This window comes from Vibrio sp. 2-1-2a (genome assembly GCF_032648565.1).
Taxonomy (GTDB): Bacteria; Pseudomonadota; Gammaproteobacteria; order Enterobacterales; family Vibrionaceae; genus Vibrio; species Vibrio diabolicus.
Genome location: NZ_WBOH01000001.1, coordinates 805,605 through 863,275 on the forward strand (window position 1 = coordinate 805,605; position 57,671 = coordinate 863,275).

The 57,671-nt window shown below is 45.8% G+C and carries 52 protein-coding genes and 16 tRNA genes (2 of these 68 cut by a window edge); 47 read left to right on the forward strand and 21 right to left on the reverse strand.

The genetic code is table 11. The annotated features are described in order from the left end of the window. The 16 genes from F7Y48_RS03775 to F7Y48_RS03850 form a co-directional block, all read left to right on the forward strand. Window positions 1–2: transfer RNA gene (locus F7Y48_RS03775), tRNA-Leu, on the forward strand; it begins 83 nt to the left of the window's first position. A 30-nt stretch (window positions 3–32) separates the two neighbouring features. Continuing rightward, window positions 33–107: transfer RNA gene (locus F7Y48_RS03780), tRNA-Gln, on the forward strand. A gap of 53 nt (window positions 108–160) precedes the next feature. After that, window positions 161–245: transfer RNA gene (locus tag F7Y48_RS03785), tRNA-Leu, on the forward strand. Between the two features lie 30 nt (window positions 246–275). Then, window positions 276–350 (forward strand) — tRNA-Gln (locus F7Y48_RS03790). A gap of 69 nt (window positions 351–419) precedes the next feature. Then, window positions 420–504, forward strand: a tRNA-Leu gene (locus F7Y48_RS03795). Between the two features lie 30 nt (window positions 505–534). Next, window positions 535–609, forward strand: a tRNA-Gln gene (locus tag F7Y48_RS03800). A gap of 53 nt (window positions 610–662) precedes the next feature. Beyond that, window positions 663–747 (forward strand) — tRNA-Leu (locus tag F7Y48_RS03805). A 22-nt stretch (window positions 748–769) separates the two neighbouring features. Further along, window positions 770–846 (forward strand) — tRNA-Met (locus F7Y48_RS03810). A gap of 54 nt (window positions 847–900) precedes the next feature. Continuing rightward, window positions 901–985 (forward strand) — tRNA-Leu (locus tag F7Y48_RS03815). A 30-nt stretch (window positions 986–1,015) separates the two neighbouring features. Continuing rightward, window positions 1,016–1,090 (forward strand) — tRNA-Gln (locus F7Y48_RS03820). Between the two features lie 53 nt (window positions 1,091–1,143). Further along, window positions 1,144–1,228, forward strand: a tRNA-Leu gene (locus tag F7Y48_RS03825). A 22-nt stretch (window positions 1,229–1,250) separates the two neighbouring features. Further along, window positions 1,251–1,327, forward strand: a tRNA-Met gene (locus F7Y48_RS03830). A gap of 46 nt (window positions 1,328–1,373) precedes the next feature. Continuing rightward, window positions 1,374–1,458, forward strand: a tRNA-Leu gene (locus F7Y48_RS03835). A gap of 29 nt (window positions 1,459–1,487) precedes the next feature. Then, a tRNA-Leu gene (locus tag F7Y48_RS03840) sits at window positions 1,488–1,572 on the forward strand. A gap of 50 nt (window positions 1,573–1,622) precedes the next feature. Then, window positions 1,623–1,697: transfer RNA gene (locus F7Y48_RS03845), tRNA-Gln, on the forward strand. A gap of 53 nt (window positions 1,698–1,750) precedes the next feature. Next, window positions 1,751–1,835, forward strand: a tRNA-Leu gene (locus F7Y48_RS03850). A 135-nt stretch (window positions 1,836–1,970) separates the two neighbouring features. On the opposite strand, the gene F7Y48_RS03855 is transcribed toward F7Y48_RS03850, so the two are convergent. Next, window positions 1,971–3,149 (reverse strand): 2-octaprenyl-3-methyl-6-methoxy-1,4-benzoquinol hydroxylase, encoded by a 1,179-nt coding sequence (locus F7Y48_RS03855; RefSeq protein WP_258508421.1) that lies wholly within the window; start codon window positions 3,147–3,149, stop codon window positions 1,971–1,973. Window positions 3,150–3,406: 257 nt separating this feature from the next. Here F7Y48_RS03855 and miaB point away from each other — a divergent pair, with 257 nt between their 5' ends. The 5 genes from miaB (at window position 3,407) to lnt (ending at window position 9,025) form a co-directional block, all read left to right on the forward strand. Beyond that, on the forward strand, window positions 3,407–4,831 hold the full coding sequence (gene miaB / locus F7Y48_RS03860; RefSeq protein WP_005391310.1) for a tRNA (N6-isopentenyl adenosine(37)-C2)-methylthiotransferase MiaB: 1,425 nt from the start codon (window positions 3,407–3,409) through the stop codon (window positions 4,829–4,831). A 73-nt stretch (window positions 4,832–4,904) separates the two neighbouring features. After that, window positions 4,905–6,002, forward strand: coding sequence for a PhoH family protein (locus F7Y48_RS03865; RefSeq protein ID WP_316681408.1), 1,098 nt, complete (start codon window positions 4,905–4,907; stop codon window positions 6,000–6,002). Window positions 6,003–6,004: 2 nt separating this feature from the next. Then, window positions 6,005–6,469, forward strand: a complete 465-nt coding sequence (gene ybeY / locus F7Y48_RS03870) for an rRNA maturation RNase YbeY (protein WP_182036856.1) — start codon at window positions 6,005–6,007, stop codon at window positions 6,467–6,469. A gap of 105 nt (window positions 6,470–6,574) precedes the next feature. Continuing rightward, a complete protein-coding gene (corC, locus tag F7Y48_RS03875) occupies window positions 6,575–7,474 on the forward strand; it encodes a CNNM family magnesium/cobalt transport protein CorC (protein WP_005384118.1) in 900 nt (299 codons plus the stop codon). Window positions 7,475–7,507: 33 nt separating this feature from the next. Beyond that, the gene (gene lnt, locus F7Y48_RS03880) at window positions 7,508–9,025 is read left to right on the forward strand and encodes an apolipoprotein N-acyltransferase (RefSeq protein WP_193447830.1); all 1,518 of its coding nucleotides are present in this window, start codon (window positions 7,508–7,510) and stop codon (window positions 9,023–9,025) included. Between the two features lie 84 nt (window positions 9,026–9,109). On the opposite strand, the gene F7Y48_RS03885 is transcribed toward lnt, so the two are convergent. Continuing rightward, a complete protein-coding gene (locus F7Y48_RS03885; protein ID WP_005373024.1) occupies window positions 9,110–9,580 on the reverse strand; it encodes a zinc ribbon-containing protein in 471 nt (156 codons plus the stop codon). Window positions 9,581–9,733: 153 nt separating this feature from the next. Here F7Y48_RS03885 and leuS point away from each other — a divergent pair, with 153 nt between their 5' ends. The 12 genes from leuS (at window position 9,734) to lipA (ending at window position 22,266) form a co-directional block, all read left to right on the forward strand. Beyond that, window positions 9,734–12,307: a leucine--tRNA ligase gene (gene leuS, locus F7Y48_RS03890; protein ID WP_005391313.1), complete on the forward strand. Its 2,574-nt coding sequence runs from the start codon at window positions 9,734–9,736 to the stop codon at window positions 12,305–12,307. A gap of 152 nt (window positions 12,308–12,459) precedes the next feature. Beyond that, window positions 12,460–12,999 carry an LPS assembly lipoprotein LptE gene (gene lptE, locus F7Y48_RS03895; RefSeq protein WP_005373019.1) on the forward strand — a complete coding sequence of 180 codons (540 nt, stop codon included), beginning with the start codon at window positions 12,460–12,462 and terminating at the stop codon, window positions 12,997–12,999. 5 nt (window positions 13,000–13,004) lie between these two features. Beyond that, entirely contained in the window at window positions 13,005–14,024 is a 1,020-nt protein-coding gene (gene holA, locus F7Y48_RS03900) for a DNA polymerase III subunit delta (RefSeq protein WP_109169987.1), read from the forward strand. Between the two features lie 88 nt (window positions 14,025–14,112). Next, window positions 14,113–14,430: a ribosome silencing factor gene (gene rsfS / locus F7Y48_RS03905; protein ID WP_005373015.1), complete on the forward strand. Its 318-nt coding sequence runs from the start codon at window positions 14,113–14,115 to the stop codon at window positions 14,428–14,430. A 4-nt stretch (window positions 14,431–14,434) separates the two neighbouring features. Further along, window positions 14,435–14,905, forward strand: a complete 471-nt coding sequence (rlmH, locus tag F7Y48_RS03910) for a 23S rRNA (pseudouridine(1915)-N(3))-methyltransferase RlmH (RefSeq protein WP_017821762.1) — start codon at window positions 14,435–14,437, stop codon at window positions 14,903–14,905. 29 nt (window positions 14,906–14,934) lie between these two features. Beyond that, complete coding sequence (gene mrdA / locus F7Y48_RS03915; protein WP_012842067.1) at window positions 14,935–16,851, forward strand: penicillin-binding protein 2; 1,917 nt, start codon at window positions 14,935–14,937, stop codon at window positions 16,849–16,851. Then, window positions 16,851–17,972 carry a rod shape-determining protein RodA gene (gene rodA, locus F7Y48_RS03920; protein ID WP_005391317.1) on the forward strand — a complete coding sequence of 374 codons (1,122 nt, stop codon included), beginning with the start codon at window positions 16,851–16,853 and terminating at the stop codon, window positions 17,970–17,972. Before mrdA ends, rodA begins: the two co-directional genes overlap by 1 nt. A 2-nt stretch (window positions 17,973–17,974) precedes the next feature. Further along, entirely contained in the window at window positions 17,975–18,778 is an 804-nt protein-coding gene (locus F7Y48_RS03925) for a septal ring lytic transglycosylase RlpA family protein (protein WP_046874297.1), read from the forward strand. 90 nt (window positions 18,779–18,868) lie between these two features. Next, window positions 18,869–20,047: a serine hydrolase gene (locus tag F7Y48_RS03930; protein WP_012842069.1), complete on the forward strand. Its 1,179-nt coding sequence runs from the start codon at window positions 18,869–18,871 to the stop codon at window positions 20,045–20,047. A gap of 139 nt (window positions 20,048–20,186) precedes the next feature. Further along, a complete protein-coding gene (gene ybeD / locus F7Y48_RS03935; protein WP_005384135.1) occupies window positions 20,187–20,465 on the forward strand; it encodes a DUF493 family protein YbeD in 279 nt (92 codons plus the stop codon). Window positions 20,466–20,641: 176 nt separating this feature from the next. Further along, window positions 20,642–21,304 carry a lipoyl(octanoyl) transferase LipB gene (gene lipB, locus F7Y48_RS03940; RefSeq protein ID WP_005391320.1) on the forward strand — a complete coding sequence of 221 codons (663 nt, stop codon included), beginning with the start codon at window positions 20,642–20,644 and terminating at the stop codon, window positions 21,302–21,304. Next, window positions 21,301–22,266, forward strand: coding sequence for a lipoyl synthase (gene lipA / locus F7Y48_RS03945; protein WP_005391329.1), 966 nt, complete (start codon window positions 21,301–21,303; stop codon window positions 22,264–22,266). Before lipB ends, lipA begins: the two co-directional genes overlap by 4 nt. Before the next feature lie 447 nt (window positions 22,267–22,713). On the opposite strand, the gene glyA is transcribed toward lipA, so the two are convergent. After that, complete coding sequence (gene glyA, locus F7Y48_RS03950; protein WP_005391333.1) at window positions 22,714–23,964, reverse strand: serine hydroxymethyltransferase; 1,251 nt, start codon at window positions 23,962–23,964, stop codon at window positions 22,714–22,716. Window positions 23,965–24,311: 347 nt separating this feature from the next. On the opposite strand from glyA, the gene F7Y48_RS03955 reads away from it, so the two are divergent. The 3 genes from F7Y48_RS03955 (at window position 24,312) to F7Y48_RS03965 (ending at window position 27,556) form a co-directional block, all read left to right on the forward strand. Then, entirely contained in the window at window positions 24,312–24,914 is a 603-nt protein-coding gene (locus F7Y48_RS03955; protein WP_029803292.1) for a YitT family protein, read from the forward strand. A 90-nt stretch (window positions 24,915–25,004) separates the two neighbouring features. Beyond that, window positions 25,005–26,525, forward strand: coding sequence for a transcriptional regulator (locus tag F7Y48_RS03960; protein ID WP_203343520.1), 1,521 nt, complete (start codon window positions 25,005–25,007; stop codon window positions 26,523–26,525). Window positions 26,526–26,656: 131 nt separating this feature from the next. After that, a complete protein-coding gene (locus tag F7Y48_RS03965; RefSeq protein ID WP_282150424.1) occupies window positions 26,657–27,556 on the forward strand; it encodes a hypothetical protein in 900 nt (299 codons plus the stop codon). Between the two features lie 101 nt (window positions 27,557–27,657). Here F7Y48_RS03965 and treC read toward each other — a convergent pair whose 3' ends face one another. The 4 genes from treC to gmhB form a co-directional block, all read right to left on the reverse strand. Then, window positions 27,658–29,343: an alpha,alpha-phosphotrehalase gene (treC, locus tag F7Y48_RS03970; protein WP_316681437.1), complete on the reverse strand. Its 1,686-nt coding sequence runs from the start codon at window positions 29,341–29,343 to the stop codon at window positions 27,658–27,660. An 87-nt stretch (window positions 29,344–29,430) separates the two neighbouring features. Beyond that, window positions 29,431–30,855, reverse strand: coding sequence for a PTS trehalose transporter subunit IIBC (gene treB, locus F7Y48_RS03975; protein ID WP_005391342.1), 1,425 nt, complete (start codon window positions 30,853–30,855; stop codon window positions 29,431–29,433). A gap of 178 nt (window positions 30,856–31,033) precedes the next feature. Continuing rightward, the gene (gene treR, locus F7Y48_RS03980) at window positions 31,034–31,981 is read right to left on the reverse strand and encodes a trehalose operon repressor TreR (RefSeq protein WP_047010145.1); all 948 of its coding nucleotides are present in this window, start codon (window positions 31,979–31,981) and stop codon (window positions 31,034–31,036) included. Window positions 31,982–32,084: 103 nt separating this feature from the next. Next, a complete protein-coding gene (gene gmhB, locus F7Y48_RS03985; protein ID WP_048626100.1) occupies window positions 32,085–32,636 on the reverse strand; it encodes a D-glycero-beta-D-manno-heptose 1,7-bisphosphate 7-phosphatase in 552 nt (183 codons plus the stop codon). Between the two features lie 341 nt (window positions 32,637–32,977). Between gmhB and metN the strand changes: the two genes are divergently transcribed. The 3 genes from metN to F7Y48_RS04000 are packed head-to-tail and all read left to right on the forward strand — an operon-like array spanning window position 32,978 to window position 35,521. Then, window positions 32,978–34,012 carry a methionine ABC transporter ATP-binding protein MetN gene (metN, locus tag F7Y48_RS03990; protein WP_316681440.1) on the forward strand — a complete coding sequence of 345 codons (1,035 nt, stop codon included), beginning with the start codon at window positions 32,978–32,980 and terminating at the stop codon, window positions 34,010–34,012. Beyond that, a complete protein-coding gene (locus F7Y48_RS03995; RefSeq protein ID WP_258508406.1) occupies window positions 34,002–34,679 on the forward strand; it encodes a methionine ABC transporter permease in 678 nt (225 codons plus the stop codon). Before metN ends, F7Y48_RS03995 begins: the two co-directional genes overlap by 11 nt. A 32-nt stretch (window positions 34,680–34,711) precedes the next feature. Further along, entirely contained in the window at window positions 34,712–35,521 is an 810-nt protein-coding gene (locus tag F7Y48_RS04000; RefSeq protein WP_258508404.1) for a MetQ/NlpA family lipoprotein, read from the forward strand. A gap of 111 nt (window positions 35,522–35,632) precedes the next feature. Here the strand turns inward: F7Y48_RS04000 and F7Y48_RS04005 are convergent, their stop codons facing one another. Both F7Y48_RS04005 and syd read right to left on the reverse strand, forming a co-directional pair. Beyond that, the gene (locus tag F7Y48_RS04005; RefSeq protein ID WP_048626099.1) at window positions 35,633–36,409 is read right to left on the reverse strand and encodes a Zn-ribbon-containing protein; all 777 of its coding nucleotides are present in this window, start codon (window positions 36,407–36,409) and stop codon (window positions 35,633–35,635) included. 2 nt (window positions 36,410–36,411) lie between these two features. Next, a complete protein-coding gene (syd, locus tag F7Y48_RS04010; RefSeq protein WP_124008585.1) occupies window positions 36,412–36,957 on the reverse strand; it encodes a SecY-interacting protein in 546 nt (181 codons plus the stop codon). Between the two features lie 108 nt (window positions 36,958–37,065). Between syd and queF the strand changes: the two genes are divergently transcribed. The 5 genes from queF to xni all read left to right on the forward strand — a co-directional run bounded on the left by queF (window position 37,066) and on the right by xni (window position 44,530). Then, window positions 37,066–37,911, forward strand: a complete 846-nt coding sequence (gene queF, locus F7Y48_RS04015) for an NADPH-dependent 7-cyano-7-deazaguanine reductase QueF (RefSeq protein WP_104971358.1) — start codon at window positions 37,066–37,068, stop codon at window positions 37,909–37,911. A 165-nt stretch (window positions 37,912–38,076) separates the two neighbouring features. After that, on the forward strand, window positions 38,077–40,359 hold the full coding sequence (locus tag F7Y48_RS04020; RefSeq protein ID WP_005391368.1) for a tetratricopeptide repeat protein: 2,283 nt from the start codon (window positions 38,077–38,079) through the stop codon (window positions 40,357–40,359). 98 nt (window positions 40,360–40,457) lie between these two features. Then, window positions 40,458–42,023: a sensor domain-containing diguanylate cyclase gene (locus tag F7Y48_RS04025; protein WP_006743207.1), complete on the forward strand. Its 1,566-nt coding sequence runs from the start codon at window positions 40,458–40,460 to the stop codon at window positions 42,021–42,023. A 290-nt stretch (window positions 42,024–42,313) separates the two neighbouring features. Continuing rightward, window positions 42,314–43,690, forward strand: coding sequence for a nucleotide 5'-monophosphate nucleosidase PpnN (gene ppnN, locus F7Y48_RS04030; protein ID WP_005391372.1), 1,377 nt, complete (start codon window positions 42,314–42,316; stop codon window positions 43,688–43,690). A gap of 57 nt (window positions 43,691–43,747) precedes the next feature. Next, window positions 43,748–44,530 (forward strand): flap endonuclease Xni, encoded by a 783-nt coding sequence (xni, locus tag F7Y48_RS04035; RefSeq protein WP_005391374.1) that lies wholly within the window; start codon window positions 43,748–43,750, stop codon window positions 44,528–44,530. 107 nt (window positions 44,531–44,637) lie between these two features. Here xni and rlmM read toward each other — a convergent pair whose 3' ends face one another. The 7 genes from rlmM to pomA all read right to left on the reverse strand — a co-directional run bounded on the left by rlmM (window position 44,638) and on the right by pomA (window position 51,533). After that, a complete protein-coding gene (gene rlmM / locus F7Y48_RS04040; RefSeq protein ID WP_005391375.1) occupies window positions 44,638–45,729 on the reverse strand; it encodes a 23S rRNA (cytidine(2498)-2'-O)-methyltransferase RlmM in 1,092 nt (363 codons plus the stop codon). Further along, the gene (locus F7Y48_RS04045; protein ID WP_005391376.1) at window positions 45,726–46,124 is read right to left on the reverse strand and encodes a DUF423 domain-containing protein; all 399 of its coding nucleotides are present in this window, start codon (window positions 46,122–46,124) and stop codon (window positions 45,726–45,728) included. The genes rlmM and F7Y48_RS04045 overlap by 4 nt, the downstream gene beginning before the upstream one ends. After that, on the reverse strand, window positions 46,114–46,737 hold the full coding sequence (locus F7Y48_RS04050) for an alpha/beta fold hydrolase (protein WP_258687738.1): 624 nt from the start codon (window positions 46,735–46,737) through the stop codon (window positions 46,114–46,116). The genes F7Y48_RS04045 and F7Y48_RS04050 overlap by 11 nt, the downstream gene beginning before the upstream one ends. Beyond that, on the reverse strand, window positions 46,718–47,638 hold the full coding sequence (locus tag F7Y48_RS04055; protein WP_005391378.1) for a transcriptional regulator GcvA: 921 nt from the start codon (window positions 47,636–47,638) through the stop codon (window positions 46,718–46,720). Before F7Y48_RS04055 ends, F7Y48_RS04050 begins: the two co-directional genes overlap by 20 nt. Before the next feature lie 511 nt (window positions 47,639–48,149). Beyond that, window positions 48,150–49,598: a tRNA uracil 4-sulfurtransferase ThiI gene (thiI, locus tag F7Y48_RS04060; protein ID WP_031780206.1), complete on the reverse strand. Its 1,449-nt coding sequence runs from the start codon at window positions 49,596–49,598 to the stop codon at window positions 48,150–48,152. Between the two features lie 211 nt (window positions 49,599–49,809). Beyond that, window positions 49,810–50,757, reverse strand: coding sequence for a flagellar motor protein MotB (locus F7Y48_RS04065; protein WP_006741833.1), 948 nt, complete (start codon window positions 50,755–50,757; stop codon window positions 49,810–49,812). A gap of 14 nt (window positions 50,758–50,771) precedes the next feature. Beyond that, a complete protein-coding gene (gene pomA, locus F7Y48_RS04070) occupies window positions 50,772–51,533 on the reverse strand; it encodes a flagellar motor protein PomA (RefSeq protein WP_005381564.1) in 762 nt (253 codons plus the stop codon). A gap of 263 nt (window positions 51,534–51,796) precedes the next feature. On the opposite strand from pomA, the gene xseB reads away from it, so the two are divergent. Genes xseB through dxs form a run of 3 tightly spaced genes read left to right on the forward strand, consistent with a single transcriptional unit; the run spans window position 51,797 to window position 54,831 of the window. Then, window positions 51,797–52,039, forward strand: coding sequence for an exodeoxyribonuclease VII small subunit (gene xseB / locus F7Y48_RS04075; RefSeq protein ID WP_005381566.1), 243 nt, complete (start codon window positions 51,797–51,799; stop codon window positions 52,037–52,039). 21 nt (window positions 52,040–52,060) lie between these two features. Further along, on the forward strand, window positions 52,061–52,945 hold the full coding sequence (ispA, locus tag F7Y48_RS04080; RefSeq protein WP_316681614.1) for a (2E,6E)-farnesyl diphosphate synthase: 885 nt from the start codon (window positions 52,061–52,063) through the stop codon (window positions 52,943–52,945). Window positions 52,946–52,965: 20 nt separating this feature from the next. Beyond that, a complete protein-coding gene (gene dxs / locus F7Y48_RS04085) occupies window positions 52,966–54,831 on the forward strand; it encodes a 1-deoxy-D-xylulose-5-phosphate synthase (RefSeq protein ID WP_258508395.1) in 1,866 nt (621 codons plus the stop codon). A gap of 46 nt (window positions 54,832–54,877) precedes the next feature. Here dxs and pgpA read toward each other — a convergent pair whose 3' ends face one another. The 5 genes from pgpA to ribBA form a co-directional block, all read right to left on the reverse strand. Further along, on the reverse strand, window positions 54,878–55,384 hold the full coding sequence (pgpA, locus tag F7Y48_RS04090) for a phosphatidylglycerophosphatase A (RefSeq protein WP_104971353.1): 507 nt from the start codon (window positions 55,382–55,384) through the stop codon (window positions 54,878–54,880). 91 nt (window positions 55,385–55,475) lie between these two features. Continuing rightward, the gene (thiL, locus tag F7Y48_RS04095; protein ID WP_253658727.1) at window positions 55,476–56,441 is read right to left on the reverse strand and encodes a thiamine-phosphate kinase; all 966 of its coding nucleotides are present in this window, start codon (window positions 56,439–56,441) and stop codon (window positions 55,476–55,478) included. A 78-nt stretch (window positions 56,442–56,519) separates the two neighbouring features. Next, on the reverse strand, window positions 56,520–56,987 hold the full coding sequence (gene nusB / locus F7Y48_RS04100) for a transcription antitermination factor NusB (RefSeq protein WP_005381571.1): 468 nt from the start codon (window positions 56,985–56,987) through the stop codon (window positions 56,520–56,522). Further along, the gene (gene ribE, locus F7Y48_RS04105; RefSeq protein WP_005381572.1) at window positions 56,987–57,457 is read right to left on the reverse strand and encodes a 6,7-dimethyl-8-ribityllumazine synthase; all 471 of its coding nucleotides are present in this window, start codon (window positions 57,455–57,457) and stop codon (window positions 56,987–56,989) included. Before ribE ends, nusB begins: the two co-directional genes overlap by 1 nt. 169 nt (window positions 57,458–57,626) lie before the next feature. Further along, window positions 57,627–57,671: the end of a bifunctional 3,4-dihydroxy-2-butanone-4-phosphate synthase/GTP cyclohydrolase II gene (ribBA, locus tag F7Y48_RS04110; RefSeq protein ID WP_005381573.1), read on the reverse strand. 1,065 nt of this gene lie beyond the right edge of the window; only the last 45 of its 1,110 coding nucleotides appear in the window; its start codon lies off the right edge, out of view — the gene reads right to left on this strand; it ends in the stop codon at window positions 57,627–57,629.

The following is a 57,671-nucleotide window of genomic DNA, read 5'->3' on the forward strand; positions in this document are numbered from 1 at the left end:
CATTATTGAAGTCTCTTTTATTAGAGCAATGTAGGGCTATCGCCAAGCGGTAAGGCAGCGGCTTTTGATGCCGCCATTCCCTGGTTCGAATCCAGGTAGCCCTGCCACATACAATGATATTAAGATTTTACCAATTATCTTGATATCTACAGTTCAAGTTGCGGAAGTGGCGGAATTGGTAGACGCACCAGATTTAGGTTCTGGCGCCGCAAGGTGTGAGAGTTCAAGTCTCTCCTTCCGCACCATTATTGAAGTCTCTTGTATTAGAGCAATGTAGGGCTATCGCCAAGCGGTAAGGCAGCGGCTTTTGATGCCGCCATTCCCTGGTTCGAATCCAGGTAGCCCTGCCATTATTTTCCTTGAAATAGAGGAACGATATTGAGATTTTACCAATTATCTTGATATCTACAGAATAAGTTGCGGAAGTGGCGGAATTGGTAGACGCACCAGATTTAGGTTCTGGCGCCGCAAGGTGTGAGAGTTCAAGTCTCTCCTTCCGCACCATTATTAAAGTCTCTTTTATTAGAGCAATGTAGGGCTATCGCCAAGCGGTAAGGCAGCGGCTTTTGATGCCGCCATTCCCTGGTTCGAATCCAGGTAGCCCTGCCATATACAATGATATTGAGATTTTACCAATAATCTTAATATCTACAGATCAAGTTGCGGAAGTGGCGGAATTGGTAGACGCACCAGATTTAGGTTCTGGCGCCGCAAGGTGTGAGAGTTCAAGTCTCTCCTTCCGCACCATTCTTGATCAAAAGTTTAAAATGGCTACGTAGCTCAGCTGGTTAGAGCACATCACTCATAATGATGGGGTCACAGGTTCGAATCCCGTCGTAGCCACCATAAACAACGTTATTTAGGTTTTTACCAATTACCTTGATAACTACAGAATAAGTTGCGGAAGTGGCGGAATTGGTAGACGCACCAGATTTAGGTTCTGGCGCCGCAAGGTGTGAGAGTTCAAGTCTCTCCTTCCGCACCATTATTGAAGTCTCTTTTATTAGAGCAATGTAGGGCTATCGCCAAGCGGTAAGGCAGCGGCTTTTGATGCCGCCATTCCCTGGTTCGAATCCAGGTAGCCCTGCCACATACAATGATATTAAGATTTTACCAATTATCTTGATATCTACAGATCAAGTTGCGGAAGTGGCGGAATTGGTAGACGCACCAGATTTAGGTTCTGGCGCCGCAAGGTGTGAGAGTTCAAGTCTCTCCTTCCGCACCATTCTTGGTCGAAGTTTTAAAATGGCTACGTAGCTCAGCTGGTTAGAGCACATCACTCATAATGATGGGGTCACAGGTTCGAATCCCGTCGTAGCCACCATTGATTGGATTGCTAGCATAAGCTATCGGTCACGTAGATTTAAGATGCGGAAGTGGCGGAATTGGTAGACGCACCAGATTTAGGTTCTGGCGCCGCAAGGTGTGAGAGTTCAAGTCTCTCCTTCCGCACCATCTTAAATTAATCTACACTATCAGAATACGCGGAAGTGGCGGAATTGGTAGACGCACCAGATTTAGGTTCTGGCGCCGTAAGGTGTGAGAGTTCAAGTCTCTCCTTCCGCACCATTCTTTCTCTCGGTAAGAGAGGTTAAGTAGTCTTTGACTATTTACGCTGTAGGGCTATCGCCAAGCGGTAAGGCAGCGGCTTTTGATGCCGCCATTCCCTGGTTCGAATCCAGGTAGCCCTGCCATATACAACGATATTGAGATTTTACCAATTATCTTGATATCTATAGATTAAGTTGCGGAAGTGGCGGAATTGGTAGACGCACCAGATTTAGGTTCTGGCGCCGCAAGGTGTGAGAGTTCAAGTCTCTCCTTCCGCACCATTATCGGAAAACCCAGCATTACTTTGCTGGGTTTTTTCTTTTTTTGGTTCTGGACTCGGGAAATCATTAGATTTGCCGAATTAAAAAAGCGAGCTCATGGCTCGCTTTTTTTCTATCTGTGGATTGAGTAACTTACTACATACCTAAAGCGTATTTCAGTACTTGAGCCTTGATCGGTCCTGAGTTTTCAGCAAACTTCAATGCAGCATTACGTACAAACTTCAATGGCCCAAGGTCGTTGCTAAAACCTTTATAGAAAAAGTCCATGCCAGTCTGCATGAGTAAGTTGTCAGGTCGACGTGCACGTTCGTATTTCGCGAGTAAGGCATCTTCCAGCTGTTCTTTGTGTTCTGTTACCGAAAGGAGAACGTCTACATCTTTGAAGCCTAAGTTTACCCCTTGCCCTGCAAGCGGGTTAATCGTATGGGCAGAGTCACCCACTAACACGCAATTTTTGCTTGAGTAGCTTTGTGCATGACGACGAGTGAGTGGGAATGAGCCAAACTGTAAAACTTCAATATCGCCCAATTCAGCAGGGAAATGACGTAAGATTTCTTCCCTTAGTTGAGGTTTACCCATCGCACACAGTTGTTTAATGCGTTTTGGCGAGTCATACCAAACCAACGAACCTTGGCCTACTTCTTGACCGTCTTCATTAGTCAAAGAGCACAAAGGTAAAAATGAACGCGGGCCTGAAGGAGTAAATTGTTGCCAAGTGATATCTTGCTGTGGCAATTCTGTTTTCACGTTAATCAACATGCAGTGTTGTCGGTAATCCCACGCAGTCACACCAATTCCAGCCAATTGACGAACTTTAGAGTTTGCACCATCAGCACCAATTACCCAGTTAGCTTCAAACTGCACCCCACTTTCTAGTGTCACAAGGTTTACATCTGCAAACTCAATGTCTTTTAATCGCTCGGGACACATCACGGTTAGATTGTCATACTGAGAAAAGACTTGCCAAAGACCTAATTGGATTAGGCGGTTTTCAACGATATAACCTAGCTGCTCCAATGACAGTTCATCAGAGTGAAAACGAGTACGGCACTCCGGGTGCTCCCAAGTTTCTAAACGCCGATAAGGGCAAACTCGCATACTTTTAATTTCTGACCATGCGCCGAGTGAATCAAGTAACTCCACCGACTGGTGCGAAATCGCAGATACGCGAATATCCATCGCCTGAGCGGCATCAAAAGCTTTGGGTTTTGCACCTTCAACCAAGACAACGCTTCTGCCCTGCTTGGCAAATCCAACAGCGACGGCTGCCCCAACCATACCGCCACCGATCACGGCGATGTCATACTTGTTCATTTTTTACTCTTCATCGTGCTGATTAATTGGCGTTTTTTATTGTACTTTCCATGGCTATTTTTACAAAATTGTTTAACAAAAAACCTTGTTCTGCATAGGGCGAAAAACTAGATTTCATCAGGCTTTGCAGAGAATTAGCCAGATCACTAGTCAGGTGCTTTTTAAAGCAGTACAATACGCCGCTTACCGCCGTGATGGCGGCTATAATTTGAGCAATAGCTCTCCAATTTAAGTACAACTGAACGAGCGAAAGTGAGATGAGTAAGAAACTGCTAATTAAAACCTGGGGCTGCCAGATGAACGAATACGATTCATCAAAAATGGCCGACCTGCTTAATGCTGCAAACGGCTACGAGCTGACGGAAGAGCCAGAGGAAGCAGACGTACTTCTACTTAACACCTGTTCGATCCGTGAAAAAGCGCAAGAGAAAGTTTTCCACCAGCTTGGCCGCTGGAAAACACTAAAAGATAAAAAACCTGGCGTAGTTATCGGTGTAGGTGGTTGTGTAGCAACGCAAGAAGGTGACCATATTCGTGAACGTGCACCATACGTCGACGTTATTTTTGGCCCACAAACTCTGCACCGCCTACCTGAGATGATCAAACAATCTCAGTCGGATGACGCACCAGTTATGGACATTTCGTTCCCAGAGATCGAAAAGTTCGACCGCCTACCAGAGCCTCGTGCGGAAGGCGCGACAGCATTCGTTTCTATTATGGAAGGCTGCTCGAAGTACTGTACTTACTGTGTCGTACCGTACACTCGTGGTGAAGAAGTAAGCCGTCCAATGGATGACGTGCTGTTCGAAATCGCACAGCTTGCTGAACAAGGCGTACGTGAAGTAAACCTACTGGGTCAAAACGTAAACGCGTACCGCGGTCCAACACACGACGGTGAAATCTGTTCATTTGCAGAACTGCTTCGTTTGGTTGCGTCTATCGATGGTATCGACCGTATTCGTTTCACAACGAGCCACCCGCTAGAATTCACTGACGACATCATCGCGGTTTACGAAGATACGCCTGAGCTTGTGAGCTTCCTGCACTTACCTGTGCAAAGTGGTAGTGACCGTATCCTAACTATGATGAAACGCCCTCACACCGCTATCGAGTACAAGTCGATCATCCGTAAACTGCGTAAAGCTCGTCCTGATATTCAAATCAGTTCAGACTTTATTGTTGGTTTCCCTGGTGAGACAGACAAAGACTTCCAAGACACAATGAAGCTAATCAAAGATGTAGACTTTGACATGAGCTTCAGCTTCATCTTCTCTCCACGTCCAGGTACGCCAGCAGCGGATTACCCTTGTGATGTATCAGAACAAGTGAAGAAAGAGCGCCTTTACGAACTACAGCAAACTATCAATGCTCAAGCGATGCGTTACTCTCGCTTAATGCTTGGCACAGAACAACGTGTTCTAGTTGAAGGTCCTTCGAAGAAAAACCTAATGGAACTGCGCGCTCGTACAGAAAACAACCGTGTAGTAAACTTTGAAGGTAGTGCAGACCTAATTGGTCAGTTCGTTGATGTGAAGATCGTAGACGTATTTGCGAACTCACTGCGTGGTGAGCTAGTACGTACTGAAAAAGACATGGATCTTCGTAGTGTGATTTCCCCAACGCAGATGATGGCGAAAACACGTCGCGAAGATGAGCTGGGTGTAGCTACTTTTACGCCATAAGCTCGTATAAATAGCCATGGAGAGCCTGGTCGTTATCAGGCTCTCATTAAGTGGCAAAAAATGAGAGGCAACATTGAGTAATAAAATCGTAACTCTAGAAATTAACCTAGAACCTTCCGACAACCGCCGACTTGCTAGCCTGTGCGGTCCATTCGATGACAACATCAAGCATTTAGAACGTCGTCTAGGCGTTGAAATTAACCACCGTAGTGACCATTTTACAATTGTCGGTAAACCTCATACCGCATCAGCTGCGCTGGATATCCTGAAAACTCTGTATGTTGATACCGCACCTGTACGAGGTGAGATCCCAGACATTGAGCCTGAACAGATCCATTTAGCGATTAAAGAGTCTGGTGTTCTTGAGCAGAATACTGAGTCTAATATCGAGCATGGTAAAGAAGTCTTCGTCAAAACCAAGAAAGGCGTGATCAAACCACGTACGCCAAACCAAGCTCAGTACTTGGTTAATATGGTCACGCATGATATTTCTTTTGGTATTGGCCCAGCTGGTACAGGTAAAACTTATCTTGCTGTTGCAGCAGCAGTTGACGCACTAGAGCGCCAAGAGATCCGTCGTATTCTATTGACGCGCCCTGCGGTTGAAGCCGGTGAGAAACTGGGCTTCCTACCTGGTGACTTAAGCCAGAAAGTCGACCCATACCTACGTCCACTATACGATGCCCTATTTGAAATGTTGGGCTTTGAGCGCGTAGAGAAGCTGATTGAACGTAACGTGATTGAGGTAGCCCCTCTTGCTTACATGCGTGGTCGTACTCTAAACGACGCTTTCATCATTCTTGATGAGAGTCAGAACACCACGGTGGAGCAGATGAAGATGTTCCTAACGCGTATTGGTTTTAACTCTCGCGCAGTTATCACTGGTGACGTCACGCAAATCGACTTACCTCGTGGTGCAAAATCAGGTCTTCGTCATGCTATTGAAGTATTAAGCGAAGTCGACGACATCAGCTTTAACTTCTTCTTAGCAGACGACGTTGTACGTCACCCAGTTGTTGCTCGTATCGTTAACGCGTATGAGAAGTGGGAAGCACAAGACCAGAACGAGCGTAAAGAGTTCGAGAAGCGTCGTCGTGAAGAACGCGATGCGAAGTTACTAGAAGCAGCAAAAGCTGAACTGAATGCACAAGTTGCTTCCACTAAGGAATAATCATGGCGATTGAACTTGATCTGCAACTGGCAGTCGAAAATGAAGAAGGGCTGCCTTCGCAGCAAGATTTCCAATTGTGGCTAGATAAGACGATTCCTCTCTTCCAGCCACAAGCCGAAGTGACCATTCGCATTGTTGATGAACAAGAAAGTCACACGCTTAACCATGAGTATCGTGGTAAAGATAAACCGACTAATGTGCTGTCTTTTCCATTTGAAGCTCCTCCGGGTATGGAAATAGATTTACTTGGCGACTTAATTATTTGCCGCCAAGTCGTTGAAAAAGAGGCAATTGAACAGAACAAGCCTCTGTTAGCACATTGGGCGCATATGGTTGTACATGGCAGCTTGCATCTGCTAGGTTATGATCATATCGAGGATGACGAAGCCGAAGAGATGGAGTCCCTCGAAACCGAAATCATGCAAGGTATGGGCTATGAAGACCCTTACCTTGCTGAAAAAGAGTAGCCATTGGCTATTCAGCAGGGAAAGGCGAACCACCTAAATGATTCTCGTGTTCGCCTCTCTATGTGTGCTATCACACTTCTGATAGCGTTACTTAATTGAGAAACAATGAACGAAGATAATTCTCCCTCTTCTAACGAAGATAAGAAAGAAAAGGCAGAAGGTCCGAGTAGAAAGTCCTTCTTTGAACGTCTAGGTCAATTATTTCAGGGCGAGCCAAAAGATCGCCAAGAGCTTGTGGATGTTATCCGTGACTCTGAAGTCAATGACCTGATTGACCATGACACCCGCGATATGCTTGAAGGTGTTATGGAAATCTCCGAAATGCGCGTGCGTGACATTATGATCCCGCGTTCGCAAATGGTTACGGTTGAGCGTACTCACGACCTTGATACCTTGGTTGCCTTGATTACCGATGCTCAACACTCTCGCTACCCTGTGATCAGCGAAGATAAAGACCATGTGGAAGGCATTCTTCTTGCGAAGGACTTACTTAAATACTTAGGCTCAGGCAGTAATCCATTTGATATCGAAGAAGTTATTCGACCAGCCGTTGTGGTACCGGAAAGTAAACGCGTTGATCGACTGCTGAAAGAGTTCCGTGAAGAACGTTATCATATGGCCATTGTTGTCGATGAATTCGGTGGTGTTTCTGGTCTTGTGACCATTGAAGATATCCTTGAAGAAATCGTCGGGGATATCGAAGATGAATTCGATGAAAGCGAAGAGACAGACATTCGTAAGCTTAGCAAGCATACGTTTGCTGTCAGAGCGCTGACAACCATCGAAGAGTTTAATGAGACATTTGGAACTAACTTCAGCGATGAGGAAGTAGATACCGTTGGTGGCATGGTCATGACTGCCTTTGGTCACTTACCTTCTCGTGGTGAACTGGTTGAAATTGAAGGTTACAACTTCAAAGTCACCGCTGCCGATAACCGTCGTGTCATTCAACTCCAAGTGACGATCCCAGACGAAGAAACCCTGGTTGAAGCCACTCAAGAGTAACGCGATACCCATTGGGAATCTCAGAAAATTATAATGATGAATGAACTCTTTCATCGCCTCAAGCGGCCCTTAGTGGCCGCTTTTGTTGGCGCCTCTACTACGCTCGCTTTTGCACCTTACCAGTTGTGGCCTGTTGCCATTCTTAGCCCAGCTATTCTACTGATTCTTCTTGCTAACCAAACTCCGAAACGTGCACTGTGGATTGGCTATGCTTGGGGGTTGGGTCAATTTGCAACTGGCGTTAGCTGGGTGTACGTCAGTATCTCCGGCTTTGGTGGCATGCCACTGATTGCCAATTTATTTTTAATGGGCTTGCTTGTCGCCTACTTGGCTGTTTATTCAGGCTTATTTGCTTGGCTTAACAACAAGCTATTTCCTCAATTCACACTCACAAAAGCGCTTCTCGCTGCGCCCGCTTTATGGCTAATCAGTGATTGGTTGCGTGGTTGGGTGATGACCGGCTTCCCGTGGCTATGGCTAGGCTACAGCCAGATTGATGCTCCACTAGCAAGCTTTGCGCCTATCGGTGGCGTGGAACTGCTCACTCTATTTATCCTTATCAGCGCGGGGGCATTAGCCTATGCTTGGGTTCATAAACAGTGGCTGATGGTGATTATTCCTGCGGTATTACTCAGCACAGGCTTTGGGATTCGAAACTACGATTGGGTAACACCTCGGCCAGAAGACACGACTAAGCTCGCGCTGATTCAAGGTAACGTTGACCAAAACCTTAAGTGGCTGCCAAGCCAACGTTGGCCAACCATCATGAAATACGCCGATCTCACTCGTGAAAACTGGGACGCTGATATTATCGTCTGGCCAGAAGCTGCAATTCCTGCTTTTGAAATTGAAGTGCCTTCATTTTTGAGCAATATTGACAGCGCAGCAAAAATGAATAATAGCGCAATCATCACTGGTGTCGTCAACCAAGCTGAGGATCGACAGTTCTACAACAGTATTCTGTCCCTTGGCATCACACCATACGGTGACTACAGTTTCGACTTGAGCGAACGCTACCATAAGCATCACCTATTACCGTTTGGTGAGTTTGTTCCATTTGAGGATATTCTGCGCCCATTAGCGCCATTCTTTAACTTACCGATGTCGTCGTTTAGCCGTGGGGCTTTTGTGCAGCCCAACATCGTTGCGAATGGCATGCACATGGCACCAGCGCTTTGCTATGAGATCATCTTTAATGAGCAAGTACGTCAAAATGTGACTGACGAAACAGACTTCATTCTAACGCTATCGAACGACGCATGGTTTGGTCACTCTATCGGCCCTCTTCAGCATATGGAGATCGCCCGTATGCGTGCCTTAGAATTAGGTAAACCGCTCATCCGCTCGACTAACAACGGATTAACAGCGGTAACCGATCACAAGGGAAAAATCGTTGAGCAAGTACCGCAGTTTGAAACTGCAGTGCTACGCGCAGAGCTCACCCCAACCAATGGGAAAACGCCATATCGAATCGTAGGTACTTGGCCATTGTATATTTGGGTGGGATTAAGTTTAGCGCTGGCTTTCGGTTTAAGAAGAAAACAGAGCTGATAACAGCTTGAAAGTAGAAAAGACAAAAAAGAGGCGACCAAGCCTCTTTTTTATTCATTGCATTATACAGTCGTTACGCGCCATTTATGGCTTTAATGACTGGCGAGTAAAGCCTTTGTGACCACATTTAATACACGGAATGATTACAGTTGGGTGGTTATACGTTGTCTTGTGACCACACTCATCACAGACCAAGGTACCTAAGCCTATCACCTCTCCTGCTTCATATAGCCCTTGATGCTCTAAGTCATCGAACAACTCAACCCACTCAACTTTAGTTCGGTCTGTAATCTCTAACAGCCCTTGCCATATCGAATCCGCAATCGTTAAGTAAAACGGACCACTTTTACTGTCCTCGTAACTCTCTGAAAACTCTTTTAAGTCTGCTTTAAGGTACGCTTTGATTAAAGCCAATTCATCTTTGGTCAAGTCATTAGCAGCATCCACCACTTTGCCCGACGTCTCAATCGCTTTGTTAACTTCTTCCGGACTGTGCTTCAAGGTTTCAATCACATCCTCGAGCATTTCCTCATAACCTGTTTTACGTTTAGGCATAACTGACCTCCATCTTTCTCCTACCTGCGTCACTTAAGGGCGCATGGGTACAGATTGGCTATTGTTGTGATCCCTAGCTTTAGGTATTCTATGACGATCTATTTAAGTCTGTTCTAACCGAACTCACAAATTCCAAGATAACGGATACCATCGATGCAAGAACAATACAACCCACAAGATATTGAACAAAAAGTTCAAAAGCACTGGGATGACAACAAAACCTTTGTTGTAAGTGAAGACCCAAATAAAGAAAAATTCTACTGTCTATCCATGTTCCCATACCCAAGTGGTCGACTGCACATGGGTCACGTGCGCAACTACACTATCGGTGATGTAGTATCTCGTTTCCAACGCCTACAAGGTAAAAACGTGATGCAACCAATCGGTTGGGACGCATTCGGTCTACCTGCAGAAAACGCAGCAGTAAAAAACAAAACTGCACCAGCACCTTGGACTTACGAAAACATCGAATACATGAAGAACCAACTTAAGCTTCTAGGCTTTGGTTACGATTGGAACCGTGAATTCGCAACATGTACGCCTGAGTACTACCGCTGGGAACAAGAGTTCTTCACTAAACTTTACGAGAAAGGTTTAGTTTACAAAAAGACGTCTTCTGTTAACTGGTGTCCTAACGACCAAACTGTTCTTGCAAACGAGCAGGTTGAAGACGGTTGTTGCTGGCGTTGTGATACGCCTGTAGAGCAAAAAGAAATCCCTCAATGGTTCATCAAAATCACTGAATATGCTCAAGAGCTACTAGACGACCTAGACAAGCTTGAAGGTTGGCCTGAAATGGTGAAAACCATGCAGCGCAACTGGATTGGCCGATCTGAAGGCGTTGAGCTGAAGTTTGAGGTTAAGGGTCAACAAGACCTAGAAGTTTACACGACACGTCCAGATACGCTAATGGGTGTGACTTACGTGGGCATCGCAGCCGGCCACCCTCTTGCAGCTCTTGCTGCAGAGAACAACCCAGAGCTTGCAGCGTTTATCGACGAATGTAAGAACAACAAGGTTGCAGAAGCTGAGCTAGCGACAATGGAGAAGAAAGGTATGGCTACTGGCCTTACTGCTATTCATCCATTGAACGGCCGTGAAGTACCAGTATACGTAGCAAACTTCGTATTGATGGACTACGGTACAGGCGCGGTAATGGCAGTACCTGCACACGACCAACGTGACTACGAGTTCGCAACGAAGTACGGTCTAGACATCGTGCCAGTTATCAAGCCTGCTGATGGCAGCGAGCTAGACATCTCTGAAGCAGCATACACAGAGAAAGGCGTACTGTTCGATTCAGGTGAATTCGACGGCCTAGAATTCCAAGCGGCGTTCGATGCAATTGCAGCGAAGCTAGAAGCAGAAGGCAAAGGCACTAAGACTGTAAACTTCCGTCTACGCGACTGGGGTGTATCTCGTCAACGTTACTGGGGCGCACCAATCCCAATGGTAACGACTGAAGACGGTGAAGTTCACCCAGTACCTGCTGACCAACTACCAGTGATTCTTCCAGAAGACGTGGTAATGGACGGCGTAACCAGCCCAATCAAAGCAGATAAAGAATGGGCGAAGACCACATTCAACGGCGAACCTGCTCTACGTGAGACAGATACGTTCGATACGTTCATGGAATCTTCTTGGTACTACGCGCGTTACTGTTCACCGCAAGCAGACGACATCCTAGATCCAGAAAAAGCAAACTACTGGCTACCAGTAGACCAGTACATCGGTGGTATCGAGCACGCTTGTATGCACCTACTGTACTCACGCTTCTTCCACAAGTTGCTACGTGACGCGGGCTACGTAACGTCTGACGAACCGTTCAAGCAACTACTGTGTCAAGGCATGGTACTAGCTGATGCGTTCTACTTCGAGAACGAGAAAGGCGGCAAAGAGTGGGTAGCTCCAACAGACGTAGCCGTTGAACGTGATGGTAAAGGCCGCATTACTTCTGCTAAAGACACTGAAGGTCGCGATGTAACGCACTCAGGCATGATCAAGATGTCTAAGTCTAAGAACAACGGTATCGACCCTCAAGAAATGGTAGATAAGTACGGCGCTGACACAGTACGTCTATTCATGATGTTCGCGTCTCCAGCGGACATGACACTTGAATGGCAAGAGTCTGGCGTAGAAGGTGCGAACCGCTTCCTAAAACGTGTTTGGAAACTAGTGAAAGAGCACACAGCGAAAGGCGCAGCAGAAGCAGTAGATACCGCCGCGCTTTCTGGTGATCAAAAAGCACTTCGCCGTGACGTTCACAAAACTATTGCGAAAGTGACGGACGATATCGCTCGTCGTCAAACATTCAACACCGCGATCGCAGCGATCATGGAGCTGATGAACAAACTAGCGAAAGCGCCTCAAGAATCTGCGCAAGATCGTGCAATCCTTGACGAAGCACTGAAAGCTATCGTTGTCATGCTTTACCCTATCACTCCGCATATCTCATACGAGCTATGGGCAGCACTAGGTGAAACAGACATTGATAACGCGGCGTGGCCAACATTTGACGAAAAAGCGCTAGTTGAAGACGAAAAAACTATCGTTGTTCAAGTTAACGGTAAGCTACGTGCGAAGCTAACAGTCCCAGCGGATATCTCTAAAGACGATATCGAACAGCTTGGTCTAAACGACGAAAACGTGGTTAAGTTCACTGATGGCCTGACTATTCGTAAAGTCATTTACGTTCCAGGTAAACTGCTGAACATCGTTGCAAACTAATCACAGCTTGCAATTTGTCTCTGTTTAGCGAACTTATTTGTTAACCAAGAGTCATTAAACAGGGTAGTTCGCTACCCTGTTTATTTACCTCAAACCATTCACATGAGTGGTTTAAGGTAAATAACCCCTTCAATTTAGGATGAATACAATCAATGCGCTTTTTCTCTTTGATTAAACTACCAGTGGTATTGGTATTAGCGGGGCTTCTTTCTGCCTGTGGTTTTCACCTTCGCGGCGAGTATTCCGTACCGGAAGAGCTGCACACTATGTCTTTCTCCAGCTACGATGAATACAGTGAATTAACTCGCTATGTTCGCTCTCAACTCGAACTGAACAAAGTTGAACTTGTTCAACCATCATCGACTGTACCCAACCTTCATTTGACGGAAGCGACTATCGATGAGCGTACACTGTCTCTGTATCAAAATAGCCGTGCAGCAGAAAAAGAGCTGACATACGTAGTAAAATACCGTGTGACGATTCCTGGCTATGGCTCTAAAAACTTTACGACAACAGTAAACCGCAACTACCTAGACAACCCGTTGACGGCACTTGCAAAATCTGTTGAACGTGACGTAATTGAAGACGAGATGCGCTTGCAAGCTGCAAAACAGATGATGCGCCAGTTGGGCCGTATTCGTGCCGAATATGAAGCAGGACAAATCTCTGAGCCAGCGAACACAAACTCTTAATCACTATGCGAATTTATGCCGATAAATTAACGGATCATTTAACTAAACACGTTAAACAAGTTTACCTAATCTTTGGTAATGAGCCGTTACTGATTCAAGAGAGCCGCCAAGCAATCCAAAAGGCAGCGTTTCAACAAGGTTTTGAGGAAAAACACCGTTTTGCGGTAGACGCAAGCATCGACTGGAATCAAGTTTACGATTGCTTCCAAGCGATGAGCCTGTTCTCAAACCGTCAATTGATCGAGCTTGAAATTCCAGAGAGTGGCGTGACAACCGCCGTCAGCAAAGAGCTGCAAACACTGTGTGATATGCTGCATGATGACATCATGCTCGTCATTGTTGGTAGCAAACTGACCAAAGCCCAAGAAAATGCGAAATGGTTCAAAGCATTAAGCTCAAAAGGCGACTGGGTAAGCTGTTTGTCGCCAGATCTACAACGCTTACCTATGTTCATTCAGGCACGTTGCTGCACGTTGGGCCTAAAACCCGATCAACAATCACTGCAAATGTTGGCTCAATGGCATGAAGGTAACCTGTTTGCATTGTCACAAAGCTTAGAGAAATTGGCCCTACTCTACCCGGATGGTGAGCTGACCATCATACGTTTAGAGGAAGCCCTAAGTCGCCATAATCACTTTACTACGTTTAACTGGATCGACGCCTTACTGGCAGGTAAAGCAAACCGTGCACAACGTATTCTTCGCCAACTTGAGGCGGAAGGGGTCGAGACCGTGATCTTGATTCGAAGTGTACAAAAAGAGTTGAGCCAACTTTTAAATATGCATCAAGACTTAACTCAAATGGGAATGAACCAGGTATTTGAGAAATATCGAGTTTGGCAAAACAAGCGTCCACTCTATAACGCAGCACTGACCCGCTTATCGGCGAGTCGTATTTGTGCATTGCTCTCCTTGTTGGCTCAAGCAGAGATAAAAGCCAAAACTCAATATGACGAGTCTGTATGGCCAACTATTCATCAGTTGAGCTTAGAAACCTGCTCTCCTGATATTAAGCTGGCAATTTAAAAATCAAAGCGTGATATAGTGCGCGATCTGTTTTGCAAGCAAGAATGTAAAACACTGTAGAGATAAGAGACAAACCGAGGAAAACCGAGTGCTTCGCGAAGAACTGAAAGACTTTTTAGCTGATAAAGCCGACGACATGAAAGCGGAAGACATTATCGTCCTAAATGTGGAAGATAAATCAAGCGTGACAGATTACATGATCATCTGTACTGGCACATCCAAACGCCACGTTTCATCCATCGCTGACCACGTTGCAACAGAAGTGAAAAAAGCCGGTCTTGAGCCACTAGGAATGGAAGGTGAAAACGAAGGTGAATGGGTAGTCCTAGATATGGGCGACGCCATGCTTCACGTGATGCAAGAAGAGCACCGCGAACTCTACCAGCTAGAAAAACTCTGGGGTTAATCTTTTGAAAATTCAACTAATTGCTGTTGGCACAAAAATGCCAAAATGGGTTGAGGAAGGCTTTCAAGAATATCGTCGCCGTTTCCCACATGATATGCCATTGGAGTTGATTGAAATCTCTGCTGGCAAACGTGGAAAAAATGCCGATATCGCTCGTATCCTGCAAAAAGAAGGGGAAGCGATGCTCGCTGCGGTACCAAAAGGCAACCGTATCGTCACGTTAGATATCCCAGGTAAAAAATGGGACACTCCTCAACTCGCTGAGCAGTTAGAAGCTTGGAAATTAGATGGCCGTGATGTATCAATCTTAATCGGCGGTCCTGAAGGACTCGCTCCTGCATGCAAAGCTGCAGCAGACCAAAGCTGGTCATTGTCTGCCTTAACGCTACCCCACCCTTTAGTGCGTATCGTAATGGCAGAAAGCTTATACCGAGCGTGGAGCATCACCGCGAACCATCCTTACCACCGCGAATAATCGTTGTTTAACTTTAGAGCCAAGCGTTAATGATTCGTAAGCGCCGCAGTCAAATCCGAGATTATCAAGCCGAAGCGCGTCTGTTTGCCAGCCGCGCTATTGTCGCTTTTATCGGCATTGTTCTCTTGATGGGAGCTCTGGTCGCCAATATGTACAACATTCAGGTGAACCAGTTTCAAGATTATCAAACCCGCTCGAACGATAACCGTATCAAAGTGGTTCCTATCGCGCCCAACCGAGGTCTGATTTATGACCGAAATGGTGTTTTACTGGCAGAGAACCGTCCCGTCTTTAACTTAGAACTGACTCCAGAAAAAATTAAAGACATTGATGCAACCATCCAAGAACTACAAACCATTCTGGAAATTACCCCAGATCAGATTGAACGTTTCCACCAAGAGCGTAAACGGACTCGTCGATTTAAGTCAGTCCCACTGCTTACCCAACTGAACGAAAAACAAGTAGCGGTATTCTCCGTCAATCAGTACCGCTTTCCTGGTGTAGAAATAAGTGCGACCTTAAAGCGCTATTACCCTTTCAGCGAAGTATTAACCCACGTGATTGGTTACGTTTCTCGAATCAATGATCGCGACATGCAGCGCCTGATCCGAGAAGAAAAAGACGCAAACTATCAAGCCACTCGCGACATTGGTAAGCTGGGTATCGAAAAATACTACGAAGACCTCTTACACGGTACGGCCGGATATCAAGAAGTCGAAGTAAACAGCCGCGGCCGAGTAATTCGTACGTTAAAGTACGTTCCACCTGTACCCGGAAAAGACATCGTTTTAAACCTTGATATCAACTTGCAGCTGTACGTACACCAATTATTGGATGGCCGCAGAGGCAGTGCTGTAGTGATCGATCCTAGAGACAACGGCGTACTGGCTATGGTTTCAAGTCCTAGCTACGATCCTAACTCGTTCGTGCACGGAATCTCAGGTAAAGACTATCGCGCCCTTTTGAACGATAAAAACCGTCCCTTGGTCAACCGAACCACACTTGGCATTTATCCACCCGCGTCTACCATCAAACCATTTATGGCGGTAGCCGCGCTACAAGAAGGTGTCGTCACACCGAACACTACGCGAAATGATCCAGGTTATTGGCGCATACCAAACTCCAACACTCGCCCATTCCGTGACTGGTTGCGTTGGGGACACGGACGCGTCGATATCATTAAGTCGATCGAAGAGTCTGTTGATACCTTCTACTATCAAATCGCTTATGACATGGGTATTGACCGTATTTCGAATTGGATGATGATGTTCGGTTTTGGTGATTACACTGGCATCGATATCTACGAAGAAAGTAAGGCGAATATGCCGACTCGTGACTGGAAAATGTCTCGCCATAAAACCCCGTGGTACAAAGGCGATACGATCCCTGTGGGTATCGGCCAAGGTTATTGGACAGCAACACCAATGCAAATCGCCAAAGCGACCTCCGTATTAGTAAATGAGGGAGAAGTTATCGCACCTCACTTGCTCAAAGCGACGATAGAGAACGGCAACGACTTCGAAGAACAACAAACAACAGAATACGTGACTTACCCGCCAATCAAGAATGTACCGAAAAAGTACTGGGATATGGCGAAAGAAGGCATGCGTCGGGTAAACCATGGCACGCGCGGAACAGCTCGCCGCTCATTCTACAAAATGAGTTATCAAACAGCGGGTAAATCAGGTACTGCACAGGTCTTCGGTCTGGGTGAAAACGAAGAGTACAACGCCGATGAGATCGCCGAGCACTTACGTGACCATGCGTTATTTACTGGCTTTGCACCATTTGATGATCCAAAAGTGGTCGTCACTGTAGTACTAGAAAACGCCGGCGGTGGTTCTAGCAACGGTGCCCCAGTAGTAAGGAAAATTTTTGACCGAGTCGTTCTAGGCCCAGAAGAAATTGAGCCTGATAACAATGCGAAGAAAGAGGTAAAACAGTAATGAAGATGGATCCCTCTACAGGTAAAAATCGCGCCCTGTTTGAACGCTTCCATATCGACTTACCACTCCTACTTGGCATATTGGCCCTGATGGGGTTTGGCCTAGTGATCATGTACAGCGCCAGTGGCCAAAGTTTACTGATGATGGATCGCCAAGCTATGCGAATGGTGCTTTCACTCGTTGTGATGATCGTTCTTGCGCAGCTTTCTCCACGAACCTACGAGAGCCTAGCACCTTTGATGTTCGTCGGCGGCGTCATACTGCTCTTTGGCGTGCTGTTTTTCGGTGAAGCATCTAAAGGCGCACAACGTTGGCTTAACCTCGGTTTTGTGCGCTTTCAACCTTCCGAGTTATTGAAGCTCGCGGTGCCATTAATGGTGGCACGCTATGTTGGTCGACAGCCCCTTCCGCCAACGCTAAAAACACTCATCGTTGCACTGATTATGGTCTGCTTGCCAACCATCCTCATTGCAAAACAGCCTGACTTAGGGACCTCTATTCTAATCGCCGCTTCCGGTATTTTTGTTATCTTCCTCGCGGGCATTAGTTGGAAAATCATCGCTGGTGCTGCGATTGCACTGGGTGGTTTCATTCCGATTTTGTGGTTTTTCTTGATGCGTGAGTATCAAAAAGTACGAGTTCGTACTCTGTTTAATCCAGAGTCTGACCCGCTAGGTGCGGGCTACCACATTATTCAGAGTAAAATTGCGATTGGCTCCGGTGGTATTTCCGGCAAAGGCTGGTTGCAAGGCACTCAATCACAACTGGAATTTCTTCCTGAACGACACACTGACTTTATCTTTGCAGTAATTGCTGAAGAATGGGGTATGATTGGCTTCCTTTGCCTTTTAGCCATCTATCTATTTATTATTGGACGAGGTTTATACCTCGCCAGCCAAGCGCAAACCGCATTTGGACGAATGATGGCAGGCAGTATTGTACTCAGCTTCTTCGTGTATATTTTTGTAAATATTGGCATGGTAAGTGGCATCCTACCTGTAGTAGGTGTACCGTTGCCACTCATTAGTTATGGCGGCACATCAATGGTAACCTTGATGGCTGGCTTTGGTATTCTGATGTCAATTCATACGCACCGAAAAGCATTCTCTAAGGCGACCTAGACATGCAAAAACGCGCTTTATATTCCTTGGTTTTCTCTGCTCTTATTTTGGCAGGCTGTTCATCAACTAGCCAAAAAGAACAAGAAGGCCGTTACGAACTCGAATCCGATGTTGCACCGGATACACCGCTTTCAGTCGAACACATCGAGGATGCGCACCCTAAATATGAACCGTACAGCCTAGGTGGGAACAAAGATTACCACTTGCGTGGCAAAGACTACAAAATAGTTCGCGATGCCAAAGGCTTTAAAGAAAAAGGCCGCGCATCTTGGTATGGGAAGAAGTTCCAAGGTCATTTGACTTCTAATGGCGAAATCTATGACATGTACTCAATGACAGCGGCTCATAAAACGCTACCGTTACCGAGTTACGTAAAAGTCACCAACACTGACAACGGCAAAACTACCGTAGTACGAGTTAATGACCGAGGTCCGTTTCACGATGGCCGTATTATCGATTTAAGCTATGCCGCAGCACATAAGTTAGATGTGATAAAAACAGGTACAGCGAACGTGGAAATTGAAGTAATCAGTATCAATCAGCCCACGGATAAAAAATCTTTAGAAGCGCACCCTAAGTACGTTATTCAGGTGGCATCATCAAAAAATGAAGAACGCGCACGAACTTTAGGGACAGAGCTTGGTCAAAAACTGGATACAGAAACTTTCCTAGAAAATGCGAAAGAGTCTTATCGCTTGTTGTTAGGGCCATTTACTGACTATTCCCTGACGCAAGCCACTCTAGATAAAGTAAAGTTGCTCGGCTATTCGTCTGCATTTATTAAAAAACACAACACTGCCAAATGACCTAGTGTCATGAATTTCTCCTCGATCCCCTCTTACATAGCTGGGGATTCTGATAAGATGTCCGCAGTTAACCCAAAAATTTGAATTACCATGAATAAAAATAAGTTTGTGAAATCTATTCTCGTTTCTTCGGTTGCCCTTTCTGCAACTTTCGCTCAATCTGCTCTTGCATCACCTATCGTTGTTCCAGATGCCCCTCAAATCGCTGCGAAGGGCTACGTACTGATGGATTACCATTCAGGTAAAGTACTGGCAGAGAAAGAGATGAACACAAAATTGTCTCCAGCTAGTCTGACTAAGATGATGACCAGCTACGTAATCGGCCAAGAACTAGCGCGTGGTAATATCTCAGAAGATGACGATGTCACCATCAGTAAAAATGCATGGGCGAAAAACTTCCCTGAATCATCAAAAATGTTCATTGAAGTGGGCACAACTGTAAAAGTACGTGACCTAAACCGCGGTATCATCGTCCAATCTGGTAACGATGCCTGTGTAGCGATGGCTGAACACATTGCAGGCTCAGAAGATGCGTTTGTTGACCTAATGAACGCTTGGGCCAACACACTAGGTATGACGAACTCGCACTTTGCCAACGTTCATGGTCTAGATAACGCCGAGCTGTACTCGACACCATACGACATGGCATTGCTAGGTAAAGCCCTGATCCGTGACGTACCAAATGAGTACCGCGTGTACTCAGAGAAGAAATTCACTTACAACGGCATCACCCAATACAACCGTAACGGTCTACTTTGGGATAAGAGCATGAACGTTGACGGCATCAAAACGGGTCACACAAGTAATGCAGGTTACAGCCTAGTAAGTTCAGCAACTGAAGGTCAAATGCGTTTGGTTGCAGTCGTAATGGGCACGAAAGATGCCAATGCTCGTAAGTCAGAAAGCAAAAAGCTACTAAGCTACGGCTTCCGTTTCTTCGAAACAGTAGCGCCGCACAAAGCGGGTGAAACGTTTGTAGAAGAAAAAGTGTGGATGGGCAACAAAGACACTGTAGCGTTGGGCCTTGACCAAGACACTTACGTAACACTACCACGTGGTGAAGCGAAAAACCTAAAAGCCAGCTTCGTCCTTGAAAAAGAGCTAGAAGCCCCAATTAATAAAGGTGATGTAGTTGGTAAGCTATACTATCAGATCGATGGTGAAGATATTGCCGAATACCCACTAATGGCACTAGAAACCGTAGAGCAAGGTAGTCTATTTAGCCGCATGTGGGATTACATCGTATTGTTATTCAAGAGCTTCTTCTAAGAAGAACGTTAGAGTAGCAAACTTATTCGCAAAGCCGCCTGAAAGGGCGGCTTTTTAAGTTTGAGATCCTCGTCTTGAGTTCCCCCTAATTTGACTGTACTATTTCGCACCGCAACGAATATCTACTGGAGTTATCGATATGCTAACCATCAACTCTGATGCAAAATTAAAAGACCTGCTTGAGTTCCCTTGTTCATTTACTTACAAGGTAATGGGTCATGCAAAGCCTGAACTTCCAGAGCTTGTTCTTGAAGTTATTCAGCGCCATGCTCCAGGTGACTACAGCCCGACCGTTAAACCAAGTGCTAAGGGCAACTACCACTCGGTATCAATCAACATCACTGCGACGTCTATCGAGCAAGTTGAGACGCTATACAAAGAGTTAGGTGAAATTGACATCGTGCGCATGGTTCTATAATTTTTTGATAGATTAAATTTTTTTTGAAAGCAGCTTCGGCTGCTTTCTTTTTATTTATCAACTAGATAACAAAACTTTACATCGCTTTCAGTTAAAAATCTGTTACTCAGCGGTAGAGCATCAGGGTTATCCGGTTTATAATCCAAAAACTTTATATATTAGCAACAGGAATTCCCATGCAACACCAACTTGTTGTAAAACGACTTGGCCGCCAAGACTATGAGCCTGTATGGAAGGCGATGCATGAGTTCACCGACCAACGCACAGAAGAAACCCCTGATGAAGTCTGGTTGGTAGAACATAACCCAGTATTTACGCAAGGTCAGGCAGGTAAAGCTGAGCACCTTATTAACACTGGTGACATTCCTGTTGTACAAAGTGATCGCGGAGGCCAGGTTACGTATCATGGCCCTGGTCAGTTGGTCGCCTATTTCTTGATCAACTTACGCCGCAAAAAATTAGGTGTACGAGATCTCGTTACCACTATCGAGAACCTCGTGATCAACACGCTAAAAGCATACAATATCGATTCGGCCGCGCGACCTGACGCACCAGGCGTTTACGTTGACGGTAAAAAAATATGCTCTCTCGGTTTACGCATTCGTAAAGGATGCTCGTTTCATGGCTTAGCCTTGAACGTAAATATGGATTTAACACCGTTTCTGCGTATTAACCCTTGTGGTTATGAAGGTATGGAAATGGTTCAGGTCAGCCAATTTGGCGGCCCAGACAATGTAGAAGCCGTAGAAAAACAATTAATAGAAGAACTCGTTACTTTGCTCGACTATGAGCAAGTAGAATTCAGCACAGAAGCACCTTCTCAAGGTAATAAAGCATGAGCAAACCAATCCAGATGGAAAAAGGCGTTAAATATCGTGACGCCGATAAAATGGCATTGATTCCCGTAAAGAACATGCCTACAGAGCAGAAAGAAGTGCTACGTAAGCCTGATTGGATGAAGATCAAGCTACCAGCCGACAGCCAACGAATTCAAGACATCAAGGCGGCGATGCGCAAGAATAAACTTCACTCCGTATGTGAAGAAGCATCTTGCCCTAACCTAGCGGAATGTTTTAACCACGGTACAGCTACCTTCATGATCCTAGGTGCCATTTGTACTCGTCGTTGTCCTTTCTGTGACGTTGCTCATGGCCGCCCATTACCACCGGAAGCAGAAGAGCCTCAAAAACTGGCGAAAACCATCGCCGATATGAAGCTGAAATACGTAGTAATCACTTCTGTAGACCGTGACGATCTGCGTGATGGTGGTGCACAGCACTTTGCCGATTGTAACCGCGAGATCCGTGCGTTGAACCCTCATATTAAGATTGAAACTCTGGTTCCTGACTTCCGTGGTCGTATGGACGTAGCGCTTGATCTAATGAAAGATAACCCGCCAGATGTCTTCAACCACAACCTAGAAACAGCGCCACGTCTTTACCGTAAAGCTCGCCCAGGTGCAAACTACAAGTGGTCGCTGGAGCTTCTTAAGAAGTTCAAAGAGCAGCATCCAGATGTACCGACCAAATCTGGTTTGATGATGGGTCTTGGTGAAACCAAAGAAGAAATCATCGAAGTACTGAAAGATCTACGCGCACACGGCGTAACGATGCTGACTCTAGGTCAGTACTTAGCGCCAAGCCGTCACCACTTGCCAGTAGAGCGTTACGTTCCGCCATCAGAGTTTGACGAGCTAAAAGAAGTTGCACTAGAGCTTGGCTTCACGCACGCAGCGTGTGGTCCATTTGTTCGCTCTTCTTACCATGCCGATATGCAGGCTCAAGGTATCGAGATTAAATAAGCTCTCGCTTGTTTTGAAAAGAAAGGTTGGCTCAGTGCCAACCTTTTTTGTATCTGGCAAATGATGATAAAAAGCCATTCTACCACCGTCATTCTGAACAGCGAGGAACGAGCGTGATTCAGAATCAGTTTTCAGAGTACTGATGATTTTTAGGGAAACTCTGAGTAAAAGAGTGTGCCTCAACAAGATTCCTGATCTCGCCTAGGCTCGTCGGAATGACGTGGTTTGAATATATTGAAAAGAGACAGTGTTGGTAGCCATCCCCTTATCACACACTCTTCGCTATATCTCATTCCAAACGCCAGACAAACAAAAAGGCCCTCAATTGAGGACCTTTAGTGTATCAATGTTCAAAATAGACGAGTCGAGTTCTAGGAGAACACACGGAGTTTGCGCGAGCAAGTGAGTATGTTCGACACCGAAATTGACTCATTCTATGAAGAACAGTTAGGCGTAAACCGGTAGACGCTTACAAATTTCGAGCACTTTCTGTTTAGTCGCTTCGATAACTTCTTCGTTGCCGATGTTATCTAGAACGTCACACATCCAGTTTGCTAGCTCTTTTGCGTCTTCTTCAGTGAAGCCACGGCGAGTGATCGCTGGCGTACCAACACGGATACCAGACGTTACGAATGGGCTGCGTGGGTCATTTGGTACTGAGTTTTTGTTCACTGTGATGTTTGCTGCACCTAGTGCCGCGTCTGCGTCTTTACCAGTGATGTCTTTGTCGATCAGGTCCACAAGGAACAAATGGTTTTCTGTGCCGTTAGATACGATTTTGTAGCCACGCTCTTGGAATTGACCAACCATTGCTTTTGCGTTTTTCACTACGCGAGCTTGGTAAGCTTTGAACTCTGGCTCCATCGCTTCTTTGAACGCTACTGCTTTACCAGCGATAACGTGCATTAGAGGGCCACCTTGACCACCAGGGAACACTGCTGAGTTCAATTTCTTGTACATATCTTCGCCAGCATTTGACAAGATAAGACCACCGCGAGGACCAGCTAGTGTTTTGTGCGTCGTTGTTGTTACCACGTGAGCGTGTGGAACAGGTGTTGGGTATTCGCCTGCTGCGATAAGACCCGCTACGTGCGCCATATCAACGAAAAGGTAAGCATCTACTTTGTCCGCGATTTCACGCATGCGCTTCCAATCAACGATTTGCGAGTAAGCAGAGAAACCACCGATGATCATCTTAGGCTTGTGCTCAAGCGCTAGCTGTTCCATCTCGTCGTAGTTAATTTGACCCGCTTCATCGATACCGTAAGGGATAACGTTGTAGTGCTTACCAGAGAAGTTAACTGGAGAACCGTGAGTCAGGTGACCACCGTGCGCTAGGCTCATGCCTAGAACTGTATCGCCTGGGTTAAGAAGCGCCATGTAAACTGCGCTGTTTGCTTGAGAACCTGAGTGAGGCTGTACGTTCGCGTATTCACAACCGAACAGTTTGCATGCACGGTCGATAGCAAGTTGTTCCGCTTTATCTACGTACTCACAACCGCCGTAGTAACGCTTGCCTGGGTAGCCTTCAGCGTATTTGTTCGTTAGCTGAGAACCTTGCGCTTCCATTACACGTGGGCTTGTGTAGTTTTCAGAAGCGATAAGTTCAATGTGTTCTTCCTGGCGAAGAGTTTCTTCCTGGATAGCTGCGAACAGTTCCGCATCGTAATCTGCGATGTTCATATCACGCTTAAGCATCTGTATCTCCTGACTCAGATTAGTACTGAAAGTTGCAAAAAAACTGTTGAATGACCCTACGCAAACGTTTTCGTCACCCTAATGGCGCGCATTCTACATAATTTGATCTGGGTCATAAAGAGAAATTTACAATTTTTCTCATGCAGTTTTTTCATGATGGCAAGCAATCTGTATCACGCCCGCATTGCAATTGCATAACGACGATCTATTGCCTGTCAATTTTGTGCTTTACACCCTGTAAAACAGCAATTACATAGGTTTACCGTAAATTTTACCCTCTAGCTACCGAAAAGATCATCTTTTTACTACTATGCACGCCTTATTTATCACTAATGACTGCAACATTGATGGAAAAACACTCATTAAAAGAAGACTGGATAGCGATTTTCACGGGTACCTTTTTGGTAGCTCAAGGCGTTTTCTTTCTCCAATCCGCAAACCTCCTAACAGGGGGGACGACAGGATTGGCTCTGCTTATTAGCCAATTTACACCTTTTACGTTTGGTGTGCTGTACTTTTTAGCAAACAGTCCTTTTTACTTGCTAGCATGGAAACGCTTCGGCCGTCATTTCGCCATTAATAGTGCCATTTCTGGCGCTTTGGTTTCTATCTTTGCCGATCATCTTTATTTGCTAATCTCGCTCGAATCGGTAAATGAAGTTTATTGTGCCGTCGCAGGTGGGCTTTTAATGGGACTCGGTATGCTGATCTTGTTCCGACATCGCTCCAGCTTAGGTGGCTTTAACGTGCTGTGTTTATTTATTCAGGACAAATTTGGCATTTCAGTTGGCAAAAGCCAAATGGCAATCGATGCGTGCATCCTGTTTGCGTCATTCTTCTTTGTCACTCCAGAAGTAATTGGTCTTTCGATTTTGGGCGCGTTTGCACTGAATGTCGTGTTAGCGATGAACCATAAGCCTCATCGCTATTCCGTGACCTACGGTTCATAAACTTTTGATGATAATTGGAGCGCAATTTATAAGATTTCGCGCTCCAATCGCTATATAATATTTCGCCATTTCCAAATAACGCGGTGCGGTATGCGCGATTTTTTGCAACAAGCCAAACAAACTCACAGTTGTATTGCGATTGGCGAGTTGGTCTATAATCCGAAGACACAAACTCTTCATCAAGACACTGTCGCGATTGATCTCGAACCTCGTACCATTGAGTTATTAGAGCTGCTGCTAACAAGCGTGGGACATCCGCTCTCTGCCGATACCATTATCGAAACCATTTGGCAGAGCAAATTCATCTCTAAGAATGTACTCACTAACCGCATTAGCACCTTACGTGCGCTGCTACAACAGCATCTCCCCGAGTACGATGCGACTAAGCTCTTGGTCACCTACCCTCGCAAAGGTTACTTTCTAAACCCTGCCAATATCCGTTTAGTGCCACCAGCGAAAAACCATCGACGTGCTATTACATCTCAAGTTACGAACCGTAAGAACATCAAGCTGATTTTTGCTTATAGCTTATGTGCCGTACTTACGGTTTGTAGCGTGACGCTCGCAAGCTTGTTATGGCAACGCCAAGAGATTTCAACACAACAAACACGTCATCAGTTACTTATCCCCAAAGTCGAGTTGCTGCTCAACCGTGTCGATGCAATCGGCTCTCAGGCGCGAAAATACCGCATACTGGTCAAAGCCGTCTTACTGCAACAACAGGTCGAATATCCATACACCGACATCGCCAACCAAGACGCTCCCAGTTACTTTCTTGATCCTATCGGTCATACGCCGTATTTCCCTGGCGCGCGAAACATGCAGACCAGTGATTACGAACTCAACATAGAGTTAAAAGACGGCGCAGAGCAAGGCACCTTGAAAGCTCAGATGAACCTTATTTATCCTGCGACAGGGAAACTGGCGTTTCGCAACGAATACACACTGCGCTTATCCGACCTACAATCGGATATCTTCCAAATTCACTCAGATGTCGCGCAGTACTTCAACTTGCCTGCACCTTCAGCCAGTACATGGCAACTGTCAGACGTTCACCAAAAAATGCTGTTTGAGAATGTCTTTTCTAACCAGCCTCTCCAACAAGCTGATGAGTTTGCAGCTATCACAACCGCAAGGCATCTCGCTTTGTACGAGCAAGAACCTCAAAAGCTGGAGGCGTATTTGACGCAAGTGCAGTCGTCGTTCGATGTTTTGCCAGATGAGCTAAGCCTCTGGTTGGGCGTATTGCATTTCAAACTAGGCAACCTAGACCGAGCAAAAGTTCTGCTGACCACTCCAGATGGCGACTCACGTATTCAAAACGCGCTGATTTATACGTTTGTGTCTCACATCGCTTATAAACAAAACAAACTCGAACAGTTCCGTCTCAACTACATGGAATCACTGGTGGCACTGCTGCGCGTTTTGCCTTCCGAGACATTGTTTGAACGTCTTTCTCAATCTGAATCGAAAGAGACTTGCCTTCAACCATGGAAAACGTTGCATGTCAGTTTGACCGATCAAGAAATTATCAGCCGATGGAAAGCGCTCATCAACGAGTATTGCACCAACGTAGCTAACGAAATAAGCCCAAATAAAACAAAGACTTAAATATAAAATTAAGCTTTCATTAAGCCCTATTAGCTTTTGTTTTTTGCCCTTTTTAGCTCACTAAACTTAGCATGCTCGCATTCAAGCAACGGCCCAACATGAAGCGGCCTAATCAATCAGGAATGTAAACCATGCTAAACAAAATGACGCTTATCGCAGCAGCAACTCTGGCTCTTTACGGCTGTGGCGGTGGTTCGTCTTCTGGCAGTGCTAATCCAAACAAAGTGCCTCAAGAAAGTTTCGACGTCGCGATTCAACACTCAATCTTCGCTCCCACGCCAAGCACACAACTAAACTACGCGTTTAGCCTGGATGGCCAACCTGAAGGCGAGATGAAACTGAGTTTCCAAGCGATGGATAACGAGCAATTGTTGGCAGCATTGGCACAAATCCCAAACAGCGAAGCAATGGTCCAGTTGGTTAATGACTTGGTGAACTACGGCGCCAAACAGTTCTACTATTCTGACGAACAGTACAACGACGATGAAGAGAGCAATACGCTTTATTTTGCAGGCTCTGATGGCGCACTTCATGAAGTCACCGACGCTTATTCCATTAACCAGCAGTTTGTTGCAATGCTGATGCACAGCAGCCCTATTTTCCGTCTCAACGGTGACGACGTAAAAGAGAAAAGCCCGAACATTGATATCGGTGAAGAGACCATATCTCTGCAAACCACTCTAACAGGCTACGCAGTTCACAACCTACTAGACAGTTTTGAAGAGCATGAGTGGGTGCAAAACCTGCCAATGACAGCATCTTGCCAAGTGGTTTGGCAGCAGCAAATCCGAGAGACTGGCGTACGTAAAACGTTCTCAATTTCAAGCAAGAAAATTGAAGCGGCGTACCTGACGGAAGAGAATACTTACAACCTAAACTGCGATGATATGGACTCAATGGAGTTCGCCACTTCGGCAGAACGTTGGTTTAACCCGAGCTTAGGTCTGATTGAGCAAATCGAACTGCTAAAAGTACAACAAGTACAAGTCAATGAAGAGAAAGTGCTGCTAACAGCAATTGAAACAAAATAAGCCTGTACTCCACAAGTATCTCGCATCTCAATAAAAAAAGGCTTTGGGGAGCACACCAAAGCCTTTATCTCGAACATCAATCTTAGGGGGGACACCCGAGTTTATTCTTCTATCAATAAAATACGAGTTTCGTAAGGTCGTAATACTTGATGGTTTGACGCGACTGCACTCGCTGAGTTTTGATAGTTAGATAGCAAGTTTTTCGCTGTACTCAGTTCAAAACGTTCTGGCAGAACGCATTCCACCTCTTCAGCGTAGTAGTTATTGATACACAGCAGCGTTTGTTTGTCGTTCTGGCGAGCGTAAGCAAAAATGCGTTGATGCTCTGGCAATAAATCTTCATAACGACCATCGGTGATCACCGAAACCTGTTTACGTAGCTCAATCAAACGTTTATAGAAATAGAACACCGAGTTCAAATCGGCAACCGCAGCTTCTGCGTTGATTTCAGAGTAGTTCTGCGCCACTTCAAGCCACGGTGTGCCTTCGGTAAAACCGGCGTGCTTTTGGCTGTTCCATTGCATTGGCGTACGTGAGTTATCACGCGACTTCTGCGCCAAAATCGCCATCATCTCCTCGTGTGATACGCCATCACGGTTGACCATGATGTCGTACATGTTGGTGCTTTCTACGTCGCGGTACTGGCTGATCTCCGTGTAACCTGGGTTGGTCATACCAATCTCTTCACCTTGGTAAACATAAGGTGTGCCTTGCATCATGTGTACAGACGCCGCCAGCATTTTCGCCGACTCGACGCGGTATTGTTTATCATCACCTAAGCGGCTAACCACACGAGGTTGATCGTGGTTACACCAGAACAGTGCGCCCCACCCTTTGCCATTTAAGCCCGTTTGCCAATGGTTGAAGATCTGCTTTAACTGAATGAAATCAAAAGGCGCTTTAGTCCATTTTTCACCATTCGGATAATCCACTTTCAGGTGGTGGAAGTTGAACACCATCGACAGCTCTTTGCCGTCTAGTGAAGAGTATTGCTGGCAGTGTTCTAGCGTGGTCGAAGACATTTCACCCACCGTCACGCTGCCGTACTTTTGGAACACGGCTTCGCTGATTTCTTGCAGATATTCGTGCACGCGAGGACCATCAGTATAGAAACGACGGCCATCGCCAATATCATCGCTTGGGAAATCTTGTTGTTTAGAAATCAGGTTGATGACATCAAGACGGAAACCATCCACGCCTTTGTCTGCCCAGAAGCTGATGACTTCTTTCACTTCTTCACGCACCACTGGGTTTTCCCAGTTTAAGTCCGCCTGCTCTTTAGCAAAAAGGTGCAAGTAGTACTGCCCTGTCGCTTCATCCAATTCCCAAGCATTGCCTCCAAACTTCGATTGCCAGTTGTTGGGCTCTGCGCCATCAACCGGATCTTTCCAGATGTAGTAATCACGGTATGGGCTGTTTTTGTCCCCTAACGCGGATTGGAACCAATGATGCTCAGTCGAAGTATGGTTGACCACGATGTCCATGATGATTCGAATGCCCAGCTGATGAGCCTCTGCCAACAGGGTATCGAAATCTTCCATAGTGCCGAACTCTGGATTGATCGCGTAGTAATCGGAGATATCGTAACCGTTATCAACCATTGGAGACTGATACACTGGCGTCAGCCAAATCGCATCCACACCGAGGTGTTTTAGATAATCCAGTTTAGAAATGATCCCTTTAATATCGCCCGTGCCTTTACTGCCGCTGTCACAAAAGCTTTTTGGGTAAATTTGATAGATGGTTGCGGTTTTCCACCAGCTCTCATCATGCTTGGTCATAGCCATTTCTAACACTCACTTACCAATAATCGGAAACTTAAAATTTGAAAAGAAAAATAGGAGGAGGCAGCCAAGTCACTGCCTCAAATTGAATTACGCGTTTGCCGCCTCAAGCTCACCTTTCGCTTGTGCACGCTTATAAAGAAGTAACGTTAATGCAGCGGGTACCACCATCGCGACCAACATCGCCAGAGCAAAGATGCCCCAGAACTGCGGCTGGATAGATAAGATGCCCGGCAAGCCGCCCACACCGATACCGTTCGCCATGACGCCCGCACTACCACAGATAGCAGCAGCACATGCACTACCGATCATCGCACTCAACATTGGGAACTTGTATTTCAAGTTGATGCCGTACATCGCCGGCTCTGTTACGCCAAGGTAGGCAGAAATCGCTGCTGGCACTGAGATTTCACGCTCATCCTGCTTTTTACTGATGATAATGATGCCAACCACTGCCGATGCTTGAGCAATGTTCGATAGTGCAATCAAAGGCCAAATCGGCGTGCCACCCAATTCTTGCATCAACTGCAAGTCAACGGCGTTGGTTGTGTGGTGGATACCTGTGATCACAAGTGGCGCGTATAAGAAGCCGAAGATGGTTGAACCAATCATCGCAAAGTCACCCGTCATGGCTGCTTTTGCTGCGAAAGCAACGCCGTCACCCAACATACGACCGAATGGGCCAATGATAGAGTGCGCAAGAATCACAGACACAATGATAGAAACAAACGGTACTACTACTAGGTAAAGGTAAGACGGAATGATGCGTTTTAAGCGTGTTTCGATAAACGCTAGTGCGATACCTGCTAACATCGCGGGAATCACCTGCGCTTGGTAACCGACTTTCTCAATCGCAAACAACCCAAAGTCCCACACTTCAGGTACTTGCTTACCAATCAGGTAGGCGTTCATTAACTGCGGCGAAACCAATGTCACACCAAGCGTGATACCCAGAATCGGTGTACCGCCGAGCTTTTTCACGGTCGACCAACACACACCAACGGGTAGGAAGAAGAAAATTGCTTCACCAATTAACCATAGGAATGAATGAACAGTCGCCCAAAACTGACTGATTTCCGTTAGGGTTTGACCATCAAACATCTTGATGTCGCCAATCACATTACGGAAACCAAGAATCAAACCACCAGTAATGATCGCAGGCAACAGTGGTACAAAGATTTCTGCAAGGTGGGAAATACCACGCTCAACGATATTCATGTTTTGGCGAGCAGCATTCTTGGATTCGTCTTTGCTCGCTTCACTTTTACCGCTTAGCTCGATCAGAACTTTGTAAACCTCATCAACTTCAGTGCCGATGACGACTTGGAATTGACCTGCGTTGGTAAAACAGCCCTTCACCATCGGTAATGCTTCTAACTGTTTTGTGTCTGCTTTGTCCGTATCGTTTAGAACAAAACGCAAGCGAGTTAAACAGTGGCTTACACTGGCAATATTGTCCGGCCCCCCGACCAGCTCAATAAGACGCTCCACGTCTTTACGCGCAATCTTACTCATAACTTTGTCCACCCTGTATTGGATACATTCGATTCATCATTTTATTTTTTTATAAATGGGAACATTCCCATTTCTTAGTTTTAATATTGCCATTCAAAGACAAAAAACAAAATGGGAACAGTCCCATTAATTGAGAATGATCACAGTATAATTTTAGAGCAAACCGTTGTAGTGTGGATTAGCGGCAAATAGGTTGTTGAGTGAAGTGAACGACTTCTTCATCGCCATTTAATTGATTAATCAGCATTTTAGCGGACTTTTCCCCCGCAAGGGTATAACCTGGATCGACACTAAATACTTTAGGGAAAAGGAAAGAAAGCAACTCGTTACCACCCACGCCTGTCACGACCACGTCTTCACGACCTAACTCTTGAAGACGCTTGATTACGCCCAATGCAATAGTATCGCTGGCACACACAATGGCTTGCGTGTCTGCATTGAGAACGTGGTCCACCAGCTGATAAGCACTTTCATGGCTAAGCTTACCGGTTTGGAAGCAAGGCGTAAGTTGCTTGCGCTGACACCAAGCTTTGTAAGCATTTAAACGAGCCAAGCCTGTGGTTTTATCTTCGGGATCAACACCAATATAAGCAATGCGAGATAAAGATTGCTGCTCAAGGTGAGACAAAGCCATGTCTATCACGCCTTGGTTATCATAATTGATGGAAGAGACGTTATCGGTATCCATCGCAATCACCACAATGCGATTGCCCCACTCAGCTAAGGCTTGCTCATCGCATCCAGTAAAGCCAAATACAATCACGCCATCCACATTGCGACGCTTAAGCACACTCAAGTGCTCATTGGTTTTGTCTCGGTCAAACTGACTCTCCATGATCACCGCATCATAACCAGCGGAATACAATGCATTGAGCATTGTACCAACGGCGCGATTTTCTGATGGTGAGTCCAGACGGGAGATGATAACACCAATGACTTTTTGGCTACCGCCACGCATTGATTGCGCAGATTTGGACGGTACATAACCAGATTCACGAATGATTTGCTCTACTTTCTCTCGCGTTTGAGGTTTCACTTTTGGATCGTTGGTAAGCACACGGCTTACTGTTGATTTGCCAACGCCTGCCAATTTCGCGATATCAAGAATGGTGAGTTTTTTGCTCATAAGTGATCAAACTAGAATGGATGAATGCTTAGGTGACTGAACTTTAACAGTAATAAGAGAAAAGGGAAGCAAACGCTTCCCTTAAATATGCGAATTGTGCAGATTATTTCTTTAAATATGCAGGCACGTCAGCAACACTATCAAGCACAACCGTTGCTAATGCTTCACCTTGCTCAGTAACAGGCTTACCTGTGCGCACCAAAATCTTGGTGCCAACGCCCGCGGCTTCTGCTGCCATCATGTCTTCGGCTTTATCACCAATCATCACAGATTTTTCCATGTCGATTTTCAAGAAATCACGCGCAGAGATAAACATACCAGGTTTAGGCTTGCGGCAATCACAATCCTGCTTGTAATCGCCAATGCCATGTTCAGGGTGATGTGGACAGTAGTAGATACCATCAAACTCAACACCATGATCAACAAAGTTCCAGTCCATCCATTGAGTCAGAGACAAGAAACGGTCTTCACTGAATTTACCACGTGCGATGCCCGATTGATTCGTCACTAGCACTAAGAGGTAACCTTGATCTTTCAGCGCTTTCGTCGCTTCAAACACACCATCAATGTACTCAAAATCATGTTCGTCATGAACGTAGCCGTGGTCAACGTTTATCACGCCATCACGATCGATAAAAACAGCAGGTTTTGCCAAAACGTATTTCTCTATTAACTCGGTTTAATCAGATTATTACATACCTTATAAACTTCAACACTATCTAATTCATTCTAGGCCTCGACAAAACAGTTGATTTGTTGGGCAAGAATCGGTAATTCTGAGGGGGCTCTCCACTTATCTTCTCCTCGTAACTTACTCCTCATTCTCTTCAAAACAGAACATCCATACATTTAGACGTCTAGACGTAAAAATATCTATTGACTTCATTCTGGTTAACCCATAGCATCAACTGAGAAGTGAGATAAAGCTCAACATTAAGTTCTGTCAAAGGCCGTTTTTGACAGCGAAGTTCCCCGTATCTTTGGGCAGGTTGAAACATGATAGAAATAAAAAACGTCAATAAAGTGTTCTACCAAGGCAGTAAGGAAATCCTTGCCCTGAAAGACATTAACCTACACATCGCCAAGGGCACCATCTTCGGTGTTATCGGTTCATCTGGTGCTGGTAAAAGTACGCTGATCCGCTGCGTAAACATGTTAGAAGCACCAACATCTGGCTCCATCATCGTTGATGGCATTGATTTAACAAAACTCAGCAAAAAGCAGTTGGTCGAAACGCGCCGTAACATCGGCATGATCTTTCAGCATTTTAATCTGCTCTCGTCTCGTACTGTGTTTGATAACGTGGCGCTACCACTGGAACTGGCAGGCAAAGACAAATCGCAAATCACAACAAAAGTCACTGAGTTACTAAAACTTGTTGGCTTAGCCGACAAACACGAAAGCTATCCGTCCAACCTAAGTGGCGGTCAAAAACAACGTGTGGCGATTGCTCGCGCATTGGCATCCGATCCAAGCGTACTACTGTGTGACGAAGCCACTAGCGCACTGGATCCTGCAACGACTCAATCTATCCTTGAGCTATTGAAAGAGATCAACCGCAAACTCAACATCACGATTCTACTGATTACCCACGAAATGGAAGTGGTAAAAAGCATCTGTCACGAAGTGGCGATCATCGGTGGTGGTGAGTTGGTGGAGAAAGGCACCGTTGGCGATATTTTCGCGCACCCTAAAACGGAGCTGGCGCACCAATTCATTCGCTCAACGCTGGATCTATCCATTCCTGAAGATTACCAAGCACGTCTGCAAGCAGAGCGTGTTGAAGGCAGCTACCCTCTTGTCCGTATGGAATTTACTGGCGCAACCGTAGATGCACCGTTGATGTCGCAGATTTCGCGTAAGTACAACATCGACGTCAGCATTCTGAGTTCCGATCTTGATTACGCCGGCGGCGTTAAGTTCGGCATGATGGTCGCAGAGCTGTTTGGTAATGAACAAGACGACAGTGCAGCAATTGAATATCTGCGCGAGCACAACGTAAAAGTAGAGGTACTTGGTTATGTCCTTTAATACGATTTTTGAATGGCTAAGTTTAAACAGCAAACTACTTTTAGGTGCTACGTGGGAAACCATCTATATGGTCGCGGTTGCTGGCGTAGTGGGTTTTGCGGTCGGCATTCCATTGGGGGTGATTCTGCATATTACTAAGAAAGGCGGCTTGCTAGAAAACACCAAACTGAACGGAATTCTTGGTGCAGTGGTTAACGTTGGGCGCTCAGTTCCTTTCCTTGTTTTGATGGTTGCGATCATTCCAGTAACTAAGATGTTAGTGGGCACTTTCATTGGTACAACTGCGGCAATCGTTCCGCTGACTATTGGTGCGATTCCGTTTGTCGCTCGTCTCATTGAAGGGGCATTGCTGGAAGTACCAACTGGCTTGGTTGAGGCTGCGCAATCCATGGGCGCAACACCAACGCAAATCATCACAAAAGTTCTCCTACCAGAAGCAATGCCGACTATTGTTAACTCAGTGACGATTACTCTAGTGACATTAGTGAGCTACTCTGCGATGGCAGGAACGGTTGGCGGCGGCGGCCTCGGTGACGTAGCCATCCGATACGGCTTCCACCGCTACGATGTAACTATCATGGCAGTAACCGTTGTGATGTTGATTGTTCTAGTACAAATTATTCAGTCTATCGGTGACGCAGTGGTGCGCCGTGTAGACCACCGATAAGCATTGAAAATACATATTATAAGGAGATAAACATGAAATTTAGCCTTAAAGGTCTTTTGACTGTAGCAACCGCTGCTTCTGCTCTTGTTCTAGCGGGTTGTGGCGATAAAGAAGTGGACGTTAACAAGGTAAAAGTTGGCGTAATTGCAGGTGCTGAAGCGCAAGTTGCTGAAGTAGCGGCAAAAGTAGCGAAAGAAAAGTACAACCTAGACGTTGAACTGGTTACGTTCACGGACTACGTAACACCAAACGCTGCGCTAGATGACGGCTCTGTAGACGCGAACGCTTTCCAACACAAACCTTACCTAGATCAACAAGTTAAAGATCGCGGCTACAAACTGGCTATCGCAGGTAACTCGTTTGTTTACCCAATCGCAGGTTACTCAAAGCAAGTAAAATCAGTGGATGAAATTCAAGATGGCGCGCGCATCGCGGTTCCAAACGATCCAACCAACCTAGGTCGCTCACTACTGCTTCTTGAGCAACAAGGGTTGATTACGCTACGTGATGGCGTTGGTCTACTCGCTACAGTACGTGACATCGTAGGCAACCCTAAAAATATCGAAATCATTGAGTTAGAAGCGCCACAACTTCCACGTTCATTGGATGACGTAACGCTATCTATCATCAACACCACTTACGCAAGCTCTATCGACCTATCGCCAGAGCGTGACGGTGTGTTTGTTGAAGATAAAGACTCACCATACGTAAACCTAATTGTTGCTCGCGAAGAAAATGTTAATGCGCAAAACGTACAAAACTTCGTAAAAGCTTACCAAACGGAAGAAGTTTACGAAGCGGCAAAAGAGCTATTCAAAGGCGGCGTAGTGAAAGGTTGGTAATCCCACTTTTCTAAACCGTACTGAAAATAATAGTCTGAACATAAAAGGGCTGATGTGAAAACATCAGCCCTTTTTATTTCTCTATCCACCCATTTAAGTAACTTCAATTCGCTACTTAAGGTGGTCCCAAGAGATGTTCGACACGATTCGGCAGTCATCACACTTAAAATGAAATATGTCATGTAGTGGCTCATCGAGTAGCCACTCTCCACCGCATTTTGGGCACTTGCGCGCTTTCTCGCTCTCCAGCGACTGACCGCCCACGCGATACTGGTAATAGTATGTTGGAACCTTGGTGATGTATTCGATACGACCTCGCAAATCCCAACCGCGGCGGAACAACACGCTGTCTACATCGCAAATCTCGTGCAGCGCCGCATGCTCTGCGCGGCACCCGCCAGCCATTTGGATTTCATCGCACGCTTGCCATTCTGTCTGCCATTTGATGACGGCTTTATGGTCACCATTTAGCGTCGGCTCATTGCGATACAAAGGAATCGGCAACAACGTTTCCCCACTGCGCAAAGGCGAACACGTATGAACATAAGTCGTGTACAACACTTGCCAGCTAGGTGTCTCTTCTTCGGCGGCTTGTTCTGAATTTAAATCACGGCCAAGCATACGCATTTTCGGTGCAAGCAAAGACGCGTCTGACAAACGGTTCATGCACACTTTGACAAAATCTGAGTGATAACGTGGATGCAAACTGTCTTGCTCTGGGCAAACGACACGAACATAAAACTCGCCATCTCCCATCACTATCGGGAATTCTCGGCCTAGTACTTGGCCGTTATAACGCAACGCATCCATCAAGCCATTAATAGCTTTGTCTACCGCGCTGACGGTGGTGTTATCAAAACACTCAAACTGCAACTCAACAACGTACATATTTAGACAGTGGCCTCTAACTTGCTCAAGAACTCAGCCAATGAATCCGCCAGAACATCACGTTTAGACGTACCTAAACGCTCTAAAATCACATTACCAGTGAGGTTACAAATCGAGATCACATCCATTTCCTCATCTGTCGCCGCGATAAATACCGTTGGTTTAAGTTTCAGGCGACGTTGCGTCACCAAATGACCAAGAATATTTTCTTGTAGGCGCACAAAATCATCATCGCTCCACACTTGCAGTAGCGTCAACGAATTACCTTGCCAAGTTGCCTCCATATCGGCGCTGTATTGAGAACCATAAAAGGCTTTTACATCATCTTGCAGTGACAACTCAATAGCATTTTCCACATTAGTGAAATCGGCCATTTCATCACGTGCGACCGCTTTCCAAAGCACCTTTCCATCACGCTTCTCTTCGACACAAGGAGAAACAAGATCTGCAAGCTCTTCACTGCTTGGCAACTCATTATATTTAGCTTGCCAAGCTTGTTGGTAGCGCAGGCTGAACTCTTGTAACGCCTGAGTAACGTTTTGGGTCATGAAGGTCTCCTCATTCCTTATTTATCAGATAGCCGTGTTTGCCGGATGGCAATTGACCAGCGGATTCAGTAAAATTCTCGCCATTCTAATCGAAAACGACCACAAAGTATGAGCAAATATTCTGACGCTAAAGAGCTTGCTGGCCTAACATTAGGTAAAAAGACCGAGTATGCGAACCAATACGACCCAAGCTTGCTGCAACCAGTTCCTCGTAGCCTAAACCGAGATGACCTTCAGTTAGGCGACAGCCTTCCTTTTATGGGCCACGACATTTGGACGCTGTACGAGCTCTCTTGGTTAAATAGTAAAGGCTTACCACAAGTGGCCGTTGGCGAAGTATACATTCCAGCCACCAGTGCAAACTTGATTGAGTCGAAGTCTTTCAAACTGTACTTAAACAGCTACAACCAAACCCGTTTTTCAAGCTGGGAAGAAGTTGAAGAGCGTTTAACGCAAGACCTATCTGAATGTGCCGGTGAAAAGGTGTTGGTCGAGGTGAACCCGGTTACTCACTACACCAATCAACCTATTGTGACAATGGAAGGCGAATGTATTGATGACCAAGACATTGACATCACCAGTTACGATTTTGATGCCGATTTGCTTGAAGGCGCAGCAGGTGAAGAGCAAGTGGAAGAAATCCTACATAGCCACCTATTGAAGTCAAACTGTTTGATCACCAATCAACCCGACTGGGGCAGTGTAGAAATTCGCTACCAAGGTGCGAAAATAGATCGCGAGAAACTGCTGCGTTACTTGGTATCTTTCCGCGAGCACAACGAATTTCACGAACAATGTGTTGAGCGTATTTTTACGGATCTAATGAAATACTGCCAACCAAGCAAACTGACCGTATTCGCCCGCTACACGCGCCGTGGTGGCTTGGACATCAACCCGTACCGCTCAACGGAACAAGACAAGCCAGATCACAACCACCGCATGGCTCGTCAGTAATCACGTTAGTGACAGAAATAAGTTCGGTAATCTAAAGGGTTACCGGACGTTTTTATTGTCCAAGCATGTTACTATATCAAATGGCTTCAACCTGCATTTAAGGGGCTTGTTGAGGTCTTTTACCGTTATCCGCCATATCTAAAAACAGTTCGAGGGAACGAAAGGATGTTTTGGGACAGTTCGCGTCTATTCAAGTTGATTGGCTTTCTTTGCTTGCTGTTTGTACAGCCGCTTCATGCGACTATTTTATCGTCCGCGTTACTCAACGAAGCACAACAATTGGCGGAAATAGAGCCATCACAAGCAAAACAAGCGGCAACCAACTACTTGTCACAACGTGAGCTAACGGAACGCAAAGAGAGTGACAGCCCTTCTGCGATGTCTCGTGACGAGACCGATCGTAGCGTTCGCACACCAAGCAGCACCATCGAAGCACACAAGATTATCGCTCAGGCAGACTACGCCATGGGTAACGTTCGTTCGGCTATCGAACACCTAAACAAAGCCGAGCGCTTAGCGCAAGAATATCAATTGCCGTACATGGATTTAGATCTCCAGCTGATGCGCAACCAAATGATTTGGATGTACGACAAAAACTACTCAAAAGCGGAAGACACGCTTAACCAAATTGAGCAGCAACTCGATGAAGCTGATGCGGTATTGCAACGTACCGACAGCGTTCGCTATCGATTAGTGATGCAAAGAGCGCTCCTCGCTTCACATAGTGGCGATCTGATTAAAGCGGAAAGTTTGTATTCTCAAGCCAAAACTATGCTTGAAGACAGCCGATCTGACTTAGCCTTGATCGACTATTACACAGCCGTCGGCGAGTTTTATCTGAATAGCAAGAAATACAATTTGGCTTTGTCGGAACTGCTTTACGGTTATTGGCAATCTATTGAGAGTGACAGTGGCGCAAGGTTAGCAAAAGTTAATCGCCTGTTGGCGAGACTCTTCCAAGAGCGTCGAGTTTACGACAAAGCGATCGAATACTTATCTCAAGCCGCAGACTTCTATGACTCCTACCCTAGCTCTCCCATCCTAGCGGATGTCCTTGAGCAAATGGGTGACATTTATTTTTACCAAGGCAAGTTTAACCTTGCCTTGGTGCACTACTTCAACGTGCTGGACCATGAAAGCACCAGTAAGAACATTAATCGGATCATTAAGATTCGCTTAAGCTTGGCGGCTACCTATCTGCAACTCTATAACTACGCGCTAGCTGAACAATACCTAGACCGCTCTAAAGAGCTTTTAGAATACACTGACATTCCTAAGCTTGAAGCAAAGGCAGCGTTGCTTCAGTCAGGCCTGGCTTATCATCAAAACGACAGTAAAAACGTCATTACCAATGCAAAGCTGGCGTTAGCACTTGCTGAAAAGTCACCTGAAAATAACAACTTCATTAAGCAGCAGTCTTACCGCTTACTCGGGCTTGGTTACGAGCAGGCAGGCGAATACCAACTTTCTCTGCAGGCTTATAAGAAATACACCAACCTTGTGCGTTTAGAGCAAAAACAGCTCAACCAAATCAGTGAGGATGCATTCCGCCAACAAAAAGAGTTTGCTGAACAAACCATCCACTATATCGGCCAATCGGAACGCCTTGAGCAAGTGGAAAGGGAACACCGCAAATTCCAGAAAATCTCATTCGCATTGTTTATTACTGTATTGGTGATGTTTTTGTTCATTATGCGCCGCGGCGTGATCATGCAACGCCAAGCAAGTGAAATCGAAAAACTGCGTAATGATCTCTTCACTCACTCTCGTTCCCGTTTGCGTAACTTGCGTATGCTGAACGTGAAGCTGTCTCGCTCATTGAAAAAGTCGAGCGAAACTTTCGAGCAATGGCAAATGGGCGAATTGATCCACGAGCCACTTAACGATCGCCTGCGCTTTGTCATGATCGACTTGCCATTCCTACGAAGCATGTACGTCCATAACGGCTATAAGGCTGGTCTAGAACTAGAACGTGCATTTGGCGACTTCCTTGCGGAAAAAATAGAAAAACCGTCGCGTCTTTACCATTTCTCCGATGCAAACCTACTCTATATCGAGCCGAACGCTGACCGTGATGCTTCTGCCGAAGTCATGTTCGAGAAATTCCAGACTTGGGTGGATGAATTCGCTCAGCAGCACAACGTCAACCGCATTATTCGCATGGGTATCAGTGATTATCCGTTCTTACCACGAGCCTACACTGCAATTAACGACGAGGAATTACTCGATCTGTTGCTGCTTGCGACTCACATTGCGCGAGAAGTCAGCTTGAAGGATAAGCAAAGCCACTGGGTTTTCTTGAAAGCCATCGATAACGCACCCGCCGCGAGCTTTGCAACGGGTAACATAAGAACCGCCTGTCAGCATGCCATTAGCCAAGGCCTGATTAAGATCCATTCGTCCTACAAGAATGAGGACGACATCAAGAAAATATTAAAAAATGGATAATTAAACGCCTGTTAGACATAATAACTAATGACGCTATAACGTTTTTTGTTATTATCGGATAATTGTCAGTAGTACATGGACTTAACCGTAGTCACTTCATGGGAATCTTGGAATCCGATATTCAGTCGCAGCTTCATCAGCTGAGTTGTCAACTTGACCAACTCAGACTGACACATCGTGATACTTCACTCAAATTCAAACGTGAACAACAAGTTCTTAAACGCGTTGTGGCATCATTGTCTTCAGCTTGCCAGGGTTCGAATACCCAGGTATCCAATTACCTGTTTGAAATCCAACAAGAGCTGCAACATCAAAAAGATATCAGTACTCTTATCCCACGTTTAGCGGTATTAGAGAGAATGCTCAAACAGCAGTCGAAGACGATGGACAAACAGAACGGCTACCTAGACGAACAAATCAAACACAGTGGTGAAACACTCCAACGTGTCACAGGGTTACCTGCGCAGTTAAAACGTGAACTACGGAACTTAATGAGTTTCTCAGAAGCTCATGCCAGCAATAAAGCCGATCAAGCCACTAAGCTACTGAGCATTTACGAACGCGCTCTGAAAATCATCACTTCCAACTCGCGTTTGCATCTCAGTGAGTTTGAGAATAATCCTGATAAGTCTCAACTTGAGTGCTTAGCCAGCGATCTACAACATACCATCACCGAGCTGGATTTTGAGGGAGAAACGGGAGATCGATTGCTCGATATTCGGGCTAAGCTGCTTCTTGGCGTGAGTGCAGAGTCTCTCATTGAGCTTACGCTCTCAACGCTGAAATTGGTTGTCGAAGCAACCAAGTTTGAGCGCGAAGCGTCTAGCCAATTCCTTGATCAACTGAACACTTCTCTCGCAAGTAACCTAAAAACCGTTCATCAGAACGTCGACCAACATCATACCTACTTTGAGCACCGCCAAGAGCTCAACACAGAAATGAACAGTCTGGTTGAATTGAGTCAACTATCCCTCGACCAAGCTCAAGATCTAGCGGATGTAAAAAAAGAAGTCGCCCCGTTACTTGCGAAAATGGCGTCGCTGACAGAGCGACTTAAAATGACGGAAGAACGAGAACAAGCGCTGCAAGAGCGTTTGAATTACAGTAAGAACCAGCTCGAAGCCGTGTTTGAAACCACCCAAGATCATCGTCGACGCTTAGATGACCAAGCTCAGCGCATGTTGCTAGACCCTCTGACTAAAGTCTATAACCGCACCGCATTTAATGATCGACTAGAGCTAGAGTATCGCCGTTGGATTCGCTCTCAACAGAACCTGCGTGTAGTGTTGTTTGACGTTGATAACTTCAAAGCGGTGAATGACAGCTATGGCTATACGGCTGGTGATAAAGCGTTGAAGATCATAGCTCGCACCATTAATAAACGCGTATCAGAAACTGAGACGGTAGCTCGCTTTGGTGGCGAAGAGTTTATTTTACTCGTTCCAGAACAATCTGAAGAATACACACTGGATCTCATTAAACATATCCAGCGTGATATTAGCCAATTACCATTTAAGTTCCGTGAGCAAAATATCATGATCACCCTAGCGGCTGTGTCGACCTCTTTTAAAGAGTCCGATACGCCAGAGTATGTACTCGATCGACTCGGCAAGATGCTTGCGGACGCTAAAAAACGTGGAACAAATCAGCTTAACTGGAGCTAGACTTCGTACAAAAATCGAACAAACAAACCAGAATTGGCGCAATTTACGCTTTATAACCACCCATTTTCAACGAGTTATCACATTTCTTCCCTTTCAGTCTGCTAAGCTGTAAAAACCCAAGTCACTTCAAGATGATGCATTTACAGAACGCGAATGTACCATCTTGAGGTTGCTTGGGAGTCAATAACCATAAAACCAAATCGGCCAACTGCCTTTCATCAAACCATACGTATAACCCAAAAAGGTGAGTTGGTACTTTCCCTCAAAATAATGCAACACAAGGAGGCGTTATGATTACCCATATAAGCCCCGCTGGTAGCATGGACTTGCTATCTCAATTAGAAGTAGAGCGCTTAAAGAACACGGCCTCGAGTGAACTTTATCAACTGTACCGCAACTGCACGTTAGCGGTGTTGAACTCCGGCAGTCATACCGATAACTCGAAAGAGCTGCTCGATAAACACCAGTCGTTTGATGTCAACGTAGTGCGCCGCGAGCGTGGTATTAAGCTTGAGCTGACTAACCCACCTGAGCACGCCTTTGTCGATGGCGAGATAATTAAAGGTATCCAAGAGCATCTGTTCTCCGTGTTACGCGATATCGTTTATGTCAATATGCATTTAGCAGACGCACAACGACTCAACCTGACGAACCCAATTCACATCACTAACCTCGTGTTCGGTATTCTGCGTAATGCCAGAGCACTCACACCAGGTATCGAGCCAAACCTCGTCGTATGTTGGGGCGGTCACTCTATCAATGGCGTGGAATATCAATACACACGTGAAGTCGGTAACGAGCTTGGCTTGCGTGAACTTAATATCTGCACGGGTTGTGGCCCTGGTGCGATGGAAGGGCCAATGAAAGGTGCCGCTATCGGACATGCGAAGCAGCGTTATACTCAGCAACGTTATCTTGGTTTAACCGAACCTTCGATTATTGCAGCCGAGCCACCAAACCCAATCGTGAATGAGCTGGTTATCATGCCAGACATCGAAAAGCGTTTGGAAGCCTTTGTACGTATGGCGCATGGCATTGTGATTTTCCCTGGTGGTCCGGGTACTGCAGAAGAGTTGCTGTATATTCTTGGCATTATGATGCATCCAGACAACGCCGATCAGCCAATGCCTATCGTGTTAACTGGACCAAAAGAGAGTGAAGAGTACTTCCGCTCTATCGACGAGTTTGTTCGCGATACACTTGGCGAAGAAGGTCAAAAGCATTACGAGATCGTCATTGACGATCCGGCAGAAGTGGCACGTATCATGAAGCGCTCCATGGACTCTGTACGCCTTCACCGAAAAGAAAAAGGCGATGCTTATAGCTTTAACTGGTCATTAAAAATCGAGCCTAACTTCCAGTTACCATTCGATCCAACTCATGAGTCGATGGAGCAATTGGACTTAAGCTTAGATCAAGAACCTCAAGTCTTAGCGGCCAACCTGCGTCAAGCCTTCTCAGGTATCGTGGCTGGTAACGTCAAAGCCGAAGGCATTCGAGAAATCGAACGTCGAGGCCCTTTCACCATTCACGGTGATCCTGTGCTAATGAAAAAGCTCGATAAGTTACTACAGGACTTTGTCGAACAACACCGAATGAAATTACCTGGCGGTTCAGACTACGAACCGTGTTATCGCATCGCTCACCCAGAAATTGGTGGTCGATAGTCAGGCTAGCATTCGTTACACTAGGGGCATTACGCCCCTTTTTATTGCTAAGTCATTATGTCTATTCATCTTGTTATTATTGATGCCCTAAACCTGATCCGCCGTGTGCACTCTGCACAACCGGATCCAACCGACATAGCAAGAACCATCACCACGACACAAAGAACCCTCACTCGCATTCTGTCAGAAGCCAACCCGACACACATCATCGCGGTTTTCGATCACCATGAACAAGACAGAGGGTGGCGAGCTGAGATTCTCCCAGACTATAAGCAAAATCGAAAACCAATGCCGGAACCACTGATGCAAGGTCTAGATGCGATTCAGCAAGCATGGTGGGAACAAGGTATTGATTCATTGCTTTCTGAAGGCGATGAAGCGGACGACTTGGTTGCGACTCTCGCGACTAAAGTGGCCAGTCATGGTGAAAAAGTCACCATCGTTTCTACGGATAAAGGCTACTGTCAGCTGCTTTCTCCTACCCTACAGATCCGTGATTACTTCCAACATCGTTGGTTAGATGAACCGTTTATCGAAAAAGAGTTCGGCGTAAAACCGAGCCAACTGGCCGATTATTGGGGGTTAACGGGGATCAGCTCTAGTCAAGTGCCAGGGGTTCCGGGCATTGGACCGAAAGCGGCGAAAGAGATTCTTACTCAGTTTGAGAATATTGAAGCAGCCTACGCCAGTGAAGACCTTGCACCGAAATACCGTAAAAAATTAGACGAGCACATTGAGTCTGCACGCTTATGTAAACGCGTCGCGGCTTTAAAGTGCGACATTGAACTCGGCTTTAACTTACAGGACATTCGCTTTACAGGACCAAATAAGGCGGAATAGTGTCTGATGATGGTTTCAAACCATAGAGCTATCAGACAATAAAAAAGCGCCATTTGAAGGCGCTTTTTCTATTCTCGGGACTATCCCCAAATGACTCGGAGATAGAATTAGTACGGCGAAATGTTCGATAGACACTGGATATGAATCGTGATCTCTTCACGATCATGATACAAATGCTTAGCTTGTAGTCTGAACTTTACCTTATTATCAATCAGGAACTGCTTCAGGTTTTCAAGGTCTTGCAGCACCTCGTCATAGCGGCCTTTCATTGGCAGCTTAAGGTTAAAGATTGCCTCTTTCGCCCAACCTTTTAACAGCCACTGGCCCATAAGGTGAGCAACACGAGCTGGCTTTTCTACCATGTCACAAACAATCCATGTTACGTTCTTACGGTCTGGTTCGAATTTAAAACCATCCACCATATGATGCTTGATCTGGCCGGTTTCCATCAAGCTGTCTGCCATCATGCCGTTATCGACACAGTGAACGAACATCGAGCGCTTCACCAATTGGTACGTCCAACCGCCTGGACATGCGCCTAAATCGACCCCCCACATTCCTGGAGCCAAACGCTCATCCCACTCTTCACGTGGAATAAAGACGTGAAATGCTTCTTCCAGTTTAAGCGTTGAACGACTTGGGGCGTCTGCTGGGAACTTAAGGCGAGGAATACCCATGAAGAACTGAGAGTTATTGTCTGTGTAAGAATAACCGACATAACAGTGGCCAGGCTCCACAAAACAAATGTGCAGTACTGGCTTCTTCGCGTTGTCTTTGTTCAACATTAAACCTTTACCGCGCAACGCTTGACGCATTGGGACAGTAAATTTACGGCAGAATTTCAGTAGCTCTTTCGCTTCATTCGTATCCGGAGTTTCAATTCTCAAATCCCCACAGCGAGGAAACGCTTCAATGTCTGCTAGCTCATTCAAAATTGGGCTAATGCGGTCATCACTTGGCAGCGATTGAAACTCAGCCGCTACCGCAAACATTTGGCGAGCGAAGATTAACGACTTAAAGTCCAAACCTCTCGCAAGTTTGTCCGCATCTCCATCTTGGTAACACTCGAAGACAACATAACCTGAGTTTCTCTTCACACGAGGGAAGCCATACACTTCCAACTGTGTCGCTTTGTCCTGAATTTCACCAGCACACTCTTTCTCAAAGCCAGAACGGCAATAGAGCATTAGTTGTTTCACTTGGAGACCTCTTTGATATTGAACGCAGCAAAAAAGAACAGACACCAACCAATCATGAACAGCAATCCTCCCATTGGAGTAATCGGGCCAAACCACTTAATGCCTGTCAGCGCCAGTGCGTAAAGACTGCCGCTAAAACAAAAGATGCCGATGATAAAGCAAATCGCTGCAATGAAAAAATATTTTTGTGCTTTTTGTCCCAAATTCAATAGCAATAAAACCGCACAAAACACAATCGCCAGCGTGTGAATAAATTGGTACAACACTCCGGTCTCAAATACGCCAAGCAAATACGGAGCCAGCTGAGCTTTTAGCCCATGTGCAGCAAAGGCACCTAGAGCGACAGAAACCAGCCCAGACAGACCAGAAAATGAGAGTAACCACTTACTTTTCACGGTACACCTCTTTGATAAACGCCGCTAACTGCTCTACCGCGAGCTCGATGTTACCCGCCTCGGTATGGCCTGAGCTCTTGCGCGGTTTAAAGCTGTGGTCACCATCGGGTAAAAAACTCACCTTAACTTGCGATGAAAGGACAAAGTCATCGAACTCCTCACGCTTACCAAAGGTGTCTCGCTCCCCTTGTAGAATCAGCGTAGGTTTCTCAATAGTTGCTAAGTGCTCGCCTTTGTATTTCTCTGGTTTTCCCGGTGGGTGAAATGGAAACCCTAAACAGGCAATGCCCGCCACCAGCTCATTTTCAGCCAGTAAACTCGACATGCGACCACCCATTGACTTGCCACCAATGACAATAGGTTGAGAGGTAAAGTGAGCAATCACTTCTTCATAGGCTTCCAACAGTTTTGGCGCACGATCTGGTGGGCGCTTTTTCCCATCTTCCGCTCGCTTAATCATATACGGGAAGTTAAATCGCACCACGCGAATTCCTTGCTCAACTAATCCTTTGGCAACGGCGGTCATGAAATCATGTTCCATCCCCGCTCCAGCGCCATGGGCAAAGATAAATAGAGGACCGCTTTCAGGTCCCTCAACTATCCATTGGCTCATCTAATACTTCCTCTTGCTCTTTTCTCGCGGTCGCTAACATCCAGTCTCTAAACGTTGCGATTCGGCCCATATCTGCCTGCTGTTCATGACACACCACGTAGAATGCATTCTTGGAGATCAACACCTCGTCGAATGGCGCGATGAGTCGTCCAGCTTCCATTTCTGGCTTGGCGAGTACGTTGTTACCAAGCGCGACCCCCTGACCATGCGCAGCAGCCTGTAGCACCATCGTCGAGTGACTGAAGATAGGGCCGTGGTTTACATTGATACCTTCGATGTTGTAATGACGCGCAAACTGCTTCCAGTCTTTACGCGAAGTATCATGTAACAAAGTGTGTAATTTGAGGTCACTTAGAGATTCTAATGGTTTGTTGCCTAAAAGTAACGAAGGTGAACAAAGTGGGATCAGAAACTCTTGGTACAATTTATCCGCTCGCAAACCCGGCCAATTCCCACGGCCATAATAGATAGCGACATCTACATCATCAGTCAGTGAACCTTCATCCATATCCACAGCTTTAATACGTACATCGATATCTGGCTCTTGAGCATTAAAATCGGCCAAACGAGGCACCAACCATTGGATAGCAAAACTCGGCGGTAGACTGATCGTCAATGCCCCTTTTTCACTACGTTCCAATACCTTATCTGTCGCCTCGGCAATCGAGGTGAAAATATCTTTGATGTCGAGAAAGTAACTTTGTCCTTCTTCTGTCAACAATAGCGAACGATTACGGCGACGAAAGAGCTTCAACGATAAGAACTCTTCGAGTGCTTTAATCTGGTGACTGACCGCGGCTTGAGTAACAAACAACTCTTCTGCCGCTCGCGTAAAACTGAGATGGCGAGCAGCCGCTTCGAAGACTCGAAGCGAATTTAATGGAGGCAATCTGCGAGACATATGGGACCTCAAATAGGATTAGTTTTTTTAATCTGAAACATTATAAAATGTCCGTTGTCGAACAGCCAGATAAATTCTATATTTCACCCCGCAACACGAGCCTGAACGGCTTGATTTCTTTGGAAATCAATTGGCTTCGTTGTTGCGATGTTGTGTTTGCAAACTCGTATTTCGAGTTAGGTAGATTTCTACCATAATGTTTTGTCCACACTCCCTGTGACAAAACATATACTTCCTGTATTTATTTTTGACCTGTCTGTCAAATTTGTTACACCGCCTAAATTAGGCGGTGTTTTTTTATCTATCGAAAATCTCATCCGTATATCTGGCAGCAACATCACTTTATTACTCTTCTTTCGGATTAATTATCGTTATATCAACACAAAGTGTATGGCTTTGCGATAAGCCTCAACATTATGCTAAGTAATGATTAGCTGTAACGCGATCAAAAACAAAAAAGGCGCAAATTGATGTCTCAATTTGCGCCTTTTAACGTCTTTTTATCAGTCAACTATGGGCGGTAAACTTTTACGTTATTGAAGCCTTGCTCTTGCAAGTAAAGTGCTTGCAGACGGCTCATCACCCCACGGTCACAGTACAATAGATATGTCTTAGATTGGTCTAAATCACCAAACTGTGTACCCAATTTGTAGAATGGGATATGTTTCACATCCACACCTTCGATTTCGAGCGGGTTATCGTCTTCCTCTTCAGGACTACGAATATCTAGCACAACCGCGTGCTCTTCTACCGCTTCAACCTGCTCGACTTCTGGTGCTGCTTGCTCAGACTCTTTCGCGATATCACGAATGTCCATCATGCGTGCATCACGAACTACTTGCTCAAGAATGCTAAAGTCAAACTTCTCTTCTTCCGCTTCTAGCTTCGCTTTAATCGCTTTTACTGTCGGCTTCTTAGAAATAACACCACAATACTCTGGCATAGTCTTCGCAAAATCTTCCGTGCCGATTTCGCGTGCTAGGTTAATGATGTCTTCTTTATCCCAGTTGATAAGTGGGCGCAGAATCAACGTGTCCGTTACGTTGTCGATATGGCGGAGGTTAGTTAGCGTTTGGCTCGATACTTGACCGAGCGCTTCGCCTGTTACCAATGCTTCGATCTTCATCTTCTGAGCGATCATGCCTGCTGCACGCATGAACATACGCTTCAAGATAACCCCCATTTGGCCGTCATCGACTTTCTCTAGGATTTCCGCAACCACAGGTTCGAAATCAACTGAGATGAAACGTACTTTTGCTGAAGAGCCGTATTTGTTCCATAGGTAGTGAGAAACCTGCTTAACGCCGATTTCGTGCGCTGGACCACCTAGGTTAAAGAAACAGTAGTGTACTTTTGAGCCACGTTTGATGTGCAGATAGCTAGAAACACCAGAGTCAAAACCACCAGAGATCAAGCTCAACACGTCTTCTTGCGTGCCCAGTGGGAAGCCGCCTAAACCTTTATGACGAGCCAGCACTTGGTTTAGCTTATCATTCGAGACTTCCACCTTGATCGTCACGTCTGGGTTTTGCAGCTTAACTCTTGCGCTCTCAATAGCTTGGTTTAAACCACCGCCGACATAACGCTCTAGTTCGATAGAGGTAAAGTCGTGCTTACCGCGACGCTTCGCACGTACAACAAAGGTTTTATTTTCGAGTGCAGAGCGATTTAGCTCCAGTACTTGTTCGAAGATATCGTGCAAATCTTTAAATTCGGTCTGCTTCACTTCCAGTACGTGGTGAATGCCTGGTGTATGAGTCAAAACCTCAAGAACTTCAGCGTGGAATTCGTTACTCTCAGAGGTCACTTCAATGTGATCACGACGGTTGAATACCGCGACAGATTCCGTGCGGCTCTTAATGATGTTACGAATGTTGCACTCTAAAATCTTTGTGAAGCGCTTACGCACAGATTCACTTTTTACAAAAATTTCTGGATGGGGCTTTACAATAAATTTCATAGTCTAATTCGCAGGTTAGTTTCGCAATCAACAAAGAGTGACACTCAACTTCAATACTTCATACGCAGTAAAACCGCGTTTCAGTCACAAAAAGTAGTCTGAGCTCACTTTTAAGGCGCAAGATTATACACCCAAGCGGATTGGAAAAACAAAAAAAGCGAGCAATCTGCTCGCTTTCTTATCTCTCTACTGACTTAAAACCAAAGTCTAGTTATTGAATTACAGGCACTTCTTCACTGTATAGTGGCTCGCCTTGCATGATGCTGATTTCAACCCGCCGGTTAAGCGCGCGATTTTCATCAGAATCATTCGGCAACAATGGTTCAGTATCTGCCATGCCTCGCACTCTCAAACGTTGATGAGAGAAACCTCTCACCTTCTCCATCTCTTGTGCGACCGATACGGCGCGCTGAGAGGAGAGATCCCAGTTAGAACGATAAAGCTCAGAGTCCAACGGTCGGTTGTCCGTATGACCAGATACTCGCACAATGCCTGGCACGTCTTTTACTAACTCTGCAATTTGTCGAACTAAAGGGCGGAATTTAGGCTGCAAGAAGGCAGAACCTTCAGGGAATGCACCTTTTTCACGCATGCGTATAACAATCTGTTGGCCAAGATTTTCAACTTCAATGGCACCTTGTTCAATCTCTCGCTCTAAGGCTTTCTTGATGCTTTCCATCAAGGTTTCCATCTCTTGCGACATCTCTTCAGATTGCTGCTGTTGCATGTCCGCTTCTGCTGATTGATTGTTTTGCGTTGACGTTTCTGGCGATTGGCCCCCCGTTAACTTGCCTTCATCACGCTTTGTGCCACCAGCTCGGTCAGACTCCCCTTCATGAAATTCGAGCGTCTGCTGAGTGATGTCCATGGTTTGCTGCATGATGACATCAATCGGCGTTGGTTCCGGTCGGCCCGGTCGAAACTCTTGAGCAATGATGCTAGTACCTTTGGGAATGTCTTTCACTTCAAGTTGATTTTGTACACCGAAGGCAAATTTCATTGATCCCGCAATCTGTTTGAACTTCAGCACGTCCATCTCAGAAAACGAGAGCAGAAGAACAAAGAAACACATCAGTAGCGACATTAAGTCCGCGAATGTCCCCATCCATAACGGGAGACCGGGTGGCGGACAATCGCATTTGTTATCTTCATCATCCATCACTACTCTCCAAGTTACTCGTCAATCTCAAGGGCACGTTTACCTTCGTTGAGGTAGTTCTTCAAGTAACTATCAATCACTCGCGGGTTTTGACCATCTTGAATCGCTAATACACCATCCATGATCAAACGGCGGTTTAGCGTTTCTTGGTCACGGCGCAGAGAAAGCTTATCCGCAATAGGGAAAAACACCATATTGGACAGGATCGCGCCATACAATGTGGTTAAGAGTGCAACCGCCATTGCTGGTCCAATCGCTTTTGGATCATCCATGTTTGAAAGCATCGCAACAAGACCAACCAAGGTACCAATCATTCCCATCGCAGGAGCAACGTCACCAAAGGCGCGAAATACGCCAGTACCTTGCGTATGTCGTTCATCTGTAAGCGCGATGTCTTTTTTGAGTGCCGCTCTCACAACGTCGGCATCATGGCCATCAACCAGTAGATCAATGCCTTTCTGCATGAATGTGTTGTTTATTTCCATCTCTTCAAGAGCAAGAAAACCACCTTTACGCGCCGCATCGGCCATTTCCACAATTTTTGCGATCAGGTCTTCGGGTTCATCCGCTTTAAACATGAAGGCTTTGCCAGCAATCTTTGTCGCACCAAAAAACTGTCCCATTGTGAACTTCATCAATACGACGAATATTGAGCCACCAACGACAATAAGGATCGACGTGACATCGACAAACATGCCGATGCTGCCACCAAGCACCATCGCCATAATGACGAATGCAAAACCACCAATCAAACCTAATAGGGTTGCTAAATCCACAAAGCACTCCTCACGCTATACTCAAATACTGCCATTGGGCGGATTATTACCTGTATCGACAACTCGCGCAGAATTTTTAGAAAAATCTTAGCTAATGGATCACAAATTAGACTTAACAACCTTAACCAAAATATGGGGTTTCAGCGCTTAGGCTCGTTTAACGCTAATTTTGTGACAATTATATAAGGTTAAATTTGACCAAGTTACTAGGCTAAGGTAACTTTCGTGCATCTTCTCCAAGGCTTGATTAAGGCAGAAAAAAGATGGCGGTCAAGAAACCAGAAAACATGACCTTCGAAGCAACCATTGAAGAGCTTGATAGCTTGGTTGATCAATTAGAAAATGGCGATCTTGCCCTAGATGATGCTCTACGTAAGTTTGAACGAGGCATTGCCTTAGCTCGTGCTGGCCAAACTAAACTTAGCGACGCCGAACAGCGCGTAAGTATTCTTCTTAGCGAAGATGATGAAGCACCACTGAGTGACTTCAAACCAGATTCAGAATAACCATCAGTAGTGAGCAATGTGATGCAACAGACATTGACGTCTTTTCAACAAAGAAACAATCAGCAATTGAACTTGTGGCTCGATCAGCTTCCATATCAAGAGCAGCCATTGATTCAAGCAATGAAATACGGCCTTTTGCTAGGTGGAAAACGCGTTCGCCCTTTTCTTGTTTACATCACAGGTCAAATGCTCGGCTGTAAACCAGAAGACTTAGACACTCCTGCCGCTGCTATCGAATGTATACATGCCTACTCACTCATTCATGATGATCTGCCAGCCATGGACGATGATGAACTGCGTCGAGGTCAACCAACTTGTCATATTAAGTTTGATGAAGCAACCGCAATACTGACAGGTGATGCACTACAAACTCTCGCCTTCACCATTATTGCCGATGGTCAATTAAACCCGGCAGCCGAGACTCAACGCATCAACATGATCAAAGCGTTGGCGCATTCTTCTGGCGCCAACGGCATGTGTGTTGGGCAAGCCTTAGATTTAGGCGCAGAAAATCGCCAAGTTTCTCTTGAAGAAATGGAAGAGATACACCGTAAAAAAACCGGAGCTCTGATAGATTGTGCGGTAAAATTAGGTGCATTAGCTGCTGGTGAGAAAGGTATCGAGGTTCTACCTCACTTGAAGCGCTACTCAAAAGCAATTGGTTTGGCGTTTCAGGTTCAAGACGATATTCTTGATATCATCAGTGACACAGAAACACTGGGTAAGCCTCAAGGTTCTGACCAAGGTCTGAATAAGAGCACTTATCCTTCCCTGCTGGGTTTAGAGGGAGCCATTGAGAAAGCTCACACTCTGTTACAGGAAGCACTTCAAGCATTGGAAGCTATCCCATACAATACTCAGTTACTCGAAGAGTTCGCCCGATATGTCATCGAGCGCAAAAATTAACACTATAAGCGCGCATTTATATGACTCTTGATATTTCAAAGTACCCAACACTGGCGTTAGCAAATACACCGGAAGAATTACGTCTCCTTCCGAAAGAAACATTACCAAATCTGTGTGATGAACTGCGAACGTATCTGCTAAATTCAGTGAGCCAATCTAGCGGACACTTAGCGTCTGGCTTAGGCACCGTGGAGCTAACTGTTGCTCTGCATTATGTTTACAACACCCCTATCGACAAATTGATCTGGGATGTTGGTCATCAGGCTTACCCGCATAAAATCCTCACCGGACGTCGCGATAAAATGCCAACAATTCGCCAAAAGGATGGTCTACACCCTTTCCCTTGGCGTGAAGAAAGTGAATATGACACCTTATCTGTCGGCCACTCTTCGACATCGATTAGTGCTGGTCTTGGCATGGCCATCAGCGCGCAAAAAGAGGGCAAAGGTCGTAAAATTGTCAGTGTGATTGGTGATGGCGCAATTACAGCAGGCATGGCATTCGAAGCTATGAACCACGCTGGCGACGTTCATCCTGATATGTTGGTGATTTTGAACGACAACGAAATGTCGATTTCAGAAAACGTCGGCGCGCTGAATAACCACCTTGCTAAGGTACTTTCTGGCAGCTTGTACACTTCTATCCGTGAAGGCGGTAAGAAAGTGCTGTCTGGTGTTCCACCTATTAAAGAGTTGGTTCGCCGTACGGAAGAGCACCTCAAAGGCATGGTAGTGCCTGGTACTCTGTTCGAAGAGTTCGGCTTTAATTACATTGGCCCGATTGATGGACACGACGTCAATGAACTCGTCAAAACGCTAAAAAACATGCGTGAGCTCAAAGGCCCTCAATTCCTGCACATCATGACCAAGAAAGGCAAAGGTTATGAGCCTGCCGAAAAAGATCCTATCGGCTACCACGCAGTACCGAAGTTCGCACCGGCAAACAATAGCTTACCGAAGAGCAGTGGCGGTAAGCCAACTTACTCAAAGATCTTTGGTGACTTTTTATGTGACATGGCGGCCCAAGATCCTAAGCTAATGGCAATTACGCCAGCAATGCGCGAAGGCTCTGGTATGGTACGTTTCTCAAAAGAATATCCAGACCAATACTTTGACGTGGCGATTGCTGAGCAACACGCTGTGACACTTGCAACAGGTATGGCAATTGCTGGCGATCATCCAATCGTAGCTATCTATTCGACTTTCTTGCAACGTGGTTATGACCAACTAATCCACGATATCGCGATCATGGATTTACCAGTAATGTTCGCTATCGACCGTGCAGGTCTCGTTGGTGCAGACGGCCAAACTCACCAAGGCGCATTCGATCTAAGCTTTATGCGCTGTATTCCGAACATGGTGATCATGGCGCCAAGTGACGAAAACGAATGTCGACAAATGCTTTACACTGGCCATAAACATACTGGCCCTAGTGCGGTTCGATACCCTCGCGGTAGCGGGATGGGCGTAGAAATCGAAACTGAGTTTACGGCTTTAGAAATCGGTAAAGGACGCATGGTTCGCCAAGGTGAAAAAGTTGCTATTCTGAACTTTGGTACTTTCTTGGGTAACGCGCTAGAAGCGGCAGAATACCTTAACGCCACTGTTGCTGATATGCGCTTTGTGAAGCCGCTCGATGAGGCATTGATTCGTCAACTTGCCGCTGATCATGACGTGCTCGTGACGTTAGAAGAAAATGTTATCGCGGGTGGTGCTGGTGCTGGTGTCGTTGAGTTCATGATGAAAGATAAAATCATTAAACCTGTGTTGAACCTAGGTTTACCAGATGAGTTTATTCATCAGGGAACACAAGATGAACTGCATGAAGAGCTTGGTCTCGATGCAAAAGGGATTGAACAATCCATCTTGGATTATTTAGCAAAATAGCATGTAAAAAGGGATGCTCATGGCATCCCTTTTTTATGTCCAACGTTTAATTCATCCAGCCGGCGTATTTTGCGACTAGAAACAGGGCAACACCAGCCATAATTCCCGCCACGATATCATCAACCATAATACCCAGCCCACCGTGAACTCGCTTATCTAGCCACCCAATTGGCCACGGTTTTACCATGTCGAAAAAACGGAACAAGATGAAGCCAGTGATCAACCACTTCCACTCAGTCAACGGAATATTTAGCGCAGGGACGATGCTCATCGTAATCCAAAAACCCGCAAATTCATCCCATACGATTGAACCATGATCATGTACTTTCATGTCTGCAGAGGTCACTTGGCATATTTGAATGCCGATCACACACGAAATCAGAACAGCAATGACATACGCCGTAAATGGTAATTGTGCCAACAACAAAAAGAAAGGCACGGCCGCCAGTGTGCCCATTGTTCCAGGGATAAACGGGGATAATCCACTGCCAAAACCCGTCGCCAATAGATGCCACGGGTTCTTTAATGAAATCAGAGAAAGAGGGTTGGTCATATCCTTAAACCTATACTGCTAGTTTGGTTTCAATCGTCATGCCTGCGAGTTACTCAATAGTAACAGGCTCTTGGCTAGAGCTTAGCTCAGATCATTTAAAGTGGTCGAAGCCACTTAAGTCCCAATCAAGTGGTTGATTGTTATCATGCAGCTCGAAGGTTCCATTTGGTCGGATTTGACCAATACATGTGACCTTACAGCCAGTATGAGATAAAGCGCTTTGTAGCGAGCCTCGATTTTGCTCCGGCACGGTAAAACACAACTCGTACTCTTCGCCACTTGCTAAAGCATACTGCTGCGCGCTGATCTTATCATCTAAAAACTGGACTAATTCTGAAGAGATCGGTAGCTGAGAGACATCAATACTCACCCCAACCTGAGATCGCTGTAAAATGTGCTTAATATCAGAGATTAAACCATCTGAGATATCAATCGCCGACGAGGCTAAGCCAACCAGAGCCTGACCAGCTAGCACACGAGGCGAACTAAGGTAATGAGCGCGCTCTAGTGCTTCCGCGCCAGCTCTGCTGCGTAGAGAGCCATCTAGAATCACATCCAAGCCAGCTTTTGCATCGCCAAGGTTCCCCGTTACGTACACCCAGTCCCCTGACTTTGCTCCGGAACGTGTGAGAGCTTTACCTTCAGGCACAAAACCTTGCACCGTCAGAGTCAGACACAATGGCCCTTTTGTGGTATCACCGCCAATTAACTGAATACCATAGTAATCAGCCAATTCGAAAAATGCATCACAGAAAGGTGCAAGCCATTCTTCATCTGGCTCGGGCATCGTTAATGCAAAGCTCACCCACGCTGGCGTTGCTCCCATCGCTGCTAAATCACTGATGTTAGAAGCCAATGCTTTGTGCGCGACCCATGCGGGGTTCGCATCGGCTAAGAAATGCGTTCCCGCCACCAATGTATCCGTACTAATCGCAATCTGAACATTAGCCGGCGCTTTGACGAGTGCGCAATCATCACCAGCCGCTAGGTGGACATCTTTACGTTGGCTCTGACGATCGACGAAGTATTTGTCTATCAGATTAAATTCACCAGACATAATTCACTTACTTTTTGATGTAAAAGCTTTTGATACAAAAAAGGTCAGCATGTGCTGACCTTTTCATTGAAGAAATCTTTATTTCTTACGAATGTGAGGTGCTGCTTTATCAAGTACACCGTTCACAAACTTGTGGCTATCTTCTGCTGCGAAGACTTTTGCAAGTTCAATCGCTTCATTGATAACAACTTTGTAAGGAACATCTTCGCGACGAGTCATCTCGTACATAGCAAGGCGAAGAAGAGCAAGTTCCATCATATCTAAATCCTGCATAGGACGAGAGATGTATGGACGAATTTTGCTATCTAGCTCAGCGTGGCTAAGTACAACACCGCTTAGTAGTTCACGGAAGTAAGCTACGTCTGTTTCTGGAGCAGCAAGCGCTGGCTCAGATGCATGAAGTTCTTCTTCATCGTATTTGTCGCCAGACAAAAACTGTTCTTCAATCTTGGCAACATTCTCTTTAGTAATTTGCCATGAGTAGATCGCCTGTAGAGCGAATTGACGTGCGTTACGACGTGCGGCTGGTTTCACACTGGCCCCCATTAGGAATCAATTTCAGATAGTACATTAATCATTTCAAGTGCGCTTAGTGCAGCCTCTGCACCTTTATTACCAGCCTTGGTTCCTGCGCGTTCAATCGCTTGATCGATCGTATCAACAGTCAAAACACCAAATGCTACTGGAATGCTGAATTCCATAGACACTTGTGCTAGACCTTTGTTCATTTCACTACAAACATAGTCAAAGTGAGGCGTTCCACCGCGAATAACAGACCCTAGAGAAACAATAGCGTCGAATTTGCCAGTTTTAGCAACACGCTGAGCTACTAGAGGTAGTTCTACGGCACCTGGACAACGCACAACCGTGATGTTGTCTTCGCTTACTTGTCCGTGACGCTTTAGTGTATCGATCGCACCAGAAAGTAGGCTTTCGTTAATAAAACTGTTGAAACGAGAAATAACGATAGCAATTTTTGCATTTGGCGCTGGGAAGCCACCCTCGATCACTTTCATAAGCTTTCCTTTAACTCTATTTATAAGTGAAATATGTTCATCAAGTGAGAATCGCCGGATTCTAGCACAAATTTGTGAGCAATATCTAATGGAAATTGGAGGCAAATCACCGGTTCCTAGCCATTGACGAGTTAAGCACGTAAAAGACTAGGAACTTATTGTTCGGTTGTTACTCGCAGACGTACTCAACAACGTTAAGACCAAAACCACCTAA

What these genes read in the sequence shown, in the direction of transcription:
- F7Y48_RS03855 (WP_258508421.1), bottom strand. Translation starts at nt 3,149, where the DNA reads ATGAACAAGTATGACATCGCCGTGATCGGTGGCGGTATGGTTGGGGCA.
- miaB (WP_005391310.1), top strand. Translation starts at nt 3,407, where the DNA reads ATGAGTAAGAAACTGCTAATTAAAACCTGGGGCTGCCAGATGAACGAA.
- ybeY (WP_182036856.1), top strand. Translation starts at nt 6,005, where the DNA reads ATGGCGATTGAACTTGATCTGCAACTGGCAGTCGAAAATGAAGAAGGG.
- corC (WP_005384118.1), top strand. Translation starts at nt 6,575, where the DNA reads ATGAACGAAGATAATTCTCCCTCTTCTAACGAAGATAAGAAAGAAAAG.
- lnt (WP_193447830.1), top strand. Translation starts at nt 7,508, where the DNA reads ATGATGAATGAACTCTTTCATCGCCTCAAGCGGCCCTTAGTGGCCGCT.
- F7Y48_RS03885 (WP_005373024.1), bottom strand. Translation starts at nt 9,580, where the DNA reads ATGCCTAAACGTAAAACAGGTTATGAGGAAATGCTCGAGGATGTGATT.
- leuS (WP_005391313.1), top strand. Translation starts at nt 9,734, where the DNA reads ATGCAAGAACAATACAACCCACAAGATATTGAACAAAAAGTTCAAAAG.
- lptE (WP_005373019.1), top strand. Translation starts at nt 12,460, where the DNA reads ATGCGCTTTTTCTCTTTGATTAAACTACCAGTGGTATTGGTATTAGCG.
- holA (WP_109169987.1), top strand. Translation starts at nt 13,005, where the DNA reads ATGCGAATTTATGCCGATAAATTAACGGATCATTTAACTAAACACGTT.
- mrdA (WP_012842067.1), top strand. Translation starts at nt 14,935, where the DNA reads ATGATTCGTAAGCGCCGCAGTCAAATCCGAGATTATCAAGCCGAAGCG.
- rodA (WP_005391317.1), top strand. Translation starts at nt 16,851, where the DNA reads ATGAAGATGGATCCCTCTACAGGTAAAAATCGCGCCCTGTTTGAACGC.
- F7Y48_RS03925 (WP_046874297.1), top strand. Translation starts at nt 17,975, where the DNA reads ATGCAAAAACGCGCTTTATATTCCTTGGTTTTCTCTGCTCTTATTTTG.
- F7Y48_RS03930 (WP_012842069.1), top strand. Translation starts at nt 18,869, where the DNA reads ATGAATAAAAATAAGTTTGTGAAATCTATTCTCGTTTCTTCGGTTGCC.
- ybeD (WP_005384135.1), top strand. Translation starts at nt 20,187, where the DNA reads ATGCTAACCATCAACTCTGATGCAAAATTAAAAGACCTGCTTGAGTTC.
- lipB (WP_005391320.1), top strand. Translation starts at nt 20,642, where the DNA reads ATGCAACACCAACTTGTTGTAAAACGACTTGGCCGCCAAGACTATGAG.
- lipA (WP_005391329.1), top strand. Translation starts at nt 21,301, where the DNA reads ATGAGCAAACCAATCCAGATGGAAAAAGGCGTTAAATATCGTGACGCC.
- glyA (WP_005391333.1), bottom strand. Translation starts at nt 23,964, where the DNA reads ATGCTTAAGCGTGATATGAACATCGCAGATTACGATGCGGAACTGTTC.
- F7Y48_RS03955 (WP_029803292.1), top strand. Translation starts at nt 24,312, where the DNA reads ATGGAAAAACACTCATTAAAAGAAGACTGGATAGCGATTTTCACGGGT.
- F7Y48_RS03960 (WP_203343520.1), top strand. Translation starts at nt 25,005, where the DNA reads ATGCGCGATTTTTTGCAACAAGCCAAACAAACTCACAGTTGTATTGCG.
- F7Y48_RS03965 (WP_282150424.1), top strand. Translation starts at nt 26,657, where the DNA reads ATGCTAAACAAAATGACGCTTATCGCAGCAGCAACTCTGGCTCTTTAC.
- treC (WP_316681437.1), bottom strand. Translation starts at nt 29,343, where the DNA reads ATGGCTATGACCAAGCATGATGAGAGCTGGTGGAAAACCGCAACCATC.
- treB (WP_005391342.1), bottom strand. Translation starts at nt 30,855, where the DNA reads ATGAGTAAGATTGCGCGTAAAGACGTGGAGCGTCTTATTGAGCTGGTC.
- treR (WP_047010145.1), bottom strand. Translation starts at nt 31,981, where the DNA reads ATGAGCAAAAAACTCACCATTCTTGATATCGCGAAATTGGCAGGCGTT.
- metN (WP_316681440.1), top strand. Translation starts at nt 32,978, where the DNA reads ATGATAGAAATAAAAAACGTCAATAAAGTGTTCTACCAAGGCAGTAAG.
- F7Y48_RS03995 (WP_258508406.1), top strand. Translation starts at nt 34,002, where the DNA reads ATGTCCTTTAATACGATTTTTGAATGGCTAAGTTTAAACAGCAAACTA.
- F7Y48_RS04000 (WP_258508404.1), top strand. Translation starts at nt 34,712, where the DNA reads ATGAAATTTAGCCTTAAAGGTCTTTTGACTGTAGCAACCGCTGCTTCT.
- F7Y48_RS04005 (WP_048626099.1), bottom strand. Translation starts at nt 36,409, where the DNA reads ATGTACGTTGTTGAGTTGCAGTTTGAGTGTTTTGATAACACCACCGTC.
- syd (WP_124008585.1), bottom strand. Translation starts at nt 36,957, where the DNA reads ATGACCCAAAACGTTACTCAGGCGTTACAAGAGTTCAGCCTGCGCTAC.
- queF (WP_104971358.1), top strand. Translation starts at nt 37,066, where the DNA reads ATGAGCAAATATTCTGACGCTAAAGAGCTTGCTGGCCTAACATTAGGT.
- F7Y48_RS04020 (WP_005391368.1), top strand. Translation starts at nt 38,077, where the DNA reads ATGTTTTGGGACAGTTCGCGTCTATTCAAGTTGATTGGCTTTCTTTGC.
- F7Y48_RS04025 (WP_006743207.1), top strand. Translation starts at nt 40,458, where the DNA reads ATGGGAATCTTGGAATCCGATATTCAGTCGCAGCTTCATCAGCTGAGT.
- ppnN (WP_005391372.1), top strand. Translation starts at nt 42,314, where the DNA reads ATGATTACCCATATAAGCCCCGCTGGTAGCATGGACTTGCTATCTCAA.
- xni (WP_005391374.1), top strand. Translation starts at nt 43,748, where the DNA reads ATGTCTATTCATCTTGTTATTATTGATGCCCTAAACCTGATCCGCCGT.
- F7Y48_RS04050 (WP_258687738.1), bottom strand. Translation starts at nt 46,737, where the DNA reads ATGAGCCAATGGATAGTTGAGGGACCTGAAAGCGGTCCTCTATTTATC.
- F7Y48_RS04055 (WP_005391378.1), bottom strand. Translation starts at nt 47,638, where the DNA reads ATGTCTCGCAGATTGCCTCCATTAAATTCGCTTCGAGTCTTCGAAGCG.
- thiI (WP_031780206.1), bottom strand. Translation starts at nt 49,598, where the DNA reads ATGAAATTTATTGTAAAGCCCCATCCAGAAATTTTTGTAAAAAGTGAA.
- F7Y48_RS04065 (WP_006741833.1), bottom strand. Translation starts at nt 50,757, where the DNA reads ATGGATGATGAAGATAACAAATGCGATTGTCCGCCACCCGGTCTCCCG.
- xseB (WP_005381566.1), top strand. Translation starts at nt 51,797, where the DNA reads ATGGCGGTCAAGAAACCAGAAAACATGACCTTCGAAGCAACCATTGAA.
- ispA (WP_316681614.1), top strand. Translation starts at nt 52,061, where the DNA reads ATGCAACAGACATTGACGTCTTTTCAACAAAGAAACAATCAGCAATTG.
- dxs (WP_258508395.1), top strand. Translation starts at nt 52,966, where the DNA reads ATGACTCTTGATATTTCAAAGTACCCAACACTGGCGTTAGCAAATACA.
- pgpA (WP_104971353.1), bottom strand. Translation starts at nt 55,384, where the DNA reads ATGACCAACCCTCTTTCTCTGATTTCATTAAAGAACCCGTGGCATCTA.
- thiL (WP_253658727.1), bottom strand. Translation starts at nt 56,441, where the DNA reads ATGTCTGGTGAATTTAATCTGATAGACAAATACTTCGTCGATCGTCAG.
- nusB (WP_005381571.1), bottom strand. Translation starts at nt 56,987, where the DNA reads ATGGGGGCCAGTGTGAAACCAGCCGCACGTCGTAACGCACGTCAATTC.
- ribE (WP_005381572.1), bottom strand. Translation starts at nt 57,457, where the DNA reads ATGAAAGTGATCGAGGGTGGCTTCCCAGCGCCAAATGCAAAAATTGCT.